The sequence below is a fragment of the Micromonospora sediminicola genome (genome assembly GCF_900089585.1).
GTDB lineage: Bacteria > Actinomycetota > Actinomycetes > Mycobacteriales > Micromonosporaceae > Micromonospora > Micromonospora sediminicola.
This window is the reverse complement of the sequence record NZ_FLRH01000004.1, coordinates 169,169-225,366: the sequence shown is the minus strand read 5'-3', so window position 1 is coordinate 225,366 and position 56,198 is coordinate 169,169. Positions and strand designations below refer to the sequence as shown.

General features: G+C 73.9%; 53 protein-coding genes (2 of these 53 running past the window's edge). 34 read left to right on the top strand and 19 right to left on the bottom strand.

Features of this window, described 5'->3' with window-relative positions; translation table 11 throughout:
• The 3 genes from GA0070622_RS22440 to GA0070622_RS22430 all read right to left on the bottom strand — a co-directional run.
• Positions 1-129: the start of a hypothetical protein gene (locus tag GA0070622_RS22440; protein ID WP_141684614.1), read on the bottom strand. 201 nt of this gene lie to the left of the window's left edge; the window shows 129 of its 330 coding nt (coding positions 1-129); its start codon is at positions 127-129; the stop codon falls past the left edge of the window.
• 229 nt (positions 130-358) lie between these two features.
• Positions 359-1,747, bottom strand: coding sequence for a HAMP domain-containing sensor histidine kinase (locus GA0070622_RS22435; RefSeq protein WP_176558814.1), 1,389 nt, complete (start codon positions 1,745-1,747; stop codon positions 359-361).
• Positions 1,748-1,776: 29 nt separating this feature from the next.
• Positions 1,777-2,466, bottom strand: coding sequence for a response regulator transcription factor (locus GA0070622_RS22430; RefSeq protein WP_018784999.1), 690 nt, complete (start codon positions 2,464-2,466; stop codon positions 1,777-1,779).
• Between the two features lie 73 nt (positions 2,467-2,539).
• Between GA0070622_RS22430 and GA0070622_RS22425 the strand changes: the two genes are divergently transcribed.
• Positions 2,540-3,469, top strand: a complete 930-nt coding sequence (locus GA0070622_RS22425; RefSeq protein ID WP_091578251.1) for an ADP-ribosylglycohydrolase family protein — start codon at positions 2,540-2,542, stop codon at positions 3,467-3,469.
• A gap of 137 nt (positions 3,470-3,606) precedes the next feature.
• Here GA0070622_RS22425 and GA0070622_RS22420 read toward each other — a convergent pair whose 3' ends face one another.
• Complete coding sequence (locus tag GA0070622_RS22420) at positions 3,607-4,509, bottom strand: YcnI family protein (protein WP_091578248.1); 903 nt, start codon at positions 4,507-4,509, stop codon at positions 3,607-3,609.
• Positions 4,510-4,709: 200 nt separating this feature from the next.
• On the opposite strand from GA0070622_RS22420, the gene thrS reads away from it, so the two are divergent.
• The 4 genes from thrS (at position 4,710) to GA0070622_RS22400 (ending at position 9,502) form a co-directional block, all read left to right on the top strand.
• The gene (gene thrS, locus GA0070622_RS22415; protein WP_091578245.1) at positions 4,710-6,743 is read left to right on the top strand and encodes a threonine--tRNA ligase; all 2,034 of its coding nucleotides are present in this window, start codon (positions 4,710-4,712) and stop codon (positions 6,741-6,743) included.
• A gap of 10 nt (positions 6,744-6,753) precedes the next feature.
• Positions 6,754-7,311, top strand: coding sequence for an HIT family protein (locus tag GA0070622_RS22410; protein ID WP_091578242.1), 558 nt, complete (start codon positions 6,754-6,756; stop codon positions 7,309-7,311).
• Positions 7,312-7,343: 32 nt separating this feature from the next.
• Positions 7,344-7,979: a CG0192-related protein gene (locus GA0070622_RS22405; RefSeq protein ID WP_091583759.1), complete on the top strand. Its 636-nt coding sequence runs from the start codon at positions 7,344-7,346 to the stop codon at positions 7,977-7,979.
• Positions 7,980-8,443: 464 nt separating this feature from the next.
• A complete protein-coding gene (locus tag GA0070622_RS22400; protein ID WP_091578239.1) occupies positions 8,444-9,502 on the top strand; it encodes an aldo/keto reductase in 1,059 nt (352 codons plus the stop codon).
• 8 nt (positions 9,503-9,510) lie between these two features.
• Here the strand turns inward: GA0070622_RS22400 and GA0070622_RS22395 are convergent, their stop codons facing one another.
• Positions 9,511-11,670: an elongation factor G-like protein EF-G2 gene (locus tag GA0070622_RS22395; protein WP_091578236.1), complete on the bottom strand. Its 2,160-nt coding sequence runs from the start codon at positions 11,668-11,670 to the stop codon at positions 9,511-9,513.
• A gap of 251 nt (positions 11,671-11,921) precedes the next feature.
• On the opposite strand from GA0070622_RS22395, the gene pgsA reads away from it, so the two are divergent.
• From pgsA to GA0070622_RS22360, 7 genes are all read left to right on the top strand, one after another.
• The gene (gene pgsA / locus GA0070622_RS22390; protein ID WP_091578233.1) at positions 11,922-12,542 is read left to right on the top strand and encodes a phosphatidylinositol phosphate synthase; all 621 of its coding nucleotides are present in this window, start codon (positions 11,922-11,924) and stop codon (positions 12,540-12,542) included.
• Positions 12,539-13,471 carry a phosphatidylinositol mannoside acyltransferase gene (locus tag GA0070622_RS22385; protein ID WP_091578230.1) on the top strand — a complete coding sequence of 311 codons (933 nt, stop codon included), beginning with the start codon at positions 12,539-12,541 and terminating at the stop codon, positions 13,469-13,471. The genes pgsA and GA0070622_RS22385 overlap by 4 nt, the downstream gene beginning before the upstream one ends.
• 11 nt (positions 13,472-13,482) lie before the next feature.
• Entirely contained in the window at positions 13,483-14,643 is a 1,161-nt protein-coding gene (locus GA0070622_RS22380; RefSeq protein ID WP_091578227.1) for a glycosyltransferase family 4 protein, read from the top strand.
• A gap of 82 nt (positions 14,644-14,725) precedes the next feature.
• Positions 14,726-15,229, top strand: coding sequence for a hypothetical protein (locus GA0070622_RS22375; RefSeq protein WP_091578224.1), 504 nt, complete (start codon positions 14,726-14,728; stop codon positions 15,227-15,229).
• A 130-nt stretch (positions 15,230-15,359) separates the two neighbouring features.
• Positions 15,360-16,271: a pyridoxal 5'-phosphate synthase lyase subunit PdxS gene (pdxS, locus tag GA0070622_RS22370; protein ID WP_091578220.1), complete on the top strand. Its 912-nt coding sequence runs from the start codon at positions 15,360-15,362 to the stop codon at positions 16,269-16,271.
• 73 nt (positions 16,272-16,344) lie between these two features.
• Positions 16,345-16,950, top strand: a complete 606-nt coding sequence (gene pdxT, locus GA0070622_RS22365; RefSeq protein ID WP_091578217.1) for a pyridoxal 5'-phosphate synthase glutaminase subunit PdxT — start codon at positions 16,345-16,347, stop codon at positions 16,948-16,950.
• Between the two features lie 146 nt (positions 16,951-17,096).
• Entirely contained in the window at positions 17,097-17,846 is a 750-nt protein-coding gene (locus tag GA0070622_RS22360) for a YebC/PmpR family DNA-binding transcriptional regulator (protein WP_091578214.1), read from the top strand.
• Positions 17,847-17,937: 91 nt separating this feature from the next.
• Here the strand turns inward: GA0070622_RS22360 and GA0070622_RS22355 are convergent, their stop codons facing one another.
• From GA0070622_RS22355 to GA0070622_RS22335, 5 genes are all read right to left on the bottom strand, one after another.
• Positions 17,938-18,336, bottom strand: a complete 399-nt coding sequence (locus GA0070622_RS22355; protein WP_091578212.1) for a hypothetical protein — start codon at positions 18,334-18,336, stop codon at positions 17,938-17,940.
• 78 nt (positions 18,337-18,414) lie between these two features.
• Entirely contained in the window at positions 18,415-19,476 is a 1,062-nt protein-coding gene (locus GA0070622_RS22350; protein WP_091578210.1) for an ABC transporter permease, read from the bottom strand.
• Positions 19,473-20,366: an ABC transporter ATP-binding protein gene (locus GA0070622_RS22345; RefSeq protein ID WP_091578207.1), complete on the bottom strand. Its 894-nt coding sequence runs from the start codon at positions 20,364-20,366 to the stop codon at positions 19,473-19,475. The genes GA0070622_RS22350 and GA0070622_RS22345 overlap by 4 nt, the downstream gene beginning before the upstream one ends.
• 81 nt (positions 20,367-20,447) lie before the next feature.
• Positions 20,448-21,140 carry a response regulator gene (locus GA0070622_RS22340; RefSeq protein ID WP_091578205.1) on the bottom strand — a complete coding sequence of 231 codons (693 nt, stop codon included), beginning with the start codon at positions 21,138-21,140 and terminating at the stop codon, positions 20,448-20,450.
• Entirely contained in the window at positions 21,137-22,420 is a 1,284-nt protein-coding gene (locus tag GA0070622_RS22335; protein ID WP_091578202.1) for a sensor histidine kinase, read from the bottom strand. Before GA0070622_RS22335 ends, GA0070622_RS22340 begins: the two co-directional genes overlap by 4 nt.
• 124 nt (positions 22,421-22,544) lie before the next feature.
• Here GA0070622_RS22335 and GA0070622_RS22330 point away from each other — a divergent pair, with 124 nt between their 5' ends.
• The gene (locus tag GA0070622_RS22330; protein WP_091578199.1) at positions 22,545-23,105 is read left to right on the top strand and encodes a GNAT family N-acetyltransferase; all 561 of its coding nucleotides are present in this window, start codon (positions 22,545-22,547) and stop codon (positions 23,103-23,105) included.
• Between the two features lie 61 nt (positions 23,106-23,166).
• On the opposite strand, the gene GA0070622_RS22325 is transcribed toward GA0070622_RS22330, so the two are convergent.
• Both GA0070622_RS22325 and GA0070622_RS22320 read right to left on the bottom strand, forming a co-directional pair.
• Positions 23,167-24,111 carry a permease prefix domain 1-containing protein gene (locus GA0070622_RS22325; protein WP_091578196.1) on the bottom strand — a complete coding sequence of 315 codons (945 nt, stop codon included), beginning with the start codon at positions 24,109-24,111 and terminating at the stop codon, positions 23,167-23,169.
• Entirely contained in the window at positions 24,108-24,449 is a 342-nt protein-coding gene (locus GA0070622_RS22320) for a PadR family transcriptional regulator (RefSeq protein WP_091578193.1), read from the bottom strand. The genes GA0070622_RS22325 and GA0070622_RS22320 overlap by 4 nt, the downstream gene beginning before the upstream one ends.
• A 185-nt stretch (positions 24,450-24,634) precedes the next feature.
• Between GA0070622_RS22320 and dnaE the strand changes: the two genes are divergently transcribed.
• Complete coding sequence (gene dnaE / locus GA0070622_RS22315) at positions 24,635-28,168, top strand: DNA polymerase III subunit alpha (protein ID WP_091578190.1); 3,534 nt, start codon at positions 24,635-24,637, stop codon at positions 28,166-28,168.
• Between the two features lie 12 nt (positions 28,169-28,180).
• Here dnaE and GA0070622_RS22310 read toward each other — a convergent pair whose 3' ends face one another.
• Together GA0070622_RS22310 and GA0070622_RS22305 are read right to left on the bottom strand one after the other, a co-directional pair.
• Positions 28,181-28,861 carry a response regulator gene (locus tag GA0070622_RS22310; protein ID WP_091578188.1) on the bottom strand — a complete coding sequence of 227 codons (681 nt, stop codon included), beginning with the start codon at positions 28,859-28,861 and terminating at the stop codon, positions 28,181-28,183.
• Positions 28,858-30,447, bottom strand: coding sequence for an ATP-binding protein (locus tag GA0070622_RS22305; protein ID WP_091578185.1), 1,590 nt, complete (start codon positions 30,445-30,447; stop codon positions 28,858-28,860). The genes GA0070622_RS22310 and GA0070622_RS22305 overlap by 4 nt, the downstream gene beginning before the upstream one ends.
• A 108-nt stretch (positions 30,448-30,555) precedes the next feature.
• Between GA0070622_RS22305 and GA0070622_RS22300 the strand changes: the two genes are divergently transcribed.
• Positions 30,556-31,944, top strand: a complete 1,389-nt coding sequence (locus GA0070622_RS22300) for a cation:dicarboxylate symporter family transporter (protein ID WP_091578183.1) — start codon at positions 30,556-30,558, stop codon at positions 31,942-31,944.
• Between the two features lie 992 nt (positions 31,945-32,936).
• The gene (locus GA0070622_RS22290) at positions 32,937-33,974 is read left to right on the top strand and encodes an aminotransferase class V-fold PLP-dependent enzyme (RefSeq protein ID WP_091578181.1); all 1,038 of its coding nucleotides are present in this window, start codon (positions 32,937-32,939) and stop codon (positions 33,972-33,974) included.
• A gap of 4 nt (positions 33,975-33,978) precedes the next feature.
• On the opposite strand, the gene GA0070622_RS22285 is transcribed toward GA0070622_RS22290, so the two are convergent.
• Positions 33,979-35,151: an acyl-CoA dehydrogenase family protein gene (locus GA0070622_RS22285; RefSeq protein ID WP_091578178.1), complete on the bottom strand. Its 1,173-nt coding sequence runs from the start codon at positions 35,149-35,151 to the stop codon at positions 33,979-33,981.
• 157 nt (positions 35,152-35,308) lie between these two features.
• On the opposite strand from GA0070622_RS22285, the gene GA0070622_RS22280 reads away from it, so the two are divergent.
• From GA0070622_RS22280 to GA0070622_RS22240, 9 genes are all read left to right on the top strand, one after another.
• Positions 35,309-36,730: an LRV domain-containing protein gene (locus GA0070622_RS22280; RefSeq protein ID WP_141684613.1), complete on the top strand. Its 1,422-nt coding sequence runs from the start codon at positions 35,309-35,311 to the stop codon at positions 36,728-36,730.
• Between the two features lies 1 nt (position 36,731).
• Positions 36,732-37,385 carry a TetR/AcrR family transcriptional regulator C-terminal domain-containing protein gene (locus GA0070622_RS22275; RefSeq protein ID WP_091578173.1) on the top strand — a complete coding sequence of 218 codons (654 nt, stop codon included), beginning with the start codon at positions 36,732-36,734 and terminating at the stop codon, positions 37,383-37,385.
• Positions 37,386-37,429: 44 nt separating this feature from the next.
• Positions 37,430-38,872, top strand: a complete 1,443-nt coding sequence (locus GA0070622_RS22270; protein WP_091578170.1) for an aldehyde dehydrogenase family protein — start codon at positions 37,430-37,432, stop codon at positions 38,870-38,872.
• Entirely contained in the window at positions 38,869-39,945 is a 1,077-nt protein-coding gene (locus GA0070622_RS22265; protein WP_176710563.1) for an alcohol dehydrogenase catalytic domain-containing protein, read from the top strand. Before GA0070622_RS22270 ends, GA0070622_RS22265 begins: the two co-directional genes overlap by 4 nt.
• A gap of 280 nt (positions 39,946-40,225) precedes the next feature.
• The gene (locus GA0070622_RS22260; RefSeq protein ID WP_091583751.1) at positions 40,226-40,987 is read left to right on the top strand and encodes an ABC transporter ATP-binding protein; all 762 of its coding nucleotides are present in this window, start codon (positions 40,226-40,228) and stop codon (positions 40,985-40,987) included.
• A complete protein-coding gene (locus GA0070622_RS22255) occupies positions 40,974-41,666 on the top strand; it encodes an ABC transporter ATP-binding protein (protein WP_091578169.1) in 693 nt (230 codons plus the stop codon). Before GA0070622_RS22260 ends, GA0070622_RS22255 begins: the two co-directional genes overlap by 14 nt.
• Before the next feature lie 42 nt (positions 41,667-41,708).
• Positions 41,709-42,965, top strand: coding sequence for an ABC transporter substrate-binding protein (locus GA0070622_RS22250; protein ID WP_091578167.1), 1,257 nt, complete (start codon positions 41,709-41,711; stop codon positions 42,963-42,965).
• Between the two features lie 10 nt (positions 42,966-42,975).
• A complete protein-coding gene (locus GA0070622_RS22245) occupies positions 42,976-43,857 on the top strand; it encodes a branched-chain amino acid ABC transporter permease (RefSeq protein ID WP_091578165.1) in 882 nt (293 codons plus the stop codon).
• Positions 43,854-44,888, top strand: coding sequence for a branched-chain amino acid ABC transporter permease (locus tag GA0070622_RS22240; protein ID WP_091578164.1), 1,035 nt, complete (start codon positions 43,854-43,856; stop codon positions 44,886-44,888). The genes GA0070622_RS22245 and GA0070622_RS22240 overlap by 4 nt, the downstream gene beginning before the upstream one ends.
• Before the next feature lie 73 nt (positions 44,889-44,961).
• Here the strand turns inward: GA0070622_RS22240 and GA0070622_RS22235 are convergent, their stop codons facing one another.
• Positions 44,962-45,774: a MerR family transcriptional regulator gene (locus GA0070622_RS22235; RefSeq protein WP_091578162.1), complete on the bottom strand. Its 813-nt coding sequence runs from the start codon at positions 45,772-45,774 to the stop codon at positions 44,962-44,964.
• A gap of 78 nt (positions 45,775-45,852) precedes the next feature.
• On the opposite strand from GA0070622_RS22235, the gene GA0070622_RS22230 reads away from it, so the two are divergent.
• The 3 genes from GA0070622_RS22230 (at position 45,853) to GA0070622_RS22220 (ending at position 47,905) form a co-directional block, all read left to right on the top strand.
• Positions 45,853-46,221 carry a nuclear transport factor 2 family protein gene (locus GA0070622_RS22230; RefSeq protein WP_091578160.1) on the top strand — a complete coding sequence of 123 codons (369 nt, stop codon included), beginning with the start codon at positions 45,853-45,855 and terminating at the stop codon, positions 46,219-46,221.
• The gene (locus tag GA0070622_RS22225) at positions 46,218-47,078 is read left to right on the top strand and encodes an SDR family NAD(P)-dependent oxidoreductase (RefSeq protein WP_091578157.1); all 861 of its coding nucleotides are present in this window, start codon (positions 46,218-46,220) and stop codon (positions 47,076-47,078) included. The genes GA0070622_RS22230 and GA0070622_RS22225 overlap by 4 nt, the downstream gene beginning before the upstream one ends.
• Before the next feature lie 185 nt (positions 47,079-47,263).
• Positions 47,264-47,905: a transcriptional regulator gene (locus GA0070622_RS22220; RefSeq protein ID WP_245666733.1), complete on the top strand. Its 642-nt coding sequence runs from the start codon at positions 47,264-47,266 to the stop codon at positions 47,903-47,905.
• Positions 47,906-47,953: 48 nt separating this feature from the next.
• Here GA0070622_RS22220 and GA0070622_RS22215 read toward each other — a convergent pair whose 3' ends face one another.
• Entirely contained in the window at positions 47,954-48,511 is a 558-nt protein-coding gene (locus GA0070622_RS22215) for a TetR/AcrR family transcriptional regulator (protein ID WP_091578154.1), read from the bottom strand.
• A 55-nt stretch (positions 48,512-48,566) separates the two neighbouring features.
• On the opposite strand from GA0070622_RS22215, the gene GA0070622_RS22210 reads away from it, so the two are divergent.
• The 3 genes from GA0070622_RS22210 to GA0070622_RS22200 all read left to right on the top strand — a co-directional run bounded on the left by GA0070622_RS22210 (position 48,567) and on the right by GA0070622_RS22200 (position 51,939).
• The gene (locus GA0070622_RS22210; RefSeq protein WP_091578152.1) at positions 48,567-49,628 is read left to right on the top strand and encodes an FAD-dependent monooxygenase; all 1,062 of its coding nucleotides are present in this window, start codon (positions 48,567-48,569) and stop codon (positions 49,626-49,628) included.
• A gap of 125 nt (positions 49,629-49,753) precedes the next feature.
• Positions 49,754-51,319 (top strand): MFS transporter, encoded by a 1,566-nt coding sequence (locus GA0070622_RS22205; protein ID WP_091578150.1) that lies wholly within the window; start codon positions 49,754-49,756, stop codon positions 51,317-51,319.
• 11 nt (positions 51,320-51,330) lie between these two features.
• A complete protein-coding gene (locus GA0070622_RS22200; protein WP_091578147.1) occupies positions 51,331-51,939 on the top strand; it encodes a TetR/AcrR family transcriptional regulator in 609 nt (202 codons plus the stop codon).
• A 10-nt stretch (positions 51,940-51,949) separates the two neighbouring features.
• On the opposite strand, the gene GA0070622_RS22195 is transcribed toward GA0070622_RS22200, so the two are convergent.
• Complete coding sequence (locus GA0070622_RS22195; protein WP_091578145.1) at positions 51,950-53,869, bottom strand: helix-turn-helix domain-containing protein; 1,920 nt, start codon at positions 53,867-53,869, stop codon at positions 51,950-51,952.
• A 14-nt stretch (positions 53,870-53,883) separates the two neighbouring features.
• Positions 53,884-54,666: a 3-hydroxybutyrate dehydrogenase gene (locus tag GA0070622_RS22190; protein ID WP_091578142.1), complete on the bottom strand. Its 783-nt coding sequence runs from the start codon at positions 54,664-54,666 to the stop codon at positions 53,884-53,886.
• 183 nt (positions 54,667-54,849) lie between these two features.
• On the opposite strand from GA0070622_RS22190, the gene ruvC reads away from it, so the two are divergent.
• The 3 genes in view from ruvC to ruvB are tightly spaced (at most 13 nt apart) and all read left to right on the top strand, a layout consistent with a single transcriptional unit that may run on beyond the window.
• Entirely contained in the window at positions 54,850-55,377 is a 528-nt protein-coding gene (gene ruvC, locus GA0070622_RS22185) for a crossover junction endodeoxyribonuclease RuvC (RefSeq protein ID WP_091578139.1), read from the top strand.
• Positions 55,374-55,976, top strand: a complete 603-nt coding sequence (gene ruvA, locus GA0070622_RS22180) for a Holliday junction branch migration protein RuvA (protein WP_091578136.1) — start codon at positions 55,374-55,376, stop codon at positions 55,974-55,976. Before ruvC ends, ruvA begins: the two co-directional genes overlap by 4 nt.
• Positions 55,977-55,989: 13 nt before the next feature.
• Positions 55,990-56,198: the 5' end (the start) of a Holliday junction branch migration DNA helicase RuvB gene (gene ruvB / locus GA0070622_RS22175; protein WP_091578134.1), read on the top strand. 856 nt of this gene lie beyond the right edge of the window; the window shows 209 of its 1,065 coding nt (coding positions 1-209); the start codon lies at positions 55,990-55,992; its stop codon lies off the right edge, out of view.

Here is a 56,198-nt window from a genome sequence, read left to right as displayed (position 1 = left end):
GGGTCCGGCCGTCGTGGACCGGCCGGGGCCGTGCGCGAGCACCGGGTCCTGCCAGGCGGCGAGCGTGAGGGCGATGCCGAGGCCGATCACGGCGGCCCAGCGGAGCAGACGGCTGACGGTCGGGGTCATGACGGTCACCTCAACGCCCGGCTCGACGGGAGAGCGGCGCGCGACGGGAGCGAGGTGTGGGGGGACCGGACTCCCGCCGCGCGCACGGATCCGCCGGCCGGAAGGTGTTACGGGGCGTCCCGGCCGACGGAACTGATGGGTTCTGTCCTGATCCTGGCAGTCCGCGGCGGGTTTGTGGCGGTCGTTAAAACACTCCTAAGGAGAACTTGCACCGGCCCACAGCCACCGGTCAGCGCGGGCGCGGCCAGCGCCGCCCGGCGCGCGGTTCGCGGGCCTCCCGGGCCATCCGGCCGACCAGGCCGAACCGGTTGACCTGCCGGGGCGCCGCGTCCGGATCGGCCAGCAGCATCACCACGCTGGCCCCGCCGAGCCGGGCCCGGTCGATGCTCACCGAACCGTTGGCCTGCAACGCGACCCGCTTGGCGATGTCCAGCCCCAACCCGGTCGAGCCCTGGTCGCTCTCGCCCCGGCGCAGCGCCCGGTCCGGGTTGGCGATGCCGGGCCCGGCGTCGTCGATCCGGATCGCCACCCAACCGTCCCGGCGGCTCACCGCCACCTCGAACGCGGTGCCCTGCGGGGTGTAGCGGAACACGTTGCCGATCACCGCGTCCAGCGCGGCGGCCAGCTCGGCCCGGGGCACCGGCGCGGGGATGCGCAGCTGCGCCCCGACCACCCGGTGCGGGCGGTTCTGGTCGCCGGCCAGCGCCGACCAGAAGACCATCCGGTCCCGGACCACCTCGCTGACGTCGCAGGACGCCGGCGCCGTCTCCTGGCTGACCGCCTTGCGGGTCGTCTTGATCAGCTGGTCGACCTCGCCCTCCAGCGTCACGATGGCCTGCCGGATCCGCCGGATGCCGCGCCGCCGGTCCAGTTCCGCCTCGCTGAACGTGCCGATGCTGGTGTCGTCGGACTCCAACGCCTCCGCGTCCAGCCGCAACGCGGTCAGCGGCGTCCGCAGCCGGTGCGACAGGTCGGCGACCAGTTCGTGCTCGTCGGCGCGCAGCGCCACCAGCCGCTCCGCCATCCGGTTGAACGCGTGCCCCGCCTCGGCCAGCTCCCGCGGGCCGGTGGGCTCGACGCGTACCCCCAGCTCGCCGTCGCCCACCGCGAGCGCCGCCTTGACCAGGTCGCCGGTGGCGTCCACGGCCCGGGCCGCGACCCGGTCGACCACGACCACCGCCGCGCCGACCAGGGCCAGCGCCACCGCGAGCAGCAGCAGCCACCGCCCGCCGGCGCCCGCGTCGAGCACCTCGTCGGGTATGAAGACCTCCACCACGGCCACCCGGTCACCGAGCACCACCGGGTCCAGCCGCAGCACCCCGCCGTCCACCTCGGACACCACCGAGCGCCGCTGCGCGGCGGCGTCGGTCAGCGCGTCCGGGTCGGCCCGACCGGCCGACTCGTCGGCCCCGATGCCGTGCACGACCGGCCGCAGCGCGGGATCGTCACCACTGGCCGCCACCGCCCGTTTGACCACCTCGGGATCGGTGCTGACCGCCAGCGCGCCGGTGACCAGCGCGCTCCGGCGGGCCGCGTCGGCCAGCTTCTCCTCGCGAGACTGGTCGGAGAGGCTGATCCCGAGCGGGATGAGGAAGGCGAACGCGACCAGGCTGCACATACCGGCGGTGAGCCAGGCCAGCGCCGGCCTCAGTCCGGCGCCACCAGCCGGAAGCCGACCCCCCGCACGGTGCGCAGGTAACGCGGCTTCGCCGCGGACTCGCCCATTTTGCGGCGGAGCCAGTACAGGTGAACGTCGATGGTCTGGTCCTCGCCGACCGATGGCTGCCGCCATACCTCCTCCAAGAGTTCCCGCCGGGACACTACCCGGCCGGGACGCGCGGCGAGATACGCCAGCAGGTCGAATTCCTTGCGGGTCAGGGCCAGGGACTCCCCGTCCAGCACCGCGCTGCGCTCACCCACGTCCACCCGCAGGCCGCCGACGGTGTGCACGGCCGGTTGCACGGTACGGCTCGCCCGGCCGGCCCGGCGCAGCACGGTGGTGATCCGGGCGTCCAGGTGGGCGCCGGTGAACGGCTTGACCATGTAGTCGTCCGCGCCGGCCCGCAGCAGCCGGACCACCGACTGCTCGTCGTCGCGGGCGGTGGCGATGATGATCGGCACGTCGGTGATGCCGCGCAACATGCGCAGCGCGTCCGATCCGTCCAGGTCCGGCAGGCCGAGGTCGAGCACCACCAGGTCGGGCGTCTCCGCCGCCACCCGGCGCAGGGCGTCCAGCGCCGTGCCGACGGCGTGCACCGCGTGCCCCCGGTCCGTCAGCGACCGCAGCATCGCGCCACGGACGACGTGGTCGTCTTCGACCAGCAGGACGGTTGCCACGTCAGCACCGTACTCGGCGTGGCAAGTCGATCGCGTTGCGGCGGTCCGGGGAACCGGGCAAGCTGGGACGACGATGACGTTCACCCTCTTCCCCGACACCCGCCTGACGCTTGCCCGCGACGCGCTGGCCGGCCTGTCGGTGGGTGACGCGCTCGGCTCCCGGTTCTTCGTCCCCGGCCGGCGCCCGGCCGACCTCGCCGAGGGACGACTGCCCGCGCCGCCGTGGGAGTGGACCGACGACACCGAGATGGCCTGCTCGGTGGTGGCCGAGCTGGCCGCCGCCGGCCGGATCGACCGGGACCGGTTGGCGCTGGCGTTCGCGCAGCGGTGCGAGCCGTACCGGGGCTACGGGCCGGGCGCGGTGACGATCCTGCGGTTGATCCGCACCGGCACTCCGTGGCCGGTGGCCGCCGCGTCGGCGTTCGACGGTCAGGGCTCCTGCGGCAACGGCGCGGCCATGCGGGTCGCCCCGCTCGGCGCCTGGCACGCCGACTCCATCCGACGCGCCGCCGAGCAGGCCCACGCCTGCGCCGAGGTGACCCACGCCCATCCCGAGGGCGTCGCCGGGGCGGTGGCGGTGGCGGTGGCCGCCTCGCTGGCCGCCCGCGCCCGGCTCGACGGCGTCCGGCCCGAGCCGGCCCGGCTGCTCACCGCCGTGGCCGGCGCGTTGGACCCGGCCGGCGAGGTGCACCGGGGCGTACGCCGGGCCGCCGCGCTGCTGGGTCGCCCCGCCGCCGAGGTGGTCGAGGCGCTGGGCAACGGATCGCGGGTCACCGCACAGGACACCGTCCCGTTCACGCTCTGGGTCGCGGCCACTCTGCTGCACGACTACCCGGCCGCGGTCCGCGCCTGCGTGGAGGCCGGTGGCGACGTCGACACCACGGCGGCGATCGTCGGCGGGATCGTCGCCGCCCACACCGGCGTCGGCACGCCCGGCGGCGTACCCGAGGGCTGGCTCACCGCCCGCGAGCCCCTGCCCCCCTGGCTCACCGCCCCCACCTGACCCCGCCCCCGGCGAGTTCAAGATCTTGGTACGAGACGGCCACCCTGGGGGCGCCTTCGTCCCAAGATCTCCGGCGTTCCGGCATGGTGGACGGCTGGTTTCGGTTGTGGGGATCGTGTGGTGGTTCGGGACGGCGGTCAGGAGCGCCGGCCCGGGGCGCCTGCGGTGACGGGCTCGCCGGAGGCCGGGGCGTCGGTCGCGGGGTCGGCGTCGCGGTCGGTGGCCGGGGCGGGGGAGTCGGCGGTGTCGGGCGGCAGGGTCAGCGCGCCGCGCCGGCGGCGGCTGAGCAGCCAGCCGATCGCGGCCCCGCCGGCCAGCCCGGCGAGCAGGCCGCCGCCGAGCAGCAGGTCCGGGCTCGGCCCGTCGTCGGTGGCCCCGGCGGTCGGGCCCCCGGCGGTCGCGCCGCCCGGTGCCGCGCCGTCCCGGCCGCCGCCGACGGCGCCGTGGCCCCCGTGCGCCGCGCCGCCCGCACCGGCGTCCCCGCCGTGCGTGACGGCGCCCGACAGCGGCGGCAGCAGCGCGACCGTCGGCGCCGGGTGCGCCCCGCCGGCCGGGTCCGCCCAGCGCACCACCGTGCCGTCGGCGTACGTCTGCACCACGGTGAAGACCAGCCGGTCGGTGGCGGGCATCGGGCCCATGCCGAGCGGCAGCCGGGCCGCCCCGGTGCCGCCGCCGGGGACCCGGAGCCAGGTCACCGCGTGGGTCACCTGGTTGAGTTCGGAGGCGTGGATGCCGGCGACCGGCTGGTCCAGCGTGCGGGTGGTGATCGTCGGCGCCCAGTCCGGCACGGACAGGGGATAGACCTCGCCGATCGGGGCGTCCGCGGGCATGGTCAGCTCGATCTTGGTGGTCCGGGTGCCGGGACGGTCCGCGGGCACCACCACGGACAGCTCGATCGCGTCGCCCTGGTGCACCTCGCCGGGGGAGGTCGTGACGGTCACCCCGGCGGCGGCGCTCGCGGCGCCCGGCCAACCCACCGTCCCGGCGAGCGCGGCGGCCAGCAGCGCCGACGCCCATCGGCCCTGACGGGTCATCCTCATGGTCGTCCCCATCCTTCTCGACTGGGGTCGGTACCGGCTCCGGCCCCACCCGGTAGTTCGGTCGGGAGGACGGAAAGGTTCAACGTCGCGCGCAACTCGTCGTCCGGGGCGTGGCGTCGGCGTCGGCCGGGCTCCGGCCGACCGATAGCATCGCAGGGGCCGGTCACCGGCCCACCCGTACCTCGACGACAGGAGTCACCGTGTCCGCACCCCGTACCCCCGTCGTGGCCGACCCCGTCGTCGTCGCCGCCGGGACCACGGCGGCCGACGCGGTGGCCGCGGCCGGCCTGCCCACGACCGGGCCGAAGGCGGTCGTGGTGGTCCGCGACCCGCAGGGCCAGCTGCGCGACCTGGACTGGAAGCCGGCCGAGGAGACGGCGGTCGAGCCGGTCGGGCTGGACACCCCGGACGGGTTGGACGTGCTGCGTCACTCGACCGCGCACGTGCTGGCGCAGGCGGTGCAGGACGTCTTCCCGGAGGCGAAGCTCGGCATCGGCCCGCCGATCGAGAACGGCTTCTACTACGACTTCCAGGTCGGCAAGCCGTTCCAGCCGGAGGACCTGGCCAAGCTCGAGAAGCGCATGCAGGAGATCGTCAAGTCCGGTCAGCGGTTCCGCCGGCGCCGGTTCTCCAGCCTCGACGAGGCTCGCGCCGAGCTGGCCGCCGAGCCGTTCAAGCTGGAGCTGATCGAGGTCAAGGGCGAGGGGCTCGACTCCTCCGAGGTGATGGAGGTGGGCGGCGGCGAGCTGACCATCTACGACAACCTCGCCGCCAACGAGGAGAAGGTCTGCTGGTCGGACCTGTGCCGTGGCCCGCACCTGCCGAACACCCGGCTGATCGGCGCGTTCAAGCTGATGCGCTCGGCCGCCGCGTACTGGCGGGGGTCGGAGAAGAACCCGCAGCTGCAGCGGGTGTACGGCACCGCGTGGCCGACCCGGGACGAGCTGAAGGCGTACCTGAAGCTGTTGGAGGAGGCCGCCCGGCGCGACCACCGCAAGCTCGGTGCGGACCTCGACCTGTTCAGCTTCCCCGACGAGATCGGCTCCGGCCTGGCCGTCTTCCACCCCAAGGGTGGGGTGCTCAAGCGGGTGATGGAGGACTACGTCCGCACCCGCCACATCGAGGAGGGCTTCCAGTACGTCGGGACGCCGCACATCTCCAAGGAAGGTCTCTTCCACACCTCGGGACACCTGCCCTACTACAAGGACACGATGTTCCCGCCGATGGAGATGGAGGGCAGCGACTACTACCTCAAGGCGATGAACTGCCCGATGCACAACCTGATCTACCGGTCGCGCGGGCGCTCCTACCGGCAGCTGCCGATCCGGTTGTTCGAGTTCGGGTCGGTCTACCGGTACGAGAAGTCGGGCGTGATCCACGGTCTGACCCGGGTGCGCGGCTTCACCCAGGACGACTCGCACTCCTACTGCACCCAGGAGCAGGCGCCGGCGGAGATCAAGCACCTGCTCGGGTTCGTGCTGAGCCTGCTGCGTGACTTCGGCATCGACGACTTCTACCTGGAGCTGTCCACCCGGGACGACAGCCGGCCGGACAAGTTCGTCGGCACCGACGAGGATTGGGCCACCGCCACCGCCGTGCTGGAGCAGTGCGCCCTGGAGACCGGGCTGGACCTGGTGCCGGACCCGGGCGGCGCGGCGTTCTACGGCCCGAAGATCTCGGTGCAGGCCAAGGACGCGATCGGCCGGACCTGGCAGATGTCGACCATCCAGTACGACTTCAACCAGCCCAAGGGCTTCGGGCTGGAGTACCAGGCCGCCGACGGCACCCGGCAGCAGCCGGTGATGATCCACTGCGCCAAGTTCGGCTCGATCGAGCGGTTCATCGGCGTGCTCACCGAGCACTACGCGGGCGCGTTCCCGGCCTGGCTCGCCCCGGTGCAGGTGGTCGGCATCCCGATCCGCGACGACCACGGCGACTACCTGGAGGACTTCGCCGCGACGCTGCGCCGGCAGGGGATCCGGGCCGAGGTCGACCTGGGCGACGACCGGATGCAGAAGAAGATCCGCAACGCCCAGCAGCAGAAGATCCCGTTCATGGTCATCGCCGGTGACGACGACGTGGCGGCCGGCACCGTGTCGTTCCGCTACCGGGACGGGTCGCAGCGCAACGGCGTACCGCTGGACGAGGCGGTGGCGCACATCCGCGAGGTCGTCGAGTCGCGCACCAACAGCGGGCCCACCGCCGCCGTCGCCGAGGAGGCGGTCGGATCGTAGGATCGCCGGTGTGACAGGGGCGGAGCGGGACACCGGGTACGGCGGCGACGGCGGTCTGGCGGACGGGCTGGACCGCCTCTGGACGCCGCACCGGATGACCTACATCTCCGGCGAGGACCGGCCCGAGGGCGGATACGAGAAGCCGACCGGCTGCCCGTTCTGCCTGGCGCCCGGCCTGCCGCCGGAGGAGAGCCTGGTGGTCGCCCGGGGCGAGCACGTCTTCGCGGTGCTCAACCTCTATCCGTACAACCCCGGGCACCTGCTGGTCTGCCCCTACCGACACGTGGCCGACTACACCGACCTCGACGCGCCGGAGACGGCCGAGCTGGCCGTGTTCACCAAGGACGCCATGCGGGTGGTCCGGCACGTGTCCAGCGCGCACGGGTTCAACCTGGGCATGAACCAGGGCGGGGTGGCCGGCGCGGGGATCGCCGCGCACCTGCACCAGCATGTGGTGCCGCGCTGGGGCGGCGACGCCAACTTCATGCCGGTGATCGGCCGCACCAAGGTGCTGCCGCAGCTGCTCGCGGACACCCGGGACCTGCTCGCCAAGGCGTGGCCGGCCTGACCCGGGCCCACCCCGACAGTACGATCTTGCGCATGGCCCTGCTGCACCGCGCGGAACTGCGCCCCTCGAAACTGGAGCTGCTCGTCGGCTGGCTGCCCGGCCGGTCCTGGTTCGCCGGCGCGGCCGGCGCCCCGGTGACCCGGGTCGCGGCGTACCGCTTCGACGACCCGGCCGGCGAGGTCGGCATGGAGACGCTGCTCGTGCGTGCCGGCGAGGGCCCGGTGCTGCAGGTGCCGCTGACCTACCGGGGCGCGCCGCTGGCCGGCGCGGAGCGGTTCCTGGTCGGCACCGTGGAACACTCCGTGCTCGGACGTCGCTGGGTGTACGACGCGTGCGGCGACCCGGTCTACCTGCCGGCGCTGGCCGCCGCGGTGCTCGCCGACGCCGGTCAGGCGCAGGAGTACTTCGAGGTCGACGGCGAACGGCAGGTACGCGAGCCGAGCATGACCGTGTCGGGCAGCCGCACCGACCGGACGTGGCCGGCCGGGCCGGCCGACGCGGTGGTCGACGGCGACCCGACCCTGATCCGGGCCGGGGGCGCCGAGCTGGCCCTGGTCCGGCGTCCCGTCCCGGCCGACACCGACGCCGTCGGCGCGCCCGTCGCGGGCCGGCTCACCGGCGCCTGGCCGGGGCAGGACGCCCCGGTGTTGCTGGCCTACGCGGGCTGACGTCCCGGCCGGTTCGCCCGTCTCGGGTCACCGGTCGCATCCCGACCCGTGTCGGTGGCCCCGGCGTCGGGGCGCTTCCCCGGCTCTTGCCTGGTCCGGCTCTTGCCTGGTCCGGCTCCTGCCCGGTCCGGCTCTTGCCGTGACCGGGCGTGGCGTGGTCCAGCTTTTGCCGTGACCGGGCGTGGCGCGGTCCGGCCTGGCGTGGCCTGGTCCGGCTTGGTCGGCTTGGCCACGGTTCGGTCGGCCTGGCCCGGCGTGATCGGCCTGCCCGCGCGGGCAGGCCTGCCGGCCGGAGCGTGGACCTACCGCCCCAGAGCGATATACCGGAGAGTCATAATTATGACTCTCCGGTATGTCGCTCTCCTCGAAAGGCTTTCCCTCTCCCGTTACGCAGGGTGACAGCGGTCGGGCACCCGGGGTGACGAAGCCGCCCACGCGTGCGGGGAAGGTGACAGGATTCGGCGATGGCAGTCAGCACGCGGCCGCTGGGTCGCAGCGGCATCGAGGTGAGCGCACTCGGCATGGGGTGCTGGGCGATCGGCGGCCCGTGGGCCGAGGGCGCCCGGCCGCTGGGCTGGGGCGCGGTCGACGACGACGAGTCGGTGCGGGCCGTCCGCCGCGCCCTCGACCTCGGGGTGACGCTCTTCGACACCGCCGACACCTACGGCGCCGGGCACGGCGAGCGGGTGCTCGGGCGGGCCCTCGCCGGCCGGCGCGACCAGGCGGTGATCGCCACCAAGTGGGGCTACACGTTCGACGAGCGGACCCGGCAGGCCACCGGGGAGAACGCCTCGCCGCAGTACCTGCGCCGGGTCGTGGTCGACTCGCTGCGCCGGCTGGACACCGACCGGATCGACCTCTACCAGCTGCACCTCGGCGACCTGCCGCTGCCCCGCGCCGAGGCACTGGTCGGCACGCTGGACGACCTGGTCGCCGACGGGCTGATCCGGGCGTACGGGTGGAGCACCGACCGGGCCGACCGGGCCGCGGCCTTCGCCCAGGTCGCCAGCGGCGCCGCCGCCGTGCAGCACGCGCTGTCGGTGCTCCGGGACGCCCCGGCCATGCTGGCCGCCTGCGACAAGCACGACCTGGCCAGCCTGGCCCGGGGGCCGCTCGGAATGGGGCTGCTCACCGGCAAGTACACGCCGGAGTCGACGCTGCCCCGCGACGACGTACGCGGTCTCGGGCCGACCTGGCTGGAGTGGTTCCGCAGCGGCCGGCCGGCCCCCGAGTGGCTGCGCCGGGTGGCCCGGGTCCGGGACGCGCTCACCGCCGACGGCCGGACCCTGGCCCAGGGGGCGATCGGGTGGATCTGGGCGCGCAGCGACCGGGCCGTACCGATCCCCGGCGCCCGCACGGTGGCCCAGGTCGAGGAGAACGCGGCCGCGCTGGCCTGGGGCCCGCTCGCGCCGGACCACTTCGCCGAGGTGGAGCGGCAACTGGCGGCGGTACGCTCGGCCGCCCTCCGCGACGCCGACCGCCCCCACTGGCCGATGCCGCCGGTCCCCTCCGCGCGCCCCTGACGCGACCGTCAGGACCGGGTGGAGGACTCCTTGCGGGCCTGGTCGGCCAGGTGGGCGGGCATGGGTTCGTGGCGGGCGAACTCGCGCCGGAACGTGCCGGTGCCGGCGGTCATCGACCGCAGCTCCACCGCGTACCGCAGCAGTTCGGTGGCGGGCACCTCGGCGCGGACCAGGGTGCGGCCCTCGGCGTCCGGGTCGGGCTCGGTGCCGAGCACCCGGCCGCGCCGCCCGGACAGGTCGCCCATCACCGCGCCGACCGAGGAGTCGGCCACCCGGACGGTGATCTCGTCGACCGGTTCCAGCAGCGTCGGCTGACCCTTCTCGGCGGCGTCGCGCAGGGCCAGCGCGCCGGCGGTCTGGAACGCGGCGTCGGAGGAGTCGACGCTGTGCGCCTTGCCGTCGACGAGCGTCACCCGCAGGTCGACCACCGGGTGACCGGCGACCAGGCCGCGCTCCATCTGGGCCCGGACGCCCTTCTCCACCGAGGGGATGTAGTTGTGCGGGACCGCGCCGCCGACCACCCGGTCGACGAACTCGAAGCCGGCGCCCCGGGGCAGCGGCTCCACCTCGATGTCGCAGACCGCGTACTGGCCGTGGCCGCCGGACTGCTTGACGTGCCGGCCGTGCCCGCGTGCGGCAGTGGTGAGGGTCTCCCGCAGCGCCACCCGGACCGGTTCGGTCTCCAGCTCGACCCCGCCGCCGCGCAACCGGTCGAGCACCACGTCCGCGTGCGCCTCGCCCATGCACCAGAGCACCAGCTGGTGGGTCTCCGGGTTGCGCTCCAGCCGCAGCGTCGGGTCACCGGCGACGAGCCGGGACAGGTTGCGCGCCAGCGCGTCCTCGTCGGCCCGGCTGCGCGCCACCACCGCCACCGGCAGCAGCGGCTCGGGCATCTCCCAGGGCGCGACCAGCAGCGGCTCGTCCTTGGCGGAGATGGTGTCGCCGGTCTCCGCGCTGCCCGACTTGGTGACCGCGCAGAGGTCACCGGCGACGCAGGCCGGCACCTCGCGCAGGGTCGCGCCGAGCGGGCTGTAGACGTGGCCGACCCGCTCGTCGGCGTCGTGGTCCGGGTGGCCCCGCTCGGCCATGCCGTGCCCGGACACGTGGATCACCTGGTCGGGGCGGAGCGTGCCGGAGAAGACCCGGACCAGCGAAACCCGCCCGACGTGGCGGTCGACGGTCGTCTTGACCACCTCGGCGACCAGCGGGCCGTCCGGGTCGCAGGTCAGCGGGGGGCGGGGCGAGCCGTCCACCCCGGTGACCGCCGGCAGGTCGTGCTCCAGCGGCGACGGGAACGCCGTCACCAGACCGTCGAGCAGCGCGTCCAGGCCGACCCCGGTCTCCGCGCAGACCGGCACCACCGGGTAGAAGTGGCCGCGGGCGACCGCGGTCTCCAGGTCGGTGATGAGCACCTGCGGGTCGATCTGCTCGCCCCCGAGGTAGCGGTCCATCAGGGTCTCGTCCTCGCTCTCCGCGATGATCCCCTCGATCAGCTCGTCGCGTGCCTCCTGGATGGCCGGCAGGTGCTCCGGGTCCGGCTCGCGCACCGCCGCCGGCAGCCCGGCGGAGTAGTCGAACACGCGGCGGGTGATCAGGCCCATCAGGCCGGCCACCGACTCGCCGTCGTCGCCGAGCATGGGCAGGTAGAGCGGCAGCACGTTGTCGCCGAAGACCCGCTGGCAGAGCGCGACGGCCTCGTCGAAGTCGGCGCGCGGGTGGTCGAGCCGGGAGACGGCCACCGCGCGCGGCATGTCCACCGCGGCGCACTCCTCCCAGAGCGCGGCGGTGGCGGCGTCCATCCCGTCCACCGCCGAGACCACGAACAGCGCCGCGTCGGCGGCGCGCAGCCCCGCGCGCAGCTCGCCGACGAAGTCGCCGTAGCCCGGCGTGTCCAGGAGGTTGACCTTGACGTCGCGGTGCGTCAGCGGGGCGCAGGCCAGGCTCACCGAGCGTTGCTGGCGCACGGCGGCGGGGTCGTGGTCGCAGACCGTGGTGCCCTCGGTGACCGAGCCGGCCCGGCCGATCGTGCCGCTGGCCGCCAGCAGCGCCTCGACCAGGGTCGTCTTGCCCGCGCCGGAGTGCCCGACGAGCACCACGTTGCGAACCCTGCCGGGTTCGGTCACCACCGGCGCGCCGCCGGTGACACCCTTCTCGTTCTTCTGCGCCATCGCGGCGCACCTCCCTCAACCGGTGGTGGTGGCGACCGCCGCGGGCGACGGGGGAGCGGACCCGGACGGGCGCCGCGGCGATATTTTCCGGTGATCTGCTGCTGGACGGGAACGCGGACCGGTGATCCGGTGAACTGGCTCACCTCCTGGCTCGATCTCACACCCGCGCCGGTGCCGGCACAAGGGTCGTCGGGCGGGTCGTCCGCCCGGCTGTGTCCCCGGCCGCTGCCGGCCGTTATCGTGGGACCGCCATGGCGAAGATCTTCCAAGTGACGGCCCGCGCGGGCATGACCCGCGTCGTGGAGCCGATCGCGCGCGGACTGCTCCGCGCGGGCGTGTCCCCCAACGCGGTCACCGTGACCGGCACCGTCGGCGTGCTCGTCGGCGCGCTCGGCTTCGGCGCGCGCGGCCACCTGGTCGCCGGCGCGCTGATCGTCACGGTCTTCGCCCTCACCGACCTGCTCGACGGCACGATGGCCCGGATGAGCGGCGGCTCGACCCGGTTCGGGGCGTTCCTCGACTCGAGCATGGACCGGGTCGCCGACAGCGCGGTCTTCGGCGCGGTCGCCTACTGGCTGGCCACCGAGCACGACCACTCCGGCGTGGCCGCGGCGCTGATCTGCCTGGCCGCCGGCGGCCTGGTCTCCTACGTGAAGGCCCGGGCCGAGGGGCTCGGCATGACCTGCAACGTCGGGATCGCCGAGCGCACCGAGCGGCTGCTCATCGTCGGCGTCGGCGGCCTGCTCACCGGCGTCGGCGTCCGCCCCGCGCTGGAGATCGCGCTCTGGCTGCTCGCCGCCGTCTCGATCTTCACGGTGGGGCAGCGGATGGCCCACGTGTACCGGCAGGCCCAGCGGGTCGGCGCGGAGTGAACCTCACCGAGGCGGGCTTCGTCGCGGGCTGGCGCCTGATCCGGGCGCTGCCCCGGCCCGTCGCGGCCGCGGCCTTCCGGGCGGGCGCCGACCGCGCCCACCGCAGGGACGGCGGGGGTACGCGTCGACTGCGCGCCAACCTGCGCCGGGTGGTCGGCCCGGAGCTGCCCGAGGCGGAACTGGACGCGCTGGTCCGCGCCGGCCTGCGCTCGTACGCCCGCTACTGGATGGAGGCCTTCCGGCTGCCGGGCCTGGACCGGGCGGAGATCCTCGCCGGGTTCCGCCTCGACGGCGCCGACAAGCTCGCCGCGGACGTGGCGGCCGGGCGCGGCGCGGTGGTGGCGCTGCCGCACGCCGGCAACTGGGATGCCGCCGGCGCCTGGGTGGCGGCCACCGGCTGGCCGATGACCACCGTGGCCGAGCGGCTTCCGGACGGCGTCTACGAGCGGTTCGTCGGGTTCCGGGAGGGGCTGGGGATGGAGATCCTGCCCAACCGCGGCGGCCCGCGTCCCGCGTTCGACGTGCTGGTGGACCGGCTGCGCGCCGGTTACGTGGTGCCCCTGCTCGCCGACCGGGACCTGTCGGCCCGGGGCGTGGAGGTGGACTTCTTCGGCGGCCGGACCCGGATGCCGGCCGGTCCGGCGCTGCTGGCCATCCGCACCGGCGCCCCGCTCTACGTGGCCTCGATGTGGTACGAACCGGACGCGGCGTGCGCGTCGATCGAGGGCCCGCTGCCGCTGCCGGCCGAGGACAGCGCCCCGCTCGACGAGCGGGTGCGCGTGGTGACCCAGCGGATTGCCGACGGTCTGGCGGCGGGCATCGCCCGGCATCCGGAAGACTGGCACATGCTGCAGCGGATGTGGCTGGACCAGGGTCCGCAGGGCGCGCCCACGTCGGCGCAGCCGCCGGCCACCACCGGGACGGTCTAGAGGGGGCGCAAGTGCGGATCGGCATCGTGTGCCCGTACTCCTTCGACGTCCCGGGCGGGGTGCAGAACCACGTCATGGACCTGGCCGAGGCGCTGCTCGGGCTCGGCCACGAGGTGAGTGTGCTGGCCCCGGCCGACGAGGACGCGCCGTTGCCGCCGTACGTGGTGTCGGCGGGCCGGGCCGTGCCGCTGCCGTACAACGGTTCGGTGGCCCGGATCGCGTTCGGCCCGGTCTCCACCGCCCGGGTGCGCCGTTGGATCACCCGCGGCGACTTCGACGTGCTGCACGTGCACGAGCCGCTCACCCCGAGCCTGTCGATGCTGGCGGTGCTCTGCGCCCGCGGCCCGGTGGTGGCCACCTTCCACACCGCGATGACCCGCTCCCGGGTGCTCTCCGCCGCGCAGGGGGTGCTGCGGATCGTGCTGGAGCGGATCACCGCCCGGATCGCGGTCAGCGCGCTCGCCCGCAAGGTGCAGGTCGAGCACATGGACGGCGGCGCGGTGGAGATCCCCAACGGGGTGGCGGTGGCGAAGTTCGCCGGGGTGGCGCCGCTGCCCGACTGGCCGGGGGAGTGCGGCCCGGGCGCCGGCGGCACGCTGGGGTTCCTGGGCCGGTTCACCGAGCCGCGCAAGGGCTTCCCGATCCTGCGCGACGCGTTCGTCGCGCTCGCGCCGCGCCGCCCCGGGCTGCGCCTGCTGGTGGCCGGCCCGGGCGACGCCGACGAGCTGTACGGGCGGTTCCCGGCCGACCTGCGCGACCGGGTCACGTTCCTCGGCCTGGTCTCCGAGGCGGACAAGGCACGCATGCTGCGCAGCGTGCACCTCTACGTCGCACCGAACACCGGCGGGGAATCCTTCGGGATGATCCTCACCGAGGCGCTCGCCGCCGGCACCACCGTGGTCGCCAGCGACCTGGACGCGTTCCGCAGGGTGCTCGACGGCGGGCGGGCCGGCCGGCTCTTCCCGACCGGCGACGCGGTGGCGCTGGGCGCGGCGCTGACCGAACTGCTCGACGACGACGGCCAGCGGGCCGGGCTGACCGCCGCCGGCGACCAGGTGGTGGCGAATTTCGACTGGCCCGTGGTTGCCCGCCGCGTTCTGGAGGTATACGCAGCCGCGATCGAGGCCACCGACGGCCGGGTCATGGACCAGGAGTGGGCGGGGCTGGGCTGACCGCGGTGGCCGGTGGGGCCGCTGTGACGAGCGCGTCGACCGGTGCCCGCGCCGGCCGGCCGGGATGAGGAGCAGCACTACGATGCCGGGCATGTGGTGGGTGGTGGGCGCGGCCCTGGTGCTCGGGCTGGTCTCGGCGTACCTGATCTGGACCTCCGGCCGGGTGCAGCGGCTGCAGGTCCGGGCGGACTCGGCGGCCCGCGCGCTCGACGCGCACCTGCTGCGCCGCGCGGCCGCCGCCGCGGTGCTGGCCGAGCAGCGGTACGGCGTGGAGCTGTACGCCGCCGCCCGGATCGCGCTGGACGCCGCCCCGGAGGAGCGCGAGGCCGCCGAGAACGACCTCACCCGGCAGTTGCGCGCGGTCCGGCTGGACCCGGACGACGCGGCCTGCGCGGCGGTGATCGCGGCGAGCCGGCGGCTGGCGCTGGCCCGGCAGGTGCACACCGACCTGGTCCGGGACGCCCGGTCGGCCCGGAGCCGTCCGGTGGTGCGGCTGTTCCGGATGGGACGGGGGCGGGAGTGGCCCCGCTACTTCGACATCGACGACCCGACGGTGGTCCCGCGCGCGGACGTCACCACCGGCTGACCGGGCCGGGGCTCGTGACGGCGGCCACAGGGCAGGCCACCGGGGGGCCGATTGGCTGTCGGAGCGGCGTCGCGCCGGTCGTAGCATTCCAGCGCAGCCCCCTCCCCAGCCCGTCGAGGAGCGATGACCCGTGTCTGAATCCACCGCACCGACCACCGACGCCACCGTCGGCACCGCCCGCGTCAAGCGCGGCATGGCCGAGATGCTCAAGGGCGGCGTGATCATGGACGTGGTCACCCCCGAGCAGGCGAAGATCGCCGAGGACGCCGGCGCCGTGGCCGTGATGGCCCTGGAGCGCGTGCCGGCCGACATCCGCGCCCAGGGCGGCGTGTCCCGGATGAGCGACCCGGACATGATCGACGGCATCATCTCGGCCGTCTCCATCCCGGTGATGGCCAAGGCCCGGATCGGCCACTTCGTCGAGGCGCGGATCCTCCAGGCGCTCGGCGTCGACTACGTCGACGAGTCCGAGGTGCTGACCCCGGCCGACTACGCCAACCACATCGACAAGTGGGCGTTCACCGTCCCGTTCGTGTGCGGCGCGACCAACCTGGGCGAGGCGCTGCGCCGGATCACCGAGGGCGCCGCCATGATCCGCTCGAAGGGCGAGGCGGGCACCGGGGACGTCTCCAACGCCACCACCCACATGCGCAAGATCCGGCAGGAGATCCGCCGGCTCCAGACGCTGCCGGCCGACGAGCTGTACGTCGCGGCGAAGGAGCTGCAGGCCCCGTACGAGCTGGTCAAGGAGGTCGCCGAGCGGGGCAAGCTGCCGGTCGTGCTGTTCACCGCCGGCGGCATCGCCACCCCGGCGGACGCGGCCATGATGATGCAGCTCGGCGCCGAGGGCGTGTTCGTCGGTTCGGGCATCTTCAAGTCCGGCAACCCGGCCCAGCGGGCCGCCGCGATCGTCAAGGCGACCACGTTCCACGACGACCCGGACGTGCTGGCCAAGGTGTCGCGCGGTCTGGGCGAGGCGATGGTCGGCATCAACGTCGACGAGATCCCCCAGCCGCACCGCCTCGCCGAGCGCGGGTGGTGAACCGAAGGAAGGGCCCCTTCTTAACGCCTCCGGTAGAGGCGGGGCCCCTTCTTAACACCTCGAAGGGAGCGGTGTGACCGGACCGGTGATCGGCGTGCTCGCGCTTCAGGGCGACGTACGCGAGCACGTCGCGGCGCTGGCCGGCGCGGGCGCCGACGCCCGGGCGGTGCGCCGGCCGGGCGAGCTGGACGCGGTCGACGGCCTGGTGGTGCCCGGCGGTGAGTCGACCACGATCAGCAAGCTGGTGGACATCTTCGAGATGCGCGAGCCGATCGACAAGCGGATCGCCGCCGGCATGCCGGTCTACGGCTCCTGCGCCGGCATGATCATGCTGGCCACCGAGGTGCTGGACGGCCGCCCCGACCAGCGCGGCTTCGCCGGCATCGAGATGACCGTCCGGCGCAACGCGTTCGGCCGCCAGGTCGACTCGTTCGAGGCGCCGGTGACGCTCGCCGGGGTCGACGGCGAGCCGTTCCACGCGGTCTTCATCCGCGCGCCCTGGGTCGAGCGGGTCGGCCCGGGCGTGGAGGTGCTCGGCCGGGTCACCGACGGCCCGGCGGCCGACCGGATCGTCGCGGTCCGTCAGGGGAACCTGCTGGCCACGTCGTTCCACCCGGAGCTGACCGGCGACCTCCGCCTGCACCGTCACTTCGTCGACGTGGTCCGGGCCGCCGCCTGACGGCCGCCGACCACGCCGAGCGCGGCGCCGGCCGTCGTGGCGGTGCGCCCGTGGGTGCCGGCCGGCCGTGGCCTCGGTAGGATTGCCGGGTTCGGCTCCGGCGCGGGCTGCGGACGCGGGCGTGGATCACTAACGGAGGTACTCAGATGTCCGGCCACTCAAAGTGGGCGACCACCAAGCACAAGAAGGCCGTGATCGACGCCAAGCGCGGCAAGATGTTCGCCAAGCTGATCAAGAACGTCGAGGTGGCGGCCCGCGCCGGCGGCGGCGACCCGGCCGGCAACCCGACCCTCTACGACGCCATCCAGAAGGCGAAGAAGAACTCGGTCCCGAACGACAACATCGACCGCGCGGTCAAGCGCGGCTCCGGGCTGGAGGCGGGCGGCGCCGACTGGCAGACGATCATGTACGAGGGCTACGGCCCGAGCGGCGTGGCGATGCTGATCGAGTGCCTCACCGACAACCGCAACCGCGCCGCCACCGAGGTGCGCACCGCGCTGACCCGCAACGGCGGCTCGCTCGCCGACGCCGGCTCGGTGTCGTACATGTTCTCCCGCAAGGGCGTGGTGATCGTGCCCAAGGCCGACACCAGCGAGGACGACGTGATGATGGCCGTCCTCGACGCCGGCGCCGAGGAGGTCAACGACCTCGGTGAGGCGTACGAGGTGGTCTCCGAGCCGGGCGACCTGATCGCGGTGCGCTCCGCCCTGCAGGACGCCGGGATCGAGTACGAGTCGGCCGAGTCCTCCCTGATCCCCAGCGTGAACGTGCCGCTGGACGAGGAGGGCGCGCGCAAGATCTTCAAGCTGATCGACGTGCTGGAGGACTGCGACGACGTGCAGAACGTCTACGCCAACTTCGACGTCTCCGACGAGGTGATGGCCGCGGTCGGCTGACCCGGACCGCCACGACGGCCCGACACCCGGACCTCCCGGGCGTCGGGCCGTCGTCCATGGTGGACGTCGCGATGCTCGTCGCGGCCCGTCGTCAGTCGCTCGTCGCGCGCTCGGCGATGGCCGGCAGGGCGCGCGCGAACGAGGCGAGGCTCTTGTACGGCTCGCCGTCCAGCACCCGCGCGGCCAGCCCGAACGGGAAGCCGGTCACGCCCAGCGCGGAGACCGCCGGTGCCCCCGGCGACCTCTCGTGCGCGACCCACTCGCCGGCGTAGGCGCGGACGACCACCTCGCCGGTGTAGGCCCCGATCAACCGCCACCACAGGTCCAGGCGCTCCTCGGCCAGCGGACCGTCGGCGATCAGGTCGGCGCACACCCCGTCGAGCGTCGACAGACTCTCGGGCGACCAGTCCAGCCGGTGGCCGAACTGCCGGGACACCAGGTCGACGCACTCGTCGGCGAGGGCGCGCAGGTGGGTCGGGTCCGTACTCATGGTCGGCGATCCTCGCACAGGTCGGACCGGCACCGCCGCCCCGCCGGCAGGTCCCGGGCCGGGCGGGGGCGGCCGCGGTCAGCCGACCGTCTCGCGCTGCCGCCAGGCCGCACGCACCGACGTCCGCCCGTTGGTGCGCAGCAGCGAGCCCTGGTAGATCCGCGCCCCGGCGGCGAGGAAGCCGGCCGCCGCGACCAGCAGCAGCGCCAGCGCCACGAACGGCTCCCAGGTCGCCGCGTCGCCGGTGAACAGCCGCACCGGCATCGCGGTCGGCGCGGACAGCGGCAGGTACGACAGGATCCGCATCGCGGTGGCGTTGTCGTTGAGGAACACCACCGCGAAGAACGGCGCCATCACCGCCAGTTGCACCGGGGTGGACGCGCCGGCGATGTCCTCCTGCCGGTTGACCAGCGCGCCGGCGGCCGCCCACATCGCCGCCAGCAGCAGGAAGCCGAGCAGGAAGAAGGGCACGAACCAGCCGAGCGCGGGGGCGACCAGGGCGAGCAGGTCCCCGCCCCCGGTCAGCCGCAGCCCGGCCACGGCGGCGACCGCGATCAGCGCCACCTGTCCCAGCGCCAGCGCGCCGGCGGCGACGATCTTGCCGGCCAGCAGCGCCCGGACCGGCACGGCGGCGACCAGGATCTCCACGATCCGGGTCTGCTTCTCCTCGGTGACACTCTGCGCGACCTGGATGCCGAAGGTCTGGGACATGATGAAGAAGACGAACGCGAAGGCGAACGGCACCAGGTAGGCGGTGACCGGGTCCACCGCGTCGGGGTCGAGCAGCCGCACCTGCGGGGCCACGCTGAGTGCCTGGACCACGTCGTCCGGGGCCCGCTGGTCGCCGAGCACGGTCGGGCCGGCGACCAGCGCCGCGTCCGCGTCGCCGTCGCGCACCGCCCGCTCGGCGGCCGCGTCGTCGGCGACCACGAGGACGTCCAGGCCGGCCGCGCGCAGCGGGCCGGCGGCCGCGGCGGGCGCCGCCACCGTGGACGGTCCGCCCTGCAGCATCGCCGGCAGCACCGTGGAGGCGATCGCGATGAGCAGGAAGACCAGGGTGCCGTAGAGGAACGTCTTGTCGCGCAGCTTGACCTTGATCTCGCGGGCGGCGACCAGCCGGGTGGCCTGGTAGGTGTTCACTGGTTGACCTCTCGGAAGATCTCGGCGAGGGACGGGGTGACCGGGTGGAAGGCGCGCACCGGGCCGCGGGCCAGCGCCGCGCGCAGCACGGACTGGTCGTCGACGGTGGGTTCCAGGTCGAACACCGCGCGGGCGCCGTCGAGGTCGACCAGCTCCACGCCGGCCTGGTCCCGCAGCCAGCCGGCGTCGCCGTCGACCACCAGTTCGAACCGGGGCAGGGTGTACGCGGCGCGCAGCTCCTCCCGGGGGCCGGCGGCCCGGATGGTGCCGCCCGCGATGATCACCAGGTCGTCGCAGAGCCGTTCCACCACGTCGAGCTGGTGGCTGGAGAAGAGCACGGGCGCCCCGGCGGCGGCCCGTTCCCGCAGCACCGCGACCACCGTGTCGACGGCGAGGGGGTCGAGCCCGGAGAAGGGCTCGTCGAGGATCAGCACCTCCGGGTCGTGCACCAGCGCGGCGGCGATCTGCGCCCGCTGCTGGTTGCCCAGCGACAGCGTCTCCAGCAGGTCGTCGCCGCGCTCGCCGAGGCCGATCCGGTCCAGCAGCGCGTCGGTACGCCGGCGCGCCGCCGGCGCGTCCAGCCCGTACAGGCGGCCGAGGTGGGCCACCTGCTCGCGGGTGGTCATCTTCGGGTAGAGGCCCCGTTCCTCCGGCATGTAGCCGAACCGCCGCCGGGCGTCCCGGGTGAGCCGGTCGCCCCGCCACGTCACCTGCCCGGCGTCGGGGGCGAGCACGCCGAGGATGATCCGCATCGTGGTGGTCTTGCCGGCGCCGTTGCCGCCGACGAACCCGGTCAGCCGGCCGGCGGTCACGTCGAAGGTGACGTCGGAGAGCACCTGACGTCCGTCGAAGCTGCGGTCGACGCCGTCCAGGTGGAGCACGCTGGTCATGCGCCCGACGCTACGGTCGGGCGGGCGCGACGGCGTCCCACCAGGGGTTGATCATCGGGGTCCGCCGCACGGCGGATGCCGTCAGCCGCCGGGCCGCACGATGCCGTGCTCGTACGCGAAGATCACCGCCTGGACCCGGTCCCGTAGTCCCAGCTTGGCCAGCACCCGGCTCACGTGGGTCTTCACGGTCGCCTCGCCGACGTGCAGGACGGCGGCGACCTCCGCGTTGCTGGCGCCCCGCGCCACCAGCGCCAGCACCTCACGCTCCCGGGGGGTCAGTTCCGCCGTCGCGGCGTCGTGCCGAGGGTCGGGCGGCGCGGCACCGGGACGGGCGAAGGTGGAGATCACCCGGCGGGTGAGCGCGGGCGCGATCAGTCCCTCCCCGCGCGCCACCACCCGGACCGCCTCGACCAGATCCTCCGGGGTGCCGTTCTTGAGCAGGAAGCCGCTCGCCCCGGCGCGCAGCGCCGCGAAGAGGTAGTCGTCGCGGTCGAAGGTGGTGAGGATCAACACGGCCGGGCCGTCGCCGGTGGCATCGTCGGTGATCCGGCGGGTCGCCGCCAGCCCGTCGAGCACCGGCATCTCCACGTCCATCAGCACCACGTCCGGTCGCAGCGCGGCGGCCATCGCCACCGCCCGCTCCCCGTCGGCGGCCTCCCCGACCACCTCGATGTCGTCCTCCACCTCGAGGATGATGCGGAAGCCGCTGCGGACCAGGTGCTGGTCGTCGACGAGCAGGACCCGGACCGGCCCGTCCGGCGCCGGCCCGGTCACGCCGCTCGCCCGGCCGTCTCGGGGGCCAGCGGCAGACGGGCCCGCACCCGGAAGCCGCCACCGGCCCTCGGCCCGGCCTCCAGCTCACCGCCGTGCGCGGTGGCCCGCTCACGCATGCCGATCAGGCCGAGTCCACCCCCACCGCCGGGCCCTCCGCCGCGCCCGTCGTCGCTCACGTCGACCTCCAGCTCCCGGTCGAGGTAGCGGATCCGCACGTCCAGCGACGTGGCGGACGCGTGCTTGACCACGTTCGTCACCGCCTCCTGCACGATCCGGTACGCCGCCTGGGACACCGAGCGGGGCAGCGGCGTCGGGTCGCCGTACACCCCGAGCCGGGTCCGCAGCCCGGTCTCGCGGGCCCGGTCGACCAGCGCGGCGACCTGCTCGATGCCGGCGGTGTCGGTGGGCCCGGCGCCGGACGTGACGCTCGGGTCCCGCAGCACGCCGAGCATCCGGCGCAGCTCGTCCACCGAGGTGCGGGCCGTCTCCTCGATGGCGGTCAGCGCGGTACGCGCCTTGTCCGGGTCGCGGTCGAACACCCGCCGGCACGCGGCGGCCTGCACGCCCATGACCGACACGTGGTGGGCGACCACGTCGTGCAGCTCCCGGGCGATGCGGACCCGTTCCCCCATCACCGCCCGCTCGCGCGCCTCCTCCTGCGAGCGGCGCAGCTGCTCGGCCTGCTCCCGCAGCTCGTGCCGGCGGCGCGCGGCCACCCAGGCGGTCTGGCCGGAGTAGTAGGCGAAGGCGAAGAACAGGACGTTGTACAGAACGCCGTTGATGACGGCCGCGAGCACCGGCGGCACCGGGCCGGCGGCGCCGTCGAAGGCGCTCGCCGAGAGCTGGTCGGCGCGCAGCGCGAGCGACAGTCCCAGCCAGCCGAACATCGCGCCGATGATGGCGACCCGGACCCGCCCGGCCAGTCGCCGGTCGGTGCCCCAGGCGCCGAGGGTGTAGAGCGCGGCGAAGAGCGCCCCCGACGGGAGCTGGGACAGCGGGACCGCCCGGGCCTGCCCGGCGATGAAGGCGATCGAGATGAACACCGCGACCGCGGTGGGCCACCGTCGGCGCAGGGCCAGCGGCGCGGTCGCCGCCGCCGTCCAGAAGATCTGTTCGGCCAGGCTCGGCGGCAGACCGAGCAGGAACGCCCCGGTGCTGCGGGCGAGGGTCAGCTCGAACAGGGCCAGCACGGTGACTCCGAGGCCGATCCAGAGGTCGGTGCGGAGCTGCTCGGCGGTGGGACCCGGCCGTCGCCAGCCGGTGGTGGTCGCGGTGCTCACCGTACGACCATGCCACCCGCCCCCGCCCGCCCCGACCGCAAGGGCACCCCCGCCACCCGACCCACCCTGATCGACGAGGGAAACCGGGCTGACCGGGGCGCGGGTGGGGGCGTAGCCTGCCTCGGTGCTCGTACCCGATCTGCCGCTGCGCACCGGGCGCCTGGTGCTGCGCGCCTTCACCACGGCCGACCTGGCCGTCGTCCGGGACTACCGGGGCCGCCCGGAGGTCACCCGCTTTCTCTACCAGGAGCCCTACGACGACGAGTCGGTGCGGCCGGCGATCGACCGGATGGTCCGCCGGACCGCGTTGCGGGCGCCGGGCGACGTGCTCCAGTTGGCGGTGACGCTGCCCGACACCGGCGTGGTCGTCGGGGACGTGCTGCTGAACTGGACCAGCGGCGAGCACCGGCAGGGCGAGATCGGCTACGCGGCCCACCCGGACCACACCGGTCGGGGGTACGTCACCGAGGCGGCCCGGGAGCTGCTGCGACTCGGCTTCGACGGGTTGGGCCTGCACCGGATCGTCGGTCGGCTGGACGCCCGCAACACGGCCTCCGCCCGGGTGCTGGAGCGGTTGGGCATGCGGCGCGAGGCGCACCTGCGGGAGAACGAGTTCGTCAAGGGGGAGTGGACCGACGAGGCGGTCTACGCCCTGCTGGCACGGGAGTGGCGCGCGACGGCCTGAAGCCCGGCGTACCCGAGGGCCCGGCGCGCCCGGTGCGGGCGGCGCCGGGCCGGTCGGGACCTCAGCGGCGGGCGCGAACCGCCTTGACCGCGCTGTCGATCACGTCCCAGACCGCGATGACCACGGTGACCACCACGGCGATCCGGGCGACGTCGTCCGCCCCGCCCTCGCGGAGCCAGGCGAACCGCTCGACCAGGTCCGGGTTGAGCATCCGGTCGGTCAGCAGCAGCCACACCACCGGCGCCGCGAACGCCAGGTTGAGCAGCGCGTTGACCGCGACCAGCGGCCAGGTCCACCGGCCCGACCGGTACTTCGCGATCTCCAGACCGACGGTGGCCAGCAGCACCACGATCAGCGCCGGGAGCCAGAAGCTCCAGAGCGCCGGGTCGAGCACCGGCAGCCGGGAGCCGTCGCCGCTGGCCCAGTGCTGGAAGTGCTGCCCGACGAGGACGCCGACCGTGCCGAGCAGGAACACCACGGACGCCACGCTGTCCGGCTGGCTGATCTGCCGGTCGTGGGTCTCCTCCGGGAGTTGGTCGACGGTCCACTCGGGCAGGCCCAGCGGGGTCCGGGTGCGCTCCAGGACGGCGAAGGACAGCGTGACCCAGAACGCGATCTGCACGGCCGTCTGCAACGCGCTGGCGATGCCGGCGCCGATCGCCGCGCCCGGTTCGCCGCCGACCGTCGCCTTGACCACGCCGGTGACCACGCCGACGATCGCCGGGATCCAGGTGAGCAGCATCCGCAGCACCCGCCACCAGAGCAGGTAGTAGCGCGGGCCGATGAGCTGGAGCGTGCGGTCGCTGTAGCGGGCCGCGAGCTGCTCGGGGTTGCCCATCTCGGTGAGCACCTCGCGCTCGGCGGAGGCGTGGTCCTGCCCGCCGGCGGTCCGGTCGTCGATCATGTCGGCGATGGAGGCGCGCAGCTCCTCGGCGAGCTCGGCGCGGCGCGGGGCCGGCACGGTGCGCAGGGTGGCCGCGAGGTAGCGGTCGGTCAGGGAACTCATCGCCCTACTCCTTCGATCAGCTGGGTGACGGACGTCTGGACCGCGGTCAGGTCGTCGAGCAGGCGGCCCAGCACCGTCTCGCCGTCGTCGCTGGTGCGGTAGAACTTGCGCGGCCGGCTCTCCTCGGTGTTCCACTCGCTGGTCAGCAGGCCCTGTTCCTCGAGCCGGCGCAGCAGCGGGTAGAGCGTGTTGGCGTCGACCGCGAAGCCGTGCGCGGCCAACCGTTGCAGCAGGGCGTAGCCGTAGTCGGGGCGGCGCAGGGCGACCAGGCTGGCCACCACGATCGTGCCGCGTCGCAGCTCCTGGAGGTGGGTCCGGAGGACCTCGTCGGTGACCATGTGACACACGATAGTGTGTGCCACACACCATTGCAAGCAGATACACCGTCGTGTGGCATACACCGGTCCGTCGGGAGAGACGCCGGCCACCCCCGGCGCGGACGGTGGAGCCGGTCGGACCGCCTCGGTAGGGTGGGTCGGTCGACTCCGACGCAGCTTGATCCACAACCCGGGGGGCGCCACGCATGGGCGATTCGTTCGCGCATCTGCACGTACACACCGAGTACTCGATGCTCGACGGGGCGGCCCGGCTCAAGGACCTATTCGCCGAGGCGGCGCGGCTCGGCATGCCGGCGGTGGCGATCACCGACCACGGCAACATGCACGGCGCGAACGACTTCTACAAGCAGGCCATGGCCGCCGGGGTCAAGCCCATCCTCGGCGTCGAGGCGTACGTGGCGCCGGAGTCGCGCTTCCACAAGGCACGGGTCAAGTGGGGACGCCCCGAGCAGAAGAGCGACGACGTCTCCGGCAACGGCGCCATCACCCACATGACCATGTGGGCGGCGAACCGCACCGGCCTGCACAACATGTTCCGGCTCAACTCCCGCGCCTCCATGGAGGGCCACTACGTCAAGTGGCCCCGGATGGACATGGAGCTGATCGCCGAGCACGCCGAGGGCATCATGGCCACCACCGGCTGCCCGTCCGGCGCGGTGCAGACCCGGCTGCGGCTCGGCCAGTTCGACGAGGCGCTCAAGGTCGCCGCCGCCTACCAGGACATCTTCGGCAAGGACAACTACTTCCTGGAGATCATGGACCACGGCCTCGACATCGAGCGCCGGGTCCGCGACGGGCTCACCGAGATCGCCCGCAAGCTCGACATCCCGCCGGTGGTCACCAACGACTCGCACTACACCCACGAGGCCCAGGCCGAGGCGCACGACGTGCTGCTGTGCGTGCAGACCGGCAGCAACGTGGCCGACCCGAACCGGTTCCGGTTCGAGGGCGGCGGCTACTTCGTCAAGTCCGCCGACCAGATGCGCGCGGTCGACTCCTCCGAGCTGTGGCAGCAGGGCTGCCGCAACACGCTGCTGGTGGCCGAGAAGGTCGACCCCACCGGCATGTTCACCTTCCACAACCTGATGCCACGGTTCCCGATCCCCGACGGCGAGACCGAGGAGTCCTGGTTCCGCAAGGAGACGTTCGCCGGGCTCAAGCGCCGCTTCCCGAACGGCATCCCGGAGGGCCACGTCGTCCAGGCCGAGTACGAGCTGGGCGTCATCATCCAGATGGGCTTCCCGTCCTACTTCCTCGTGGTCGCCGACTTCATCCAGTGGGCCAAGAACCAGGGCATCGCGGTCGGCCCGGGCCGTGGCTCGGCCGCCGGCTCGCTGGTCGCGTACGCGCTGGGCATCACCGACCTGGACCCGATCCCGCACGGCCTGATCTTCGAGCGGTTCCTCAACCCCGAGCGCGTCTCGATGCCGGATGTCGACATCGACTTCGACGAGCGCCGGCGCGGTGAGGTCATCAAGTACGTGACCGACAAGTGGGGCGAGGACAAGGTCGCGCAGATCGCCACGTTCGGCACGATCAAGGCGAAGGCCGCGATCAAGGACTCGGCCCGCGTGCTGGGTTTCCCGTACGCGGTCGGCGACCGGATCACCAAGGCCATGCCCCCGGCGGTGATGGGCAAGGACATCCCGCTGTCCGGCATCTTCGACCCGAAGCACCCGCGCTACGCCGAGGCGGGCGAGATCCGGGGCCTCTACGAGTCCGACCCGGACGTCAAGAAGGTGATCGAGACCGCGAAGGGCATCGAGGGCCTGATCCGGCAGACCGGCGTGCACGCGGCCGGCGTCATCATGTCCGCCGAGCCGATCATCGAGCACATCCCGCTGATGCGGCGTGACTCCGACGGCGTCATCATCACGCAGTTCGACTACCCGACCTGCGAGTCGCTCGGGCTGCTGAAGATGGACTTCCTCGGCCTGCGCAACCTGACGATCATCGACGACGCGGTGAAGAACATCCGGCTCAACCACAACCTGGAGCTGGACCTGCTGGGTCTGCCGCTGGACGACCGGCAGGCGTACGAGCTGCTCGCCCGCGGTGACACGCTGGGCGTCTTCCAGCTCGACGGCGGGCCGATGCGCTCGCTGCTGCGGCTGATGAAGCCGGACAACTTCGAGGACATCTCGGCCGTGCTGGCGCTCTACCGCCCCGGCCCGATGGGCGTCGACTCGCACACCAACTACGCGCTGCGCAAGAACGGCCTCCAGGAGATCACCCCGATCCACCCGGAGCTGGAGGAGCCGCTGCGCGAGATCCTCGCCCCGACCTACGGCCTGATCGTCTACCAGGAGCAGGTGCAGCGCGCCGCGCAGATCCTCGCCGGCTACACGCTCGGCCAGGCGGACCTGCTGCGCCGGGCGATGGGCAAGAAGAAGAAGGAGATCCTGGACAAGGAGTTCATCCCGTTCCGGGACGGCTGCCGCGAGCGCGGCTACTCCGACGAGGCCATCCAGGCGGTGTGGGACGTGCTCGTCCCGTTCGCCGGCTACGCGTTCAACAAGGCCCACTCCGCCGCGTACGGCCTGGTCTCCTACTGGACCGCCTACCTGAAGGCGCACTACCCCGCCGAGTACATGGCCGCGTTGCTCACCTCCGTCGGTGACGACAAGGACAAGATGGCCATGTACCTGTCCGAGTGCCGCCGGATGCGCATCCAGGTCCTCCCGCCGGACGTGAACACCTCGGCCGGCCCGTTCACCCCGGTCGGCAAGGAGATCCGCTTCGGTCTCGGCGCGGTGCGCAACGTCGGCGCGAACGTGGTCGCCTCGATCATGCGGTGCCGCGACGAGAAGGGCGACTACACCGACTTCTACGACTTCCTGTCCAAGGTGGACGCGGTGGTCTGCAACAAGAAGACCATCGAATCGCTGATCAAGGCCGGCGCGTTCGACTCGCTCAACCACCCCCGCAAGGGCCTGCTGGCGGTGCACGCCGACGCCATCGACGCGTACGCCGACGTCAAGCGCAAGGAGGCGGTCGGCCAGTACGACCTGTTCGGCGCCGGCTTCGGCGACGCGGACACCGGCGGCAGCACGACCGTCATGCCGGTCATCGGCGAGGGGGAGTGGGACAAGCGCGACAAGCTCGCCTTCGAACGCGAGATGCTCGGCCTCTACGTCTCCGACCACCCGTTGTTCGGCCTGGAGCACGTGCTCGGCGCCGCCGCGGACACCACCATCGCCGCGCTCTCCGAGGAGGGCACCGTGCCCGACGGCGCGGTCGTCACCCTCGCCGGCATCCTCTCCGGCGTGCAGCGCCGGGTCACCAAGCAGGGCCGGGCCTGGGCCTCGGCCACTCTGGAGGACCTGGCCGGCGGCGTGGAGACGCTGTTCTTCCCGAACACCTACGAGGTGATCGGGCAATACATCGCCGAGGACGCCATCGTGGTGGTCAAGGGCCGGGTGGACCGGCGCGACGACACCCCCCGGATCATGGCGATGGACATGTCCATGCCGGACGTCACCAGCAACCCGGCGAACAAGCCGGTCACCCTGACCATTCCGGTGCACCGCTGCACCCCGCCGCTGGTCGAGCGGCTGAAGGAGACGCTGGTGCTGCACCCGGGCGACTGCGAGGTGCACGTCAAGCTGCTCAACGGCGGCAAGGTCACCACGCTGCGCCTCGGCCCGTTCCGGGTCGCGCCGACCACCGCCCTGATGGGCGACCTGAAGAGCGTGCTGGGCCCGGCCAACGTGAGCTGACCGGCGGTGACGTCAGGTCGGCCGATACTCCATCTCCGGCCGGCCCGGCGTCCCGTACCGGGGTGTGCGGGCCGCGCGCTCCACCGACACCAGATACTCCAGGTAGCGTCGCGCGGTCACCCGGGAGATCCCGGTACGCGCGCCCACCTCTGTCGCGGAGCGGCCCTGCGCGCCGAGCGCCGCCAGCACCGTGTTCAGGGTCTGCTCGTCCAGCCCCTTCGGCAGCGTGTGCGCCGCCGCGCCGCGCAACGTGGCGAACATCCGGTCCACCTCGTGCTGCGCGGCCACCTCGCCCTCGGCCAGCGCGTGCCGCCGGTACTCCGCGTACCGCTCCAGCTTGTCGCGGAACGCGGCGAAGGTGAACGGCTTGAGCAGGTAGTGGGTGACCCCGAGGGAGACCGCGGTCCGCACCGCCGCCAGGTCCCGCGCCGACGTCACCGCCAGCACGTCGGTGCCGCTGCCGGACGCCCGCAACGCCCGGCACACCTCCAGCCCGTGCAGGTCGGGCAGGCGGAAGTCGAGCAGCACCAGGTCGACGTCCGCACCCCCGCCGGGCCGCAGCGCCGCCATCGCCTCCCGGCCGGTGTGCGCGACGCCGACCACCACGAAGCCCGGCACCCGCTCGGTGTACGCCTTGTGCGCCTCGGCCAGCACCGGCTCGTCCTCCACCACCAGCACCCGGACGTCGCTCACCGGGCGTCCCTCCGGGGCAGCGGCAGCCGGACCGTGAAGACCGTTTCGCCGTCGTCGGTGCGGGTCACGTCGGCCGTGCCGCCGTGTCGGCGGACCACCTGCCCCACCAGGGCGAGCCCGAGCCCTCGGCCGGCGCTCTTGGTCGACCAGCCGCGCCGGAACGCGTCCGCCACCCGCTCCGGCGCGAGGCCGGGGCCGCTGTCACCGACGCGTACGGTCAACTCGTCGTCACCGGCGCCGACGAAGACCCGGACCCGGCGCGGCGGCGGGCTGCCGGCCACCGCGTCGAGCGCGTTGTCGACCAGGTTGCCGACCACGGTGATCAGATCCGTGCCGGGCAGCGGGCTGCCGTCGAGCCGGCAGTCCGGCTCGATCACCAGGTCCACGCCGCGCTCGCCGGCCCGCGCCGACTTGCCGAGCAGCAGCGCGGCCAGGGCCGGTTCGGTCACCGCGCCGACCACCCGGTCGGTGAGCTGCTGGGCGAGCGCCAGGTCGCGGGTGGCCAGCCGGACCGCCTCGTCGGTGCGGCCCAGCTCCACCAGCGTCAGCACGGTGTGCAGCCGGTTCGCCGACTCGTGGGTCTGCGCCTGCAACGCCTCGGTCAACGCGCGTACCGAGTCCAGCTCGCTGGCCAGGTTGCGCAGCTCGGTCTGGTCGCGCAGGGTCAGCACGGTCCCGAGCACCGCCCCCTCGAAGCGGGTGGTCCGCTGGTTGGCCACCAGCACCCGGTCGCCGGCCAGGACCGGCTCGTCGTGCGCGTCCCGGCCGGCGGCCAGCAGCTCGGCCACCGCCGGCGGCAGGTCGATCGCGGCCACCGGCCGGTCGGTCACCGCCGCGTCGTCGGCCAGCCCGAGCAGCCGCCGCCCCTCGTCGTTGACCAGCGCCACCCGCCGGTCCCGGGTCAGCACCAGCAACCCTTCGCGTACGGAGTGCAGGACAGCGTCGTAGTACTCGTACATCCGGGTCATCTGGGCCGGGCCGAGTCCGTGGGTCTGCCGGCGCAGCCGCCGGCTGAGCAGCCAGGAGCCGGTGGCCGCCAGCGCCAGCGCCGGTACGGCCGCGCCGAACAGCACCGGGGCCTGGGCGAGCAGCTTCCGGTTGATCGCCCGGGTGGTGATGCCGACCGAGACCAGCCCGATGACGTGGTCGTCGTCCCCGTACACCGGGACGACCGCGCGCACCGACTCACCGAGCGTGCCGACGTTGGTCACGGTTAACGCCTCGCCGGCCAGCGCCGGGCCGATGTCGCCGATGAACGGCCGACCGATCAGCTCGGCGGTCGGGTGCGAGTAGCGGGTCCGGTCCGGGGCCATCACCACCACGAAGTCCGTTCCGGTGGCCACCCGCGTCGCCTCCGCGTACGGCTGGAGCGTGGCCGACGGGTCGGGGGCGGTGAGGGCCGCGCGAACGCTGGGGGAGCGGGCCACGGCCTGGGCCACGGCCAGCACCTCGTCCTCGGCGGCCTGGTGGGAGTCGTTGCGGGCGAGCCAGACCGCGCCGCCGGCGCCGGCCAGGACGAGCAGCGTCACCACCACCGCCTGGAGGGCGAACAGCTGCCCCGCGATGCTCCACTGCCGCCGCGCCATCGTGTCAGTGTGGCGCACCCGCACGGCGGTGTTTCGCCCTCGCGTTGCGCGGGTGAACAGAATGAACGCAATCGTGCGGTCCGGTGAGACCTGGTTCACAGTGTCGACATGGACACCACCACCCCCACCCCCGAGGCTGTCCGACCCGCCCGCCGGGACCGGACCCGGTACCTCTACCTGGCGGTCATCGTCGCCGTCGTCGCCGGCATCGTGGTCGGCCTGGTCGCGCCCGACGTCGGCAAGGCCTTGAAACCGCTGGGCACCGGCTTCGTCAACTTGATCAAGATGATGATCAGCCCGGTCATCTTCTGCACGATCGTGCTCGGCGTCGGATCCGTCCGGCAGGCGGCCAAGGTCGGCAAGGTCGGCGGCCTCGCGCTCGGCTACTTCCTGGTCATGTCGACAGTGGCGCTGGCGATCGGTCTCGTGGTCGGCAACATCATCCACCCCGGCGCGGGCCTGGACCTGGGCCCCGACGTGGCCGACGCCGGCCGGTCCGCCGCCGGCGACGAGAGCGCCGGCACGGTCGACTTCCTGCTCGGCATCATCCCGACCACGCTGGTCTCCGCGCTGACCGAGGGCGAGGTGCTGCAGACCCTGCTGGTCGCGCTGCTGGTCGGCTTCGCCGTGCAGGGGCTGGGCAGTCGGGGCGAGCCGGTGCTGCGGGCGATCGGCGTGCTCCAGCGCCTGGTCTTCAAGGTGCTGGCCATGATCATGTGGCTGGCCCCGATCGGCGCGTTCGGCGCGATGGCGGCCGTGGTCGGCGCCACCGGCGTGGACGCGCTGAAGAGCCTGGCGCAGATCATGCTCGGCTTCTACGCCACCTGCCTGATCTTCGTGATCGTGGTGCTCGGCCTGCTGCTGCGCCTGATCGCCCGGATCTCGATCTTCTCGCTGCTGCGCTACCTGGGCCGGGAGTTCCTGCTGATCCTCTCCACCTCGTCGTCGGAATCGGCGCTGCCCCGGCTGATCGCCAAGATGGAACACGTCGGCGTCGGCCGTCCGGTGGTCGGCATCACGGTCCCCACCGGCTACTCGTTCAACCTCGACGGCACCGCGATCTACCTGACCATGGCCTCCCTCTTCGTGGCCGACGCGCTGGGCAAGCCGCTGGCGGTCGGCGAGCAGATCTCGCTGCTGGTGTTCATGGTGATCGCCTCCAAGGGCGCGGCCGGCGTGACCGGCGCGGGCCTGGCCACGCTCGCCGGCGGCCTCCAGTCGCACCGGCCGGACCTGGTCGACGGCGTCGGCCTGATCGTCGGCATCGACCGGTTCATGTCCGAGGCCCGGGCGCTGACCAACTTCGCCGGCAACGCCGTGGCCACCGTGCTGGTGGGCACCTGGACCGGTGAGTTCGACCGCGACCAGGCCCGTGCCGTCCTGGCCGGGGACCGCCCGTTCGACGAGGCCAGCATGGTCGACGAGGACGACGACGAACGCCCCGCCGAGGACACCCCGCCCGGCGCCGAGCGTCCGCTCGCCGGCTCCACCGCCTGACCCCCGCCAGCCCGCGCCCGGCCTGGCCCGGCCTGGCTCGGCTTGGCCTGGCCCGGCCTGGCTCGGCTTGGCCTGGCCCGGCCCGGCCTGGCTCGGCTTGGCCTGGCCCGGCTTGGCCTGGCTCGGCTTGGCCTGGCCCGGCTTGGCCTGGCCCGGACCGGCGTGGCCCGGCTCGGCTTGGCTTGGCTTGGCTTGGCCCGGCGCGACCCGCCCGGCTTGGCCCGCCTTCACCACGGGCGGGATTGGCTACGTAGTCCGCCTGCGGACCAGCCACGCGCCTGGAGCGGCGCTCTCGTCGAGACGGGCACGGGCCGGAGCGCCCCGACTGTTGATTCGGTCCATGTCCCGACGGACCCACCCTGACTCGACCAACCAGACAGGCACGTGACTTCCAAGCGATATACCGCTCAGTCATAAATATGACTGAGCGGTATATCGGTCTTCAGCCGTCGTCCTCATCCGGTCGCAACGACGCAGGCCGGTCCGCGATCATGCACCCTCGGTCCGGGCAAAAGGGGCGGAGCGCCCAGGGAGGTGGCCGGAACTGCAAGATCGGTGGGCGCGAGGCGCGGTGCGCGGTGCCCGGTGCGCGGTGCGCGGTGCGCGGTGCCCGGTGCGCGGTGCGCGGTGGGCGGGGCGCGGTGGGCGGTGGGCGGTGCGCGGTGGGCGGTGCGCGGTGGGCGGTGCGCGGTGGGCGGTGCGCGGTGGGCGGTGCGCGGGGCGCGGGGCGCGGGTGTAGGGCGGGCGGGGCCGAGGGTGGGGGTGCAGAGCAGGGCCGAGGGTGGGGTGTAGGGCGGGGTCGGGGCCGCGGAGCGACGGCCGGGGCGAGGCCGGGGCGGGCGCCAGCGCGGGGCGTGGGCGGGGGCGGGGCAGCAGGGGGTGGGGTGAGGGGTGGGGGAGCCAGGGTGCAGGGCGAGCGGGGTGAGGAGCGTGGGCCACGGGGGTGGGATTGGCGGTGTCGGGCGGCGGCGGGGGTGGCTAGCGTCGGTGGCATGGAGCTGGAGCAGGCGCGGAAGTTGTGGCAGGTGGAGCCGGGCTGGTTGAACACGGCGACCTACGGGTTGCCGCCCGATCCGGTGTGGACGGCCGTGCAGCAGGTGCTCGCCGAGTGGCGGACCGGCCAGGTGTCGTTCGAGGTGTGGGACGAGTCGGTCGGCCGGTCCCGGGCCGCGTTCGCCCGGCTGGTCGGCGTGGACCCGGTCGACGTGAGCGTCGGCGCCGCCGTGTCCCAACTGGCCGCGCCGATCGCGGCGGCGCTGCCGTCGGGGGCCACCGTGGTGGTGCCCGAGGTCGAGTTCACCTCGATCCTGTTCCCCTGGCTGGTGCAGGAGGACCGGGGGGTGCGGGTGCGGACCGTGCCGCTCGACGGCCTGGTCGACGCGATCGACGCCGACACCGACCTGGTCGCGTTCAGCCTGGTGCAGTCCGCCGACGGCACGGTCGCGCCGTACGACGAGATCGTCGCGGCGGCCCGGGCGCACGGGGCGCTGGTCGTGGTCGACGCCACCCAGGCTTGCGGATGGCTGCCGTTCGCGGCCGACCGGGCGGACGCGGTGCTGGTGGGGGCGTACAAGTGGTTGATGGCACCGCGCGGCGCGGCCTTCGCCTACCTGGCCCCGGCGCTGCGCGAGCGGATGCGTGCGGACGCCGCCGGGTGGTACGCGGGACGCGACCCGCACGCCTCGTACTACGGCACGCCGTTGCGGCTGGCCGACGACGCCCGGCGTTTCGACATCTCCCCGTCGTGGCTCTGCTACGCCGGGGCGGCGCCGGTGCTGGAACTGCTCGCCGACCTCGACCTGGCGGCGGTGCGGGACCACGACGTGGCGCTGGCCAACCGCTTCCTGGCCGGGCTGGGGCGCCCACCCGGCGACAGCGCGATCGTCAGCGTGGACGTGCCGGACGCGCAGGAGCGGCTGGCCCGTGCCGGGGTGCGCGCGGCGGTGCGGGCCGGCCGGGTCCGCGCCTCGTTCCACCTCTACACGACCGAGGCGGACGTGGACCGGGCGGTCGAGGCGCTGACCGGCTGACCGCTCAGGCCAGGTGGCCGCCGATCTTCGTGTACCCGCGCAGCAGGTCGCGGGAGATGATCAGCCGCTGCATCTCGTCGGTGCCTTCGAAGATGCGGTAGAGCCGCACCTGCCGGTACCAGCGTTCGATCGGCAGCTCCCGGGTGTAGCCCATGCCGCCGTGGATCTGGAGCACCCGGTCGACCACCCGGTTGACCATGCCGGCGCCGTAGAGCTTGCCCATCGAGGAGGCGTGCCGGGGGTCGAGGCCCTGGTCGACGGTCCAGGCCGAGCGCAGGATCAGCCAGCGCGCGGCCTCCAGCTCGGTCTCCGAGTCGGCGATCATCCACTGGATGGCCTGGTTGGTGGCGATCGGCGCGCCGAACGTCTCCCGGGTGTTGGCGTGGTCGATCGCCATCTGGAGGGCGCGTTCGGCGATGCCGACGGCGTGCGACGGGATGGTGTAGCGGCCCTTGCCGATCCACTCCATGCCGAGCGTGAAGCCCTGCCCGATCTCGCCGAGGATGTTGCGGTGCGGCACCCGTACGCCGTCGAAGATCAGCGAGGCCGGTCCGCCCTCGCCCATGGTCTGGATGAACTCCGACCGCCAGCCCATCGCCCGGTCGACCAGGAACGCGGTCGCGCCGCCGCGCCGGGCGCCCTTCTCCGGGTCGGTCACCGCCACCACGATGGCGAAGTCGGCGTCGTTGCCGTTGGTGATGAACGTCTTCTCGCCGTCGAGGACCCAGTCGTCGCCGTCGCGCCGCGCGCGCAGCTTGATGTTCGCCGCGTCCGAGCCGGCGCCCGGCTCGGTGATGGCGAAGCAGGAGATCCGTTCGCCCTCGATGGTCGGGATCAGGAACTCGCGCTTCTGCTCCTCGGTGGCGTGGAACAGGATGTTGTCGGCCTCGCCGCCGAAACGGAACGGCACGAAGCTGCGGCCCAGCTCGGTCCAGATCAGCGACTGCATCACCGCCGGCAGGTCCATCCCGCCGTACTCCTCCGGGGTGGCCAGCCCCCAGAAGCCGAACTTCTTCGCCTTGAGCTGCAACTCGCGCAGCTCTGAGCGGTCCAGGCCGGGCCGGTGTGCGCGCTCACGGCGCAGCACCTCCTGCTCCAGCGGCAGCACCTCGCGGGTGACGAAGGCGCGCACGGTGTCCCGGACGGCCCGTTCCTCGTCGGACAGTGCGAAGTCCACGATGCTCCCTCGGTCGGCGTGGCATCCGTCGCGGCGGCGGCGGTCACCTTTAAACTAGCGGTGCAAGTTTTCATCCGTCCAGCCCTCTCCTGTCACCGCCGCGGTGAGACCCGCCCGGTTAAGGTGCATGATCAGGTGGTTTCGGACGGGAGGCGGCTTGCGGGACCTGGTCTGCGAACAGGTGAGGGGAGTGGCCGGCAACCCGGCGACCCCGTCGGAGTTGCTGCTCCGCATGCTGGACGACAGCGACGCGGCCGTGGCGGTGCTGATCTTCCGGAACACGCTGCCGGACGAGTTCTGCGCCGCCGTCGCCGCACACCCGGATCGGCGGGTCCGGGCGGCGCTGGCGGACAGTTCGTCAGCCACGCCGCAACAGCGCGCCCTGCTCGTCGACGATCCCGCGCCGATGGTCCGTATCCTGCTCGCCCACGGGCCGGAGCTGTTCCGGGCCACGCCCGCGCCGCTGCCCGAGGAGGCCTACGCCCGGCTGGCGGCGGACCCGGACCACCGGGTCCGCGACGAGGTGGCCGGGTCGCGGCAGTGTCCGGTGGACGTCCGGGCCCGGATGGTCGAGGACCCCGATCCCGAGGTCCGGGTCTCGGGGTACGCGGGCTGGGCGGATCCGCCGGAGGGGATCACCGACCGGCTGCTCGCCGACCCCGACCCCCGGGTGCGCGACGCGGTGGCCCGGCGGGCGTGGCGCCGCCGTCCGGAACTGCTCGCCGGCGTGCTCGACGAGGCGTGGTCGGACCCCTGGTGGCTGCGTGACCTGGCCGTCGAGATCCCGTTGGCGCGGGCGACGGCGGAGCGACTCGCCCGGCACCAGGACCGGGACGTCCGCGCGGCCGTGGCCGAGAACCCGCATCTGCCCCGCGACCTGGTCCAGGAGTTGGCCACCGACCCCGACCCGACGGTGCGGCTACGGCTGTCTCTGCGCCCCGGGCTCAGCGAGGCCGAACGCGCCGCCATCGACTACGAGGTGCGGCCGGAGACCCGCCTCCGACCCGCCCGGTGGGTGCTCGACCGGCTCGGCGATCCCGACGCGCTGGACGGCGCCGTCCGCTCGGCCCACGTCGGGCTTCGGCGCAGCGCCGCGTACAGCCCGAGTCTGCGTCCGGATCAGGTGGCCCGGCTCGCCGGCGACGACGACTTCGCGGTCCGGCTGCTGCTCTGTGAGAACCACGACGAGGTCCCGGGGGAGGTGCTGCTCGCGACGTATCTGGAGGCTCGGGTGATCACGGCGAGCATGTTGATCGCGCGGCCCCGCTTCCCGCGGGTCGGGCTGGCCCGACTGGCGGACTCCGCCGATCCCAGGGCGCGCATGCTGGTCCGCCACGACCCGGAGGCGCCGGCCGGGCTCATCGACCGGCTCAGCCGTGATGGGGACGGCGGCGTCCGGTCCCGGATGGCGTCCGACCCCCGCCTTGGCGCCGGGCGGCTGGCCGAGCTGCTCGACGATCCGGCCGCCGCGGGATCGGCGGCGGGAAACCCCAACCTTCCGGTCGCCCTCATGGAACGGATCCTTGCCGGGGCGGGGATCCTCCGGGCGTCCGCCGGATCCGCCGGCGGGGAGGTCTGACATGCCCCGCCCCCGCCAGGCCCTGCTCAACCGGGACCGGATCGTCGAGACCGCGCTCGTGCTCATCGACGCCGACGGTCTCGGCGCGCTCTCCACCCGCCGGCTGGCCGCCGCGCTCGGTGTGCAGGGCCCCTCGCTCTACAACCACTTCGCCACGAAGGACGAGATCCTCGACGCCGTGGCGGACAGCGTCACCGGCACGGTCGACGTGAGCGTCTTCGACCGGTACGACTGGGTCGAGGCGCTGCGCCGCTGGGCCCGGTCCTACCGTGCGGCGCTGGCCGCGCACCCGAACATCGTCCCCTACCTGGCGCAGGGGCCGGGCCGCCGGCCGGCCGCGCTGGCCATGGCCGACGCTGTCTACGGCGCGCTGGTCCGGGCGGGCTGGCCGCCGGCCCGGGCCACCCACATCGGCGCCGCGCTGCGCTACTTCGTGGCCGGGTCGGCGCTCGGCTCGTTCGCGCGGGGGTTCGTGGAGGACCCGGAGTTGTACGCGGCGCACCCGCACCTCACGCAGGCGCACCGGCTGCGCGGCCACCAGCGCAGCGTCGACGAGGGTGCCTTCACCCTCGGCCTGGACGCGTTGCTGCACGGCCTCGCGGACGAGTACGCCCGGACGGTGGCCCCGGTGGAACGCGGCAGCGGTCCGGGGTAGCGTCAAAACTCCCACTGCTAGTTTCCCGCCCCCGAAGGGACGCCATGGATCTCGCCGATGCGCCCCCCGCCCTGCTGGTCCGCCGCCATCTGCACCTCGCCGGGGACTGGGTCGACCCGGCGGACGGCGGGACGATCCCGGTCGAGAACCCGGCGACCGGGGAGATCATCGGGCAGGTTCCCGCCGGCACCCCCGCCGACGTGGACCGTGCGGTCGCCGCCGCCCGGGCCGCCTTCCCCGGCTGGGCCGCCACGGCACCCGCCGACCGGGCCGCCCACCTCGACCGGCTGCACGCCGCGCTCGCCGCCCGCGCCGACGAGATCGCCCGCACCGTGGCCCTCGAACTGGGCACCCCGCTCAAGCTCGCCACCCGGGTGCAGGCCGGGCTGCCGCTGACGGTGCTGCGCGGCCTGGTCGACCTGGCCGCCCGCCCGCCGGCCGAGCAGACCATCGGCAACTCCCTCGTCGTCCGCGAGCCGGTCGGCGTGGTCGGCGCGATCACCCCGTGGAACTATCCGCTGCACCAGGTGGTCGCCAAGGTCGCCCCGGCGCTGGCCGCCGGCTGCACCGTGGTGCTGAAGCCGAGCGAGCTGACGCCGCTCACCGCGTACCTGCTCCTCGACGCGGTGACCGAGGCCGGCCTGCCGCCCGGGGTGGTCAACCTGGTGCCCGGCACCGGCCCGGTGGTCGGTGAGGCGCTCGCCGCGCACCCCGACGTGGACCTGGTCTCGTTCACCGGCTCCACCGCCACCGGCCGGCGGATCGCGCACCTCGCCGCCGACCGGATCGCCCGGGTCGCCCTGGAACTGGGCGGCAAGTCGGCGAACGTGATCCTGGCCGACGCCGACCTGCCCACCGCGGTCAAGGTCGGCGTGGGCAACGCGCTGCTCAACTCCGGGCAGACCTGCACCGCCTGGACCCGGATGCTGGTGCACCGCGAGCGTTACGCCGAGGCGCTCGACCTGGTCGCGGCCGCCGTGGCCGGCTACCGGCTGGGCGACCCGTTCGACCCGGCCACCCGGCTCGGCCCGCTGGTCTCCGCCGCCCAGGCCCAACGGGTACGCGGGCACGTGGACCGGGCGCTCGCCGACGGCGCCCGGCTCGTCGCCGGCGGCCCGGACGCGCCGTTGCCGTCCCGGGGCCACTTCGTGGCGCCCACCGTCTTCGCCGACGTGCACCCGGACAGCGCGTTGGCGCAGGAGGAGGTCTTCGGGCCGGTGCTCGCGGTGATCCCGTTCGCCGACACCGACGAGGCGGTCGCGATCGCCAACAACTCCCGGTACGGCCTGGCCGGCGCGGTCTGGTCCGCCGACTCCGACGCGGCGCTGGCCGTGGCCCGGCGGCTGCGGACCGGCCAGGTGGACGTCAACGGCGGCGCGTTCAACGCGCTCGCCCCGTTCGGCGGCTACAAGCAGTCCGGCCTCGGCCGCGAGCTGGGCGGCTACGGCGTCGAGGAGTTCACCGAGCTGAAGGCGATCCAGCGGTGAGGGCGCTGGTCGTGCGTGGCCGGGGCGAGACCCCGACGGTCGAGGAGGTGCGCCTGCCCGCGCCCGGCCCGGGGGAGCTGCGGGTCCGCATCCGCGCCGCCGGCCTCTGCCACTCCGACCTGGCCATGGTGAACGGCACGCTGGCGCCGGCGTACCCGCTGGTGCTGGGGCACGAGGCGACCGGTGTGGTGGCCGAGGCGGGTCCGGCGACCCGGCTGGCGGTCGGCACGCCGGTGGTACTGAACTGGGCGCCCGCCTGCCGCGACTGCTGGCACTGCCGGCACGGCGAGCCCTGGCTCTGTGCCGCGAACACCGCCCCCTCGGTCGCGCGCGGGGAGACGGCCGCCGGGGAGTCGGTGCAGGTCACGCTCGGGCTCGGCGCGCTCGCCGAGGAGGTGGTGGTGCCGGAGCGGGCGGCCGTGCCGGTGCCGGCCGGCCTGCCGCCGGCGCAGGCGGCGCTGCTGGGCTGCGCGGTGCTCACCGGCGTCGGCGCGGTCCGCAACACCGCCCGCGTGGGCGCCGGCGAGTCGGTGGCGGTGATCGGGCTGGGCGGGGTCGGCCTGGCCGTGCTCACCGCGGCCCGCCGCGCCGGCGCGTCACCGATCCTCGCGGTCGACGTGGTCGAGGCCAAGCGGGAGCTGGCCCTGGCCGCCGGCGCCACCGACTTCCTGCGCTCCGACGACACGCTCGGCAGGGAGGTCCGCGCGCGTACCGACGGGCGCGGGGTGGACCACGCCTTCGAGTGCGTCGGCCGGTCCGCCACCATCCGGGCCGCCTGGCGCGCCACCCGGCGCGGGGGAGCGGTGACCGTGGTCGGCATGGGCGCCAAGGACGACCTGCTCAGCCTGTCCGCCCTGGACATCTTCCACTCGGCGCGGACGCTGCGCTCCTCGGTCTACGGCTCGACCGATCCGGACCGCGAGGTGCCGGAGCTGGCCGCCGCGCTCGCCGCCGGCGACCTCGACCTGGCGCCCCTGGTCAGTGGCACGGTGTCGCTGGCGGAGGCGCCCGAGGCGCTGGACCGGCTGGCCCGTGGCGAGGGCGCCCGCTGGGTGGTCACCTTCCCGGACTGATCCCGGCGCTCAGCCGGCATGGCGGATCGACTCGACCTGCCGGAGTACGCCGCCGGCCGGTGACGGTGCCGCACCACATGTCGACGGCCCCCGATCGGACCGGACCCGGTCGGGGGCGACCGACACCTATGGAGGACGAGCCCGTGCCGCCCCGGGGGAATGTGTGGCGGATCGACATGGCTCGACCACTTCGGCTCCCCGTAGGTTTCCTGCACGCGACGGCCCTGTGACCCCGGTCACCGACCTGGCCGTCGCGTGCGGACCTGCGGAGGGTGAGGCGATGGCCGGGCAAGCGATCCTGTCGGCCCGAGGGCTGACCCGGGACTTCCGGGGCTTCCGGGCCGTCGATCGCGTCGACCTCGACGTGGCGCCGGAGACCGTGCATGCCCTCGTCGGCCCGAACGGCGCCGGCAAGACCACACTGTTCAACCTGCTCACCGGCTTCCTGCCGCCCAGCGGCGGGCGGATCGAGCTGGACGGCCGGGACGTCACCGGCCTGCCCCCCGAGCGGGTGGCCCGCCTCGGGGTGGCCCGGTCGTTCCAGATCACCAGCCTCTTCCCGCAGCTCGGCGCGCGGGAGCACGTCGAGCTGGCCCTGCAGGCGCGCAGCGGGCTGGGCTGGCGGTTCTGGCGGTCGGCGAAGCTGATGCGCCGCTACCGGGACCGGGCCGACGAGCTGCTGGCCATGGTCGGCCTGGCCGACCTCGCCGAGGCGCCGGCGGAGGCGCTCGCGTACGGGCGCAAGCGGGCCCTGGAGCTGGCCATCGCGCTCGCCCTCGACCCGAAGGTGCTGCTGCTGGACGAGCCGACGGCCGGGATGGGCCTGGAGGACGTCGACCGCACCGTCGACCTGATCGCCACCGTCCGCACGGGACGGACCGTGGTCATGGTGGAACACAACATGAGCGTGGTGGGCCGGCTCGCCGACACGGTCACCGTCCTGCAGGCCGGCAAGGTGCTGGTCGAGGGGCCGTACGAGCAGGTCCGCGCCGACGAGCGGGTCATCACCGCCTACCTGGGAGCCGCGGATGCTGCGCATTGAGAACCTCTCCGCCTGGTACGGCGAGGCCCAGGTGCTGCGGGAGGTGAGTCTGGAGGTGGCCGCCGGCGAGGTGGTCACCCTGGTCGGGCGAAACGGCGCCGGCAAGTCCACGCTGCTGCGGTCGGTGATGGGGCTGCACCCCGGCCAGCGCGGCGCGGTGCACCTCGACGGCCGGGACATCTCCCGGCTGCCGGCGTACCGGCGGGCGCGGGCCGGGCTCGGCTGGGTCCCCGACGACCGGGGCGCGTACGCCACGCTCACGGTCACCGAGAACCTGACCCTGCCGCCCCGGGTCGGTCCCGACCCGTGGCCGCTGGAGCGGGTGTACGAGGCGTTCCCCGCCCTGCACGCCCGGCGCGACTCGGCCGCGACCATGCTCTCCGGCGGCGAGCAGCAGATGCTCGCGCTGGCCCGGGTGCTGCGCATGGGCGCCCGGCTGCTGCTCTGCGACGAGCCCACCGAAGGGCTGTCGCCGCTGCTCGTGCAGCAGGTCGGTGACCTGCTGCGGGAGGCCAAGAAGCACGGCGTGACCGTGCTGCTGGTGGAACAGAACCTGCACTTCGCCACCGGCGTCGCCGACCGGCACTACCTGCTGGCCGAGGGACGGATCGCGGAGGCGATGGAGAACGCCGAGGTGCGCTCGCGGGAACGCGAGCTGCTGGCGTACCTCGGCATCTGAATCTGGACGGCTGACCCGCGCGGACCGCGCGGTACGAAGGGGATGAACATGCGTAGGAGCGTGGGTGTGGCCGCCGCCTCGGCGGCGGCGCTGCTGGTGGCCGGCTGCGGCGGCGGTGGCCCGCAGTCCGGGGGCGACTCGAAGCTGACCGGTGACAAGATCGTGCTGGGCGTGCTCAACGACCAGTCGGGCGCCTACTCGGAGCTGTCCGGGCGCAACTCGGTCAAGGCCGTGGAGATGGCCATAGCCGACTTCAAGGCCAAGCACGGCGACGACGCGGTGACCAAGGACATCACCGTGGAGACGGCGGACCACCAGAACAAGCCGGACGTGGCCAACAGCAAGGCCCAGGAGATGGTCGACCGCAAGGGCGTCGACGCCATCCTGGACGTGCCGACCTCCTCGGCCGCCCTGAAGGTCGCCGACGTGGCCAAGGAGAAGAAGAAGCTCTACTTCAACATCGGCGCCGCCACCACCGACCTGACCGGCAAGAGCTGCAACAAGTACACGTTCCACTACGCGTACGACACGTACATGCTGGCCCACGGCACCGGCACGGTGACCACCGAGCAGGTCGGCAAGAACTGGTACATCCTCTACCCGAACTACGCGTTCGGGCAGGACATGGAGAAGAGCTTCACCGCCGCCATCACCGCGGCCGGCGGGCAGGTCGTGGGCAAGGACGGCGCCCCGTTCCCGAACACCAGCGGCGACTACTCGTCGTTCCTGCTCAAGGCGCCGACGCTGAACCCGAAGCCGCAGGTGCTCGGCACCATGCAGGCCGGCGCGGAGCTGGTCAACGTGGTCAAGCAGTACAACGAGTTCAAGCTGCGGGACAAGGGCGTCGGGCTGGCCGTCGGCCTGATGTTCATCACCGACATCCACTCGCTCACCCCGGCCGCGCTGGCCGGCACCACCTACACCGACGCCTGGTACTGGAACTTCGACCAGCAGAACCGGGAGTGGGCCGACCGGTTCCAGTCCGAGACCGGCACCCGTCCGTCGTTCGCCCACGCGGCGAACTACTCCGCCGCCATGCAGTACCTGGAGGCGGTGCAGGCCGCCGGCACCGACGACGCGGACGCCGTGGTCAAGGAGCTGGAGGGCAAGGACGTCAACGACCTCTTCCTGCGCAACGGCAAGATCCGCGCGGAGGACCACCGGGTCGTGCACGACGCGTACCTGGCCCAGGTGAAGCCGCAGGCCGAGGTCAAGGAGCCGTGGGACTACGTGAAGATCCTCAAGACCATCCCGGCGGCGGAGGCGTTCCGCGCGCCGTCGGCCGACTGCAAGATGTGACGACGGTCTGATGTCAGGGTTCCTGCAGAACACGTTCAACGGGCTGGTGGGCGGGGCGTTCTACGCCCTGCTCGCCCTCGGGCTCGCGGTCATCTTCGGCATGCTCCGGGTGGTGAACTTCGCCCACGGCGCGTTCTACATGCTCGGCGCGTTCGGGGCGTACGTGCTGCTCGCCGAGGCCGGCGTGCCGTTCTGGGCCGCGTTGGTGATCATGCCGCTGGCGCTGGGCCTGCTCGGCATGGTGCTGGAGCGGGCGGTGATCCACCGGCTGACCCGGCTCGACCCGCTCTACAACTTCCTGCTCACCTTCGGCCTGACGCTGATCCTGCAGGACCTGGTCAAGTCCCGGTACGGCGTGCAGTCCAGCCCGTACGCCACGCCCGCCGAGCTGAGCGGGACGGTCGACTTCGGACTCTTCGACTTCCCGACGTACCGGGTCTTCATCCTCGGCTTCACCGTGCTGCTGTGCGTGGCGGTGTGGTGGGTGCTCGGGCGGACCCGGATCGGCATGGTGGTCCGGGCCGCCACCGAGCGGCCGGAGCTGACCCGGGCGTTCGGCATCGACGTGGGGAAGTGGGTCACCCCGGTGTTCGGCTTCGGCATCGCCCTGGCCGGGCTGGCCGGGGTGCTCGCCGCCCCGATGCGGGCGGTCAACCCGCTGATGGGCGCCGACCTGATCATCGTGGTCTTCGCGGTGGTGGTGATCGGCGGCCTCGGCTCGATCTTCGGCTCGGTCGCCGCCGGCTTCGGCATCGGCCTGATCCAGGCGTGGGGCGAGGCGTACCTGTCCGACTACCCGCTCGTGTCGCAGACCGTCGTGTTCGTGGTGATGGCCGCCGTGCTGCTCTGGCGTCCGGCCGGCCTGTTCGGCCGAGAGGAGGCTCCCGCATGACCAGTGCTGTGGACACCGACGCGGACACCACGTCCGCCAAGCGGCCCGCACCACCGTCCGGACTGCTCGCCGTCGCGCGGGCGCCCGGCTGGGTCCGCTACGCGCTGCTCGCCGCCGGCCTGCTCGTCGCGCTGTGGCTGCCCAACGGGCTCTACCCGGCGGTCGCGGTGGACATCCTGTGCTGGGCGCTCTTCGCCGTCTCGGTGGACCTGCTGCTCGGCTTCACCGGGCTGATGTCCTTCGGGCACGCCGCGTTCTGGGGCACCTCGGCGTACCTGACCGGGCTGGTGGCGATCCACGCCGGCCTGCCGTTCCCGGCCGCGGTGCTGGCCGGGGCGCTGGGCGCGGCGCTGCTCGCGCTGCCGATCGGCTACCTGGCGGTGAAGCGCACCGGGATCTACTTCGCCATGGTCACGCTGGCCTTCGCGCAGATGGTCTACTACGTGGCCAACGAGTGGCGCTCGGTCACCCAGGGCGAGAACGGCCTGCAGGGCGTGCCGCGCGCGTTCTTCGGCGCCGACCTCACCGACGACTACTACTTCTACTACGCGATCCTGCCGATCGTGCTGCTCGGCCTGCTCGCCGCCTGGCGGATCGTGCACTCGCCGTTCGGCCGGGTGCTGGTCGGCATCCGGGACAACCCGGCCCGGGCCCGAGCGCTGGGCTACCCGGTGCACCGCTACAAGCTGACCGCGTTCGTGCTCTCCGGCTTCCTGGCCGGGCTCGGCGGCGGGCTCTTCGCGGTCGGCCACCGGTTCGTGTCGCTGGACGTGCTGCACTGGACGACCTCCGGCAAGGCGGTCATCGTGGTGGTGCTCGGCGGCATCGGCACGCTGTGGGGCGGGGTGCTCGGCGCGGCCCTGGTGGTCCGCCTGGAGGACTGGCTGTCGTTCTCCGGGTTCGAGGCCATCGGGCTGGTCACCGGCGGCATCTTCGTGCTCGTCGTGCTGCTGTTCCGCCGGGGCATCTGGGGCACGGTCGCCCACCTGGCCCGGCGGCGGGCGGCGACCCGTCGGGGCCGGTCCGGCTAGACCGGCGCGCGCCGGCGGCGCGACGCGGGCGGAGGACCTCGCCCCCGCGTCGCGCCGCCCGGCGCCGGGCCCCCTAGGCGGGGGTCAGGCGGAAGACCGGCCAGCCGATCTCGGTACGCCAGTCGGCGGGGACGTCGGTGTCGCGCGGCCCGACCAGGTAGGTCTCGCGGATCGGCCCGTCGACGACCAGCGCGTGGGCGACCACCCAGGCGCCGAGCCGCCCGTAGGTGACGTCGATGTCGTCGTGCGGCCCGGAGTGCACGGCGACGGCGAACTCGGCCGCCGGCAGGTCGACGACCTCGATCCGCCCGGTCGGGCGGGGACGGCGGACCGGCCGGTAGACGGTCACGGCGCCGGCGCCGTCGGTGAACAGCTCGTTGGCGTACTGGCCGCCGGGTGGTCCGGTGCGCTCGCCCACCGGGTACGCCGCGTCCAGCTCCGCCATCGCGCCGTCGTACCAGGCGCCGGCCCGCGCCAACTCGACGTCCGCGCGTACGGCGGCGACGGTGAGCCCGGGGACGGCGCGCAGCTCGACCGGCAGATCGTCATCGTCGGGGCGCAGCAGCCTGCGCAGGGCGGTGACGGCCCCCCGGGTGCGGTCCAGCGTCTCCTCCAGGCGACGCAGGTGCCCGGCGATCAGGTCGGTGCGCCGGGCGGGGTCGTCGGTGGCGAGGATCGCCTTGACCTCGGCCAGTGGCACGTCCAGCTCGCGTAGTCGGTGGATCACCTGCGCGGGCGGTACCTGGTTCGTAGAGTAGTAGCGGTAGCCGGTGAAGGGGTCCACGGTCTCCGGCTCCAGCAGCCCGGCCTCGTGGTAGCGCCGCAACGTCCGCACGCTCAGGTGGGTGACCGTCGCGAACTCCCCGATCGTCATGCCCTTGCGCATGCCTTCACTCTGCACCTTCCCCACGCGGGAGAGTCGAGGACTTGACCCTCTCCCGCCGAGAGACCTCACGGTGGGCACATGGACGCAATCGACTGGAGCCGGGCGAGCCGGATCTCGCCGGACGACCTGCCCGAAACGATCACGCAGTACCTCGTCGCGCATCAGGCCCGGGACGTCGACGCGGCGGTGGCACGCTTCACCCCCGACGCGTCGGTGACCGACGAGGGCCGTACCCACCGGGGACCCGGGCAGATCCGGGACTGGCTGTCCCACTCGTCGAGCGAGTACACGTACACCTCCGAGCTGGTCGCGGCGGCCCGGGTCGACGACCGGAACTACGACGCGGTCCACCATCTGGAGGGCGACTTCCCCGGCGGCGTCGCCGACCTGCACTTCCGGTTCACGCTCCGGGACGGGCTGATCGCCCGCCTGGTGATCGAGCCGTGACGGCCGGCGACCGGCCGCCGAGGACCTGGTTCGTCACCGGCGGCGGCCCGGGCGGGTTCGGGATCGCCTTCGCCGAGGCCGCACTCGAGGTGGGGGATCGGGTGGCGGTGACCGCTCGTCGGACCGAACCGTTGCGCGAGTGGGCGGACGCCCGCGGGGACCGGGTGCTCGTGCTGCCGTTGGACGTGACCGACCCCGGCCAGGTACGCACGGCGGTGTCCGCGGCGGAGGATCGCTTCGGCGGGATCGACGTGCTGGTCAACAACGCCGGCCGTGGCTGGTACGGGTCCGTGGAGGGGATGGCGGACGCGGCCGTCCGGGACCTGTTCGAGCTGAACTTCTTCGCGGTGCTGTCGGTCACCCGCGCGGTGCTGCCCGGCATGCGGGCCCGGGGCGCCGGTTGGATCGTGAACATGTCGTCGGCGGCGGGGCTGCGCGGGGTGCCGGGATTCGGCTACTACAGCGCCGCCAAGCACGCGATCGAGGGGCTGACCGACGTGCTGCGGGACGAGGTGGCCGGCCTCGGCATCCGGGTGCTGGCGGTCGAGCCGGGAGCCTTCCGCACCCGGGCCTACGCGGGGTTCGCCGACGAGCCGGCCCGGGAGACGGTCCCCGACTACCGACCGATGCTGGAGCAGGTCCGCAGCGCGATGGTCGAGCAGGACGGCCGGCAACCCGGCGACCCGAGGCGCGGCGCGCGGGCCGTCGTCGCGGCGATGGACCAGGAACCTCCGCCGCACCGGCTGGTCCTCGGCGGCGCCGCGTTCGACGCGGTCACCGCGACCCTCCGGGACACCCTGGCGGACATCCGCGCCGGTGAGGCTCTCGCCCGGGGCGCCGACTTCCCGACCGGCTGACCCGCCGGCCCGATGGCCTCCGTGCCGGCAGACCGCCGATGGCCGGCCCGACGCCGAGCGCGCCGGTGTGAGCCGCCCCACCGGTGACGCGGCGGTACGGGTCCGATCCGGTCCGGGCGCATCCAGGCCGCCCCCTTCCGACGAACCCCTCGGTAGTGACCGTCTACCGAGGGGTGCGTCCGGTGGTGACCGATCCGATCCCGGCCGATGTCGTCGAGTCCGCCCGCAAGCAGTTCACGCTCGCGGCGGAGGACCTGGACGGCAACCGGGTCGCCGCGCTGGTCGTCGAGGCCGCGGGCCGGTGGGGGGTGGCGCCGGTGTGGGAGGGCGTCTGCGCGCCGATGCTGGCCGCGCTGCCCGGCCGCAGCGCCGCCGAGGTGGCCGTGGAGCACGCCTTCTCGGAGGGCCTGCGGTCCGGACTGGACGTGCTGCTGCGCGGGCCGGGGACACCACCTCCGGCCGGCGGCATCCTGCTCGCCGGGGCGGAACAGGAGCTGCACTGCCTCGGCCTGCACGCGCTCGCGGCGGCGCTGCGCGAGGCCGGTCTGGGCAGCCTGCTGCTCGGCGCCGCGCTGCCCTGGCCGGCGCTGGCCAGCGCGGTGCGTCGGACCCGCCCGCACACCGTGGTGGTGTGGTCGCAGACACCGATGACCGGACGGGCGTACCGCGCGGTCCGCTTCGCGCGGGAGTTCCCGTCGGTGCGGGTGCACGGCGCCGGGCCGGGCTGGATCACGCCGCCGGCCACGCCGGCCGGGCATCTGACCAGCCTGTCGGACGCGCTCGCCGCGTGTCGCGACGCCGCCCGGCAGCGGGACGAGGCGCGGTAGGCGGTATCCGTCCCGCGCGGCTCACGCGCCGCGGGCGGTGGCGGCCGGTCAGCCGGCCCGGAAGCCGCGCAGGAGGGCGGCGACGGCGGACTCCGGGTCGAAGTTGTCGTCGGGGGCGGCGAGTTGGTTGCCGAGGAGCCCGTCGACGAGCGCGAGCAGCGCCCGGAAGTGGGCGGACGGGTCGGTCGAGCCGAGCGCGGTGAGCAGCGGCACCCCCCACCCGGCCAGCCGCGCCCGCCCGGCCTCGATGGCGGGGCGCAGCTCGGGCCGCACGGCTGACTCCACGAACAGCGCGTACCGGGCCAGTGTGACCACCCGCTCCTCGTCGGTGAACCGCCGGACCAGCCGGCCGAGCACGCGGGTGAACCCGTCGACGTCGCCGGGCGGCAGATCCGCGGCGAGTCGCTGCCAGGTCTGCGTCTCCACCTCGACCAGTCGCTCGAAGACGCCGTCGACCAGCGCTTCCCGGGTGCGGAACCGGTTGGACGCGGAGCCCTCGGGCAGTCCCGCCTCCGCGTCCACCGCCCGGTGGGTGAGCTGCCGCGGCCCTCGGGTGCCGAGCACCCGGATGGCGGCGTCGAGCAGGAGCTGCCGGCGATCGGTCACCGGGTCAGACTACAGGCGTAGTGGAGCTGACTACATCTGTAGTACGGTGGCAGGCATGGACGGTCGGGCGGTGGTGGTCGGTGGCGGTGTGGGTGGGCTCGCGGCGGGCGTCGGGCTGCGCGCCGCCGGCTGGCAGGTGACGGTCCTGGAGCGCTCCGCCGGGCTGCCGGAGACCGGCACCGGGCTCGGCATCTGGCCCGGGGCGATGCGCGCCCTGGACGCGCTCGGCGTGGGTGACGAGGTGCGCCGCCGCGGCCGCCGGCAGCTCGGTGGGACGATCCGGCGGCCGGACGGCAGTCGCATCGCCACCATCGACGTCGACCGGCTGGAGCGCCGGCACGGCGAGCCGGTGCACCTGGTCACCCGGCCGGTGCTGCTCGCGGTGCTCGCCGCCGCGCTGCCGGGGCCGGTGCTGCGCCTCGCCGCCCCGGTCACCGACCCGCGCGCCCTGCTCGACGCGTACGACCTCGTGGTCGGCGCGGACGGGATCAACAGCGTGGTCCGCGTCGCCCTGCACGGCGACCGCTACCCGCTGCGCCACGCCGGCGCGGTGGCCTGGCGGGGCGTGGTCGACACGGAGGTGCCCGAGGGCGGCGAGACCTGGGGGAGGGGGCGCAAGTTCGGGCTCACGCCCGCGGGCCCGGGGCGCACCAACTGGTACGCCGCGGTGAGCCTGCCCGAGGGGCATCCCGCGCCGACGGACGACCGGGCCGAGCTGCGTCGGCTCTTCGGTGACTGGCACCGGCCGGTGCCGCAGGTGCTCGACGCCCTCACGCCCGACGGGATCCTCCGGCACGAGATCCGCGACCTGACCCCGTTGCCGTCCTACGTGGGCGACCGGACGGTGCTGCTGGGCGACGCCGCGCACGCCATGACGCCGGACCTCGGGCAGGGCGCCTGTCAGGCGCTGATCGACGCGGTGGCGCTGGCCGACTGCCTGCGCGCCGCCGACGACCTGCCGGCCGGGCTGCGGGCGTACGACCGGCGCCGCCGGCGGCCCACCCAGCGGATCGCGGCCGGCGCGCGGTGGGCGGGCCGACTCTCCCAGGCCCGGCGCCTGCTGCCGGTGCGCGACGCGGTGCTCCGGCTGGCGCTGGCCGCCGGCCCGCCCGCCTGACCGTGACCTGGCGCACATTCGATACGAACCGGTTCCGTATCGAAACCCGCTCACCTACGCTCGGCTGCGTTACGAGTCTGCCCCGTATCGTATTCCGACGCGGGTGAGCCGGGGGGAGAACCCGAATGGAACCGCACGAGAACACCGGACACCCGAGGAGGTGGGCGATCCTCGGGGTGCTGGTGATCAGCCTCCTCGTGGTCGTCCTCGACAACACGATCCTCAACGTCGCGCTGCGCACCCTCGCCGACCCGGTGCACGGCCTCGGCGCCAGCCAGGGCGAGCTGGAGTGGGCGATCAACTCCTACACGCTCGTCTTCGCCGGCCTGCTGTTCACCTTCGGCGTGCTCGGCGACCGGCTCGGCCGCCGCCGCTTCCTCATCTTCGGGCTGGCGCTGTTCGGGCTCGCCTCGCTGCTGTCGGCGTACGCGCAGGACCCGGCGCAGCTGATCGCCGCCCGGGCGCTGATGGGCGTCGGCGGCGCGGCCATCATGCCGGTGACGCTCTCGATCATCTCCAACGTGTTCGACCCCCGCGAGCGGGCCAAGGCGATCGGGGTCTGGGCCGGCGCGGTCGGCCTCGCCGTGGCGATCGGCCCGGTGCTCGGCGGCGCGCTCCTGGAGCACTACTGGTGGGGTTCGGTCTTCCTGATCAACGTGCCGGTGGTGGTGCTCGGCGTGGTGCTGGTCGCGGTGCTGGTGCCCGAGTCCCGCGATCCCTCGCCCGGCCGGGTCGACCTGCTCGGCGTCCTCCTGTCCGTGGTCGGCCTGGTCGCCCTCACCTACGGCATCATCGACGGCGGCGAGCACGGCTTCGGCCGGCCGCAGGTCTGGGTGGCGGTCGTCGGCGGCCTGGCGGTGCTCGGCTGGTTCGTGGCCCACGAGCTGCGCAGCGACCACCCGTCGCTGGACGTGCGGCTGTTCCGGGTGCCCCGGTTCGCCGCCCCGGTGGCCCTGGTCGGCCTGGTCTTCTTCGCCGCCATGGGCGTGATGTTCTTCGGCGCGTTCTACCTGCAGCTGGTGCGCGGCTACAGCCCGCTGGAGAGCGGCCTGCTGTTCCTGCCGTTCGCGGCCGCGCAGCTGATCTTCGCGCCGCGCAGCGCGGCCATGGTCCGCCGCTACGGCGGCCGGACGGTGGCCGCGGTCGGGCTGCTGCTCACCACGATCGCGCTCGCCGCGTTCGTCTTCATCGACGCGGACACGCCGATCTGGATCTTCTCGGCGCTGGGCTTCGTCCAGGGCGCCGGCATGGCCAACATCATGCCGCCGGCCACCGAGTCGATCATGTCGGCGCTGCCCCGGGAGAAGGCCGGGGTCGGCTCGGCGGTCAGCAACACCATCCGCCAGGTCGCCGGCGCGCTCGGCGTGGCGGTGCTCGGCTCGGTGCTCTCCGCGGTCTACCGGGACCAGGTCGCCCCGGCGGTCGCCGCCCTGCCCGCCCCGGTCCGCGACGCGGCCCGGGAGTCGGTCTCCGGGGCGTACGCGGTCGCCGACCGGCTCGGCCCGGCCGCGCCGCGACTGATCGACGCGGCCAACGACTCGTTCGTCTCGGCGATGCACTGGGCGGCCGGCGTCTCCGCGCTGGTGGCGGCGCTCGGCATGGTGATCGTGCTGCGGTGGATGCCGGGCCGGCCGGTCGTCGCCCCCGACGCCGCCCCGGCCACGGAGCGGGAGTTGGCCGGGACCGCGTAGGTTCGTGGACAATGTCTGACATGACTTCCACGGCGGATGCTCCGCGGTCGCCCGGGCGACCGCGGAGCACCCGCGCGGACGAGGCGATCGTGGAGGCCACCCTCGACCTGCTGGCCGAGGGCAGCACCGTCGAGGCGCTCTCCATCGAGGCGATCGCGGCCCGCGCCGGCGTCGGCAAGGCCACCATCTACCGTCGCTGGCCGGGCAAGGAGGCGCTGCTGCTCGACGCGCTGGGCCGGCTCAAGGGCGCCCCGCCCCGCACCGGCGGCCGCTCGGTCCGCGACGACCTGGTCCTGCTGGTCGGCGCCGTGGGCCAGCACGTGGACCCCCGGGTCCGCAAGATCATGCCGTGTCTGGTGCCCGAGGTGAGCCGCAGTTCCGCGCACCGGCAGGCCTACGAGGCGATCATCGAGCCCCGGCGCCAGGCCATGCGCGAGGTGCTGCTGCGCGCCGTGGACAGTGGGGAGCTGCGCGCCGACCTCGACGTGGAGGTGGCCATGGCGTTGCTCACCGCGCCGATGCTGACCCAGCGGATGCTGCACTGGCACCCCGACCGGGACGAGCGGATCCTGCCCGAGCGGATCGTCGACGCGGTCCTGGACGGCCTGCGCCCCCGCTGACCCGGCCGGCTCAGCCGGCCGGGGTGCGCAACCGGTGCAGCCGCAACGCGAGCTGCACCTCCAGCGCCCGCTCCGGGCGCTGCCAGTCCGCGCCGAGCAACTGCCCGACCCGCTCCAGCCGTTGGGTCACCGTGTTCACGTGCACGTGCAGCTGCTCGGCCGCCCGGGCCAGGCTGCCGCCCACCCCGAAGTACGCCTCCAGCGTCTTCACCAGCGCGGTGCCGCGCCGGGCGTCGTAGTCGACCACCGGCCCCACGGTCGCGGTGAGGAACCGGGTCACGTCCCGGTCGCCGGAGTCGCCGACCGCGCCCAGCAGCAGCCCGACGAAACCCAGCTCCGCGGTGCTCGCCCCCTGCCCGGCCCGGCCCAGCGCGCCGAGCGCGGTCAGGCAGCGCTCCGCCTCGGCGAACGTGACCGCCAGCGACGCCGGACCGGTCGACGGCCCGCTCGCCCCGGCGGTCACCGGGCGGCCGGTCACCCGGGACAGGTCCCGGGCCACCGCGCGGGCCGCCCCGCCGGCGTCCTGGCCGGGCAGCATCAGCACCACCCGGCCGTCGCGCGCCGCGGCCAGCCCACCCCGGGTCGACGCGTACGTGGTGGCCCACGACAGCACCCGCTGCCGGGCCGAGCCGGTCTCGGCGAACGCGTCGTCGCCGACCGCCACCAGCACGTGCGGCGCGTCCAGGTCGACCCCGATCCGGCGGGCCCGGCTGCGCAACGCGTCGGTGTCCCGCAACGGCCGGGCGATCAGGTCGTCGAGCAGCTCGCCCCGGACCCGACCCTCCGCCTCGGCCACCGTGCGGCGGAACAGCAGCAGCAACGCGGTCACCAGCGCCGCCCGCTCCAGGATCCGCTGGTCGGCGTCGACCAGCTCGTCGTCCGGGCGCAGCACCAACGCGCCCAGGTTCTCCGCGCCGGCCACCACCGCGGCGTACCAGAGCGGGCCGCGCCGCACGCTGCGCCCCTCGGTCCGCGACGCGGCCACCGCCTCCACGATGTCCGCCCGGTCCGGCTCGGAGATCTCGCCGACCCGGGCCAGCCGCCGGCCCTCCGCGTCCAGCGCCAGCAGCGCCCCGCCGAGCACCTCGGTGACCGCCGCGGCCACGTCCTCCATCCCGCCGCCCCGCACGACCAACGCGGTCATCCGGTCGTGCGCGGCCGCGGCGCGCTCCACCGACGTGCTGTGCGCCTGGATCGTGCCGTTCGCCGCCGACAGCTCCTCCAGCGCCGCGCGGGTCTCGGCCAGCAGCCGGGCGGTGTCGATCGCCACCGCCGCGTGCGCTGCCAGGGAGACCAGCAGCGACACCTCCTCCCGGGCGAACGGCCGGGCCGAGCGGTTGGCCGCGTAGAGCACGCCGATCACGCTGGAACCGAGCCGCAGCGGCACGCCGAGGATGGCCACCAGGCCCTCCTCGCCCACCCCGCCGTCGATCTCCCCGGTGTGCCGGAACCGCTCGTCCTCCGGGTAGTTCGCGGTGGCGTACGGGGTGCCGGTCTGCGCCACCAGCCCGCCCAGACCGTCGCCCATCTCCAGCCGCAGCCGCTGGAAGCGGGCCGAGATCGACCCGTCGGTGACCCGCATGTAGGTGTCGCCGCGCTCGTCGTCGTTGAGCGTCATGTAGGCCACGTCGGTGCCGAGCAGGATCCGCGCCCGGTGCACGATCGCCCGCAGCACGTCGTCCAGGTCGCGCAGGCCGGCCAGGTCGTTGGCGGTGTCGTACAGGCCGGACAGCTCGGTCTCCCGCCGGCGGCGGCGCTCCAGCAGCGCCCGCACCCGCAGCGCCACCACCTTCGCCTGCTCCAGCTCGGCCAGGCGGTCGGCGGGCAGGCCGGCGGCGCGCGCGGCGACCAGCGGGCCCTCGAACTCGACCGCGGCGGCCTCGCGCGCCAGCAGCTCCAGGAACTCGACCGGCGACGACATGACCGACATTGTGCGCGGCGCCACTAGTTCGCCGTCCAGCCCCCGTCGAGGGCGATCGACGCGCCGGTGAGGAACGCGGCGGGCGGCGCGCACAGGTACGCCACCAGCTCGGCCACCTCCTCCGGCTCGATCAGCCGCTTGATCGCCGCCCGGGCCAGCATGATCTTCTCGATCACCTCGTCCTCGCCGATGCCGTGACTGGCCGCCTGGTCGGCGATCTGGCTCTCCACCAGCGCGGTCCGCACGTACGCCGGGTTGATGCAGTTGGCCGTCACCCCGTGCGCCGCGCCCTCCAGGGCCACCACCTTCGACAGGCCCTCCAGCGCGTGCTTCGCCGACACGTACGCCGCCTTGTACGGCGACGCGCGCAGCCCGTGCACCGAGGAGATGTTCACGATCCGGCCCCAGCCGTTGGCGTACATCCGGGGCAGCGCCCGGCGGATCAGCAGGAACGGCGCCTCCACCATCACCCGCTGGATGTACTCGAACCGCTCCACCGGGAACTCCTGCACCGGCGCCACGTGCTGCAGGCCGGCGTTGTTCACCACGATGTCGGCGTCGACGTCGAGCCGGTCCACCGCCTCCGGGTCGGCCAGGTCGACCCCCTCGGCCCGGCCGCCCGCCTCGGCCGCCACCGCCTTCGCCGCCTCCACGTTGCGGTCCAGCACCACCACCGAGGCGCCGGCCGCCGCCAGGCGCAGGGCGCAGGCCCGTCCGATGCCGCTGCCACCACCGGTCACCAGGGCGTTGCGACCGGAGAGGTCGACGTGTACGACGTGGGGGACCGCCACGGGTTCTGCCGTCATGGCGCAAGAAGTTACGAGGCGTGTGGCCTCGGGCACATGGGGCGGCGACACATACTCGACCGCTTCAGTGTGTGGTGTGTTGTGCTCCGATCGCACCCGGCGTGTCCGGGCGTCCGGTCGTCGGAGCACACCAGTAGGGTGTGTCGAACACACGTACTGCTGACGGCTCGGGGAGGAGGCGGCGTGCGCGTGCTCGGCGTCGACCCGGGGCTGACCCGGTGCGGGGTCGGCGTGGTCGAGGGCGTCCCCGGTCGCCCGTGCACGCTGGTCGCCTACTACGTGGTCTACACCGACCCCGAGGACGACCTGCCGCTGCGCCTGCTGCACCTGGACCGGTCGCTCACCGACCTGGTCGCCGAGCACCGGCCGGACGCGGTCGCGGTGGAGCGCGTGTTCAGCCAGCACAACGTGCGCACGGTGATGGGCACCGCCCAGGCCAGCGGCATCGCGGTGCTCGCCGGCGCGCGGGCCGGGCTGCCGGTGACCACCTACACGCCGAGCGAGGTGAAGGCGGCGGTGACCGGTTCCGGTCAGGCCGACAAGGCGCAGATGACGGCCATGGTCACGAGGTTGCTTCGGCTCGCCGAGCCGCCTCGCCCGGCCGACGCCGCCGACGCCCTGGCGTTGGCCATCTGTCACGTCTGGCGCGGTGGCACCCGGTCCAAGCTGGCCGCCGCCGCCCAGCGGGCCCGACGAGGAGGGGCACGATGATCGCCAGCGTTCGCGGCACGGTGACCGCCACCGGTCCGGACCACGCGGTGGTGGAGGTGGGCGGCATCGGCCTGGCCGTGCAGTGCGCCCCCGGCACGCTCGCCGACCTGCGGGTCGGCCAGCCGGCCCGGCTGGCCACCAGCCTGGTGGTCCGGGAGGACTCGCTCACCCTCTACGGCTTCGCCGACGACGACGCGAAGCAGTTGTTCGAGTTGCTGCAGACCGCCAGCGGCGTGGGCCCCCGGCTGGCCCAGGCGGTGCTCGCGGTGCACACGCCGGACGCGGTCCGCAAGGCCATCGCCAACGCCGACACCGCCGCGCTGACCCGGGTGCCCGGGATCGGCAAGAAGGGCGCCGAGCGGCTCGTGCTGGAGCTGCGCGACCGGGTCGGTCCGGTGCCGGTCGGCCCCGACGGCGCGGCCGGGGTGACCGTCGGCGCCTGGCCGGAGCAGGTGCGTCAGGCGCTGGTCGGGCTCGGCTGGACGGCCGCGCAGGCCGACCAGGCGGTGGCCGCGGTGGCGGAGACCGTCGACGGCGAGACGCCGCCGGTGCCGGTCCTGCTCAAGCAGGCCATCCGTCTGCTGGGCCGCACCCGATGACGGGCCCGCGCGGATGACCGGCGACAACCTGGTCTCGGCGTACGTCAGCGACGCGGAGCGGGACGCCGAGGCCAGCGTCCGGCCGAAGCGGCTCGCCGAGTTCATCGCCCAGGACCGGGTGCGCGACCAGCTCGACCTGCTGTTGCAGGGCGCGATGCGACGCGGCTCCCCGCCGGACCACATTCTCCTGTCGGGGCCGCCCGGCCTCGGGAAGACCTCCCT

Coding starts and splice junctions, on each gene's coding strand:
- GA0070622_RS22435 (WP_176558814.1), bottom strand. CDS start 1,747: ATGTGCAGCCTGGTCGCGTTCGCCTTCCTCATCCCGCTCGGGATCAGC.
- GA0070622_RS22425 (WP_091578251.1), top strand. CDS start 2,540: ATGACGTTCACCCTCTTCCCCGACACCCGCCTGACGCTTGCCCGCGAC.
- GA0070622_RS22420 (WP_091578248.1), bottom strand. CDS start 4,509: ATGAGGATGACCCGTCAGGGCCGATGGGCGTCGGCGCTGCTGGCCGCC.
- GA0070622_RS22405 (WP_091583759.1), top strand. CDS start 7,344: ATGGCCCTGCTGCACCGCGCGGAACTGCGCCCCTCGAAACTGGAGCTG.
- GA0070622_RS22400 (WP_091578239.1), top strand. CDS start 8,444: ATGGCAGTCAGCACGCGGCCGCTGGGTCGCAGCGGCATCGAGGTGAGC.
- GA0070622_RS22395 (WP_091578236.1), bottom strand. CDS start 11,670: ATGGCGCAGAAGAACGAGAAGGGTGTCACCGGCGGCGCGCCGGTGGTG.
- pgsA (WP_091578233.1), top strand. CDS start 11,922: ATGGCGAAGATCTTCCAAGTGACGGCCCGCGCGGGCATGACCCGCGTC.
- GA0070622_RS22375 (WP_091578224.1), top strand. CDS start 14,726: ATGCCGGGCATGTGGTGGGTGGTGGGCGCGGCCCTGGTGCTCGGGCTG.
- GA0070622_RS22360 (WP_091578214.1), top strand. CDS start 17,097: ATGTCCGGCCACTCAAAGTGGGCGACCACCAAGCACAAGAAGGCCGTG.
- GA0070622_RS22355 (WP_091578212.1), bottom strand. CDS start 18,336: ATGAGTACGGACCCGACCCACCTGCGCGCCCTCGCCGACGAGTGCGTC.
- GA0070622_RS22345 (WP_091578207.1), bottom strand. CDS start 20,366: ATGACCAGCGTGCTCCACCTGGACGGCGTCGACCGCAGCTTCGACGGA.
- GA0070622_RS22325 (WP_091578196.1), bottom strand. CDS start 24,111: ATGAGTTCCCTGACCGACCGCTACCTCGCGGCCACCCTGCGCACCGTG.
- GA0070622_RS22320 (WP_091578193.1), bottom strand. CDS start 24,449: ATGGTCACCGACGAGGTCCTCCGGACCCACCTCCAGGAGCTGCGACGC.
- dnaE (WP_091578190.1), top strand. CDS start 24,635: ATGGGCGATTCGTTCGCGCATCTGCACGTACACACCGAGTACTCGATG.
- GA0070622_RS22305 (WP_091578185.1), bottom strand. CDS start 30,447: ATGGCGCGGCGGCAGTGGAGCATCGCGGGGCAGCTGTTCGCCCTCCAG.
- GA0070622_RS22300 (WP_091578183.1), top strand. CDS start 30,556: ATGGACACCACCACCCCCACCCCCGAGGCTGTCCGACCCGCCCGCCGG.
- GA0070622_RS22290 (WP_091578181.1), top strand. CDS start 32,937: ATGGAGCTGGAGCAGGCGCGGAAGTTGTGGCAGGTGGAGCCGGGCTGG.
- GA0070622_RS22275 (WP_091578173.1), top strand. CDS start 36,732: ATGCCCCGCCCCCGCCAGGCCCTGCTCAACCGGGACCGGATCGTCGAG.
- GA0070622_RS22270 (WP_091578170.1), top strand. CDS start 37,430: ATGGATCTCGCCGATGCGCCCCCCGCCCTGCTGGTCCGCCGCCATCTG.
- GA0070622_RS22260 (WP_091583751.1), top strand. CDS start 40,226: ATGGCCGGGCAAGCGATCCTGTCGGCCCGAGGGCTGACCCGGGACTTC.
- GA0070622_RS22255 (WP_091578169.1), top strand. CDS start 40,974: ATGCTGCGCATTGAGAACCTCTCCGCCTGGTACGGCGAGGCCCAGGTG.
- GA0070622_RS22250 (WP_091578167.1), top strand. CDS start 41,709: ATGAACATGCGTAGGAGCGTGGGTGTGGCCGCCGCCTCGGCGGCGGCG.
- GA0070622_RS22245 (WP_091578165.1), top strand. CDS start 42,976: ATGTCAGGGTTCCTGCAGAACACGTTCAACGGGCTGGTGGGCGGGGCG.
- GA0070622_RS22240 (WP_091578164.1), top strand. CDS start 43,854: ATGACCAGTGCTGTGGACACCGACGCGGACACCACGTCCGCCAAGCGG.
- GA0070622_RS22235 (WP_091578162.1), bottom strand. CDS start 45,774: ATGCGCAAGGGCATGACGATCGGGGAGTTCGCGACGGTCACCCACCTG.
- GA0070622_RS22230 (WP_091578160.1), top strand. CDS start 45,853: ATGGACGCAATCGACTGGAGCCGGGCGAGCCGGATCTCGCCGGACGAC.
- GA0070622_RS22210 (WP_091578152.1), top strand. CDS start 48,567: ATGGACGGTCGGGCGGTGGTGGTCGGTGGCGGTGTGGGTGGGCTCGCG.
- GA0070622_RS22205 (WP_091578150.1), top strand. CDS start 49,754: ATGGAACCGCACGAGAACACCGGACACCCGAGGAGGTGGGCGATCCTC.
- GA0070622_RS22200 (WP_091578147.1), top strand. CDS start 51,331: ATGTCTGACATGACTTCCACGGCGGATGCTCCGCGGTCGCCCGGGCGA.
- GA0070622_RS22195 (WP_091578145.1), bottom strand. CDS start 53,869: ATGTCGGTCATGTCGTCGCCGGTCGAGTTCCTGGAGCTGCTGGCGCGC.
- GA0070622_RS22190 (WP_091578142.1), bottom strand. CDS start 54,666: ATGACGGCAGAACCCGTGGCGGTCCCCCACGTCGTACACGTCGACCTC.
- ruvA (WP_091578136.1), top strand. CDS start 55,374: ATGATCGCCAGCGTTCGCGGCACGGTGACCGCCACCGGTCCGGACCAC.